At 40.6% G+C, this 57671-nt stretch carries 43 protein-coding genes; 20 read left to right on the top strand and 23 right to left on the bottom strand.

The features are described 5' to 3' along the window. Positions 1-82 precede the first annotated feature (82 nt). From V7K79_RS28350 to V7K79_RS28340, 3 genes are all read right to left on the bottom strand, one after another. Complete coding sequence (locus V7K79_RS28350) at positions 83-1045, bottom strand: aldo/keto reductase (RefSeq protein ID WP_335052655.1); 963 nt, start codon at positions 1043-1045, stop codon at positions 83-85. Positions 1046-1304: 259 nt separating this feature from the next. After that, positions 1305-1610 (bottom strand): small RNA NsiR4-regulated ssr1528 family protein, encoded by a 306-nt coding sequence (locus V7K79_RS28345; protein WP_335052653.1) that lies wholly within the window; start codon positions 1608-1610, stop codon positions 1305-1307. Between the two features lie 153 nt (positions 1611-1763). After that, entirely contained in the window at positions 1764-2018 is a 255-nt protein-coding gene (locus tag V7K79_RS28340) for a hypothetical protein (protein ID WP_335052651.1), read from the bottom strand. A gap of 227 nt (positions 2019-2245) precedes the next feature. Here V7K79_RS28340 and V7K79_RS28335 point away from each other — a divergent pair, with 227 nt between their 5' ends. Next, positions 2246-2833: an RNA polymerase sigma factor gene (locus V7K79_RS28335; protein WP_335052650.1), complete on the top strand. Its 588-nt coding sequence runs from the start codon at positions 2246-2248 to the stop codon at positions 2831-2833. Between the two features lie 5 nt (positions 2834-2838). Next, the gene (locus tag V7K79_RS28330; RefSeq protein ID WP_335052648.1) at positions 2839-3450 is read left to right on the top strand and encodes an LptA/OstA family protein; all 612 of its coding nucleotides are present in this window, start codon (positions 2839-2841) and stop codon (positions 3448-3450) included. Positions 3451-3665: 215 nt separating this feature from the next. Here V7K79_RS28330 and V7K79_RS28325 read toward each other — a convergent pair whose 3' ends face one another. Then, the gene (locus tag V7K79_RS28325) at positions 3666-6752 is read right to left on the bottom strand and encodes a phosphoenolpyruvate carboxylase (RefSeq protein ID WP_335052646.1); all 3087 of its coding nucleotides are present in this window, start codon (positions 6750-6752) and stop codon (positions 3666-3668) included. Positions 6753-6836: 84 nt separating this feature from the next. Continuing rightward, on the bottom strand, positions 6837-7091 hold the full coding sequence (locus tag V7K79_RS28320; protein WP_335052644.1) for a hypothetical protein: 255 nt from the start codon (positions 7089-7091) through the stop codon (positions 6837-6839). Positions 7092-7567: 476 nt separating this feature from the next. On the opposite strand from V7K79_RS28320, the gene V7K79_RS28315 reads away from it, so the two are divergent. The 3 genes from V7K79_RS28315 to psbA all read left to right on the top strand — a co-directional run bounded on the left by V7K79_RS28315 (position 7568) and on the right by psbA (position 13673). Next, the gene (locus V7K79_RS28315) at positions 7568-10585 is read left to right on the top strand and encodes a DUF1574 domain-containing protein (RefSeq protein ID WP_335052642.1); all 3018 of its coding nucleotides are present in this window, start codon (positions 7568-7570) and stop codon (positions 10583-10585) included. Between the two features lie 153 nt (positions 10586-10738). Then, a complete protein-coding gene (locus V7K79_RS28310; protein WP_335052640.1) occupies positions 10739-12238 on the top strand; it encodes an MBOAT family O-acyltransferase in 1500 nt (499 codons plus the stop codon). A 352-nt stretch (positions 12239-12590) separates the two neighbouring features. Next, a complete protein-coding gene (gene psbA / locus V7K79_RS28305) occupies positions 12591-13673 on the top strand; it encodes a photosystem II q(b) protein (protein ID WP_335052638.1) in 1083 nt (360 codons plus the stop codon). Positions 13674-13735: 62 nt separating this feature from the next. Here psbA and V7K79_RS28300 read toward each other — a convergent pair whose 3' ends face one another. The 3 genes from V7K79_RS28300 to V7K79_RS28290 all read right to left on the bottom strand — a co-directional run bounded on the left by V7K79_RS28300 (position 13736) and on the right by V7K79_RS28290 (position 18633). Continuing rightward, entirely contained in the window at positions 13736-14857 is a 1122-nt protein-coding gene (locus tag V7K79_RS28300; protein ID WP_335052636.1) for a PepSY-associated TM helix domain-containing protein, read from the bottom strand. 49 nt (positions 14858-14906) lie between these two features. Beyond that, positions 14907-17480 carry a TonB-dependent siderophore receptor gene (locus V7K79_RS28295; RefSeq protein ID WP_335052665.1) on the bottom strand — a complete coding sequence of 858 codons (2574 nt, stop codon included), beginning with the start codon at positions 17478-17480 and terminating at the stop codon, positions 14907-14909. Positions 17481-17634: 154 nt separating this feature from the next. Then, positions 17635-18633, bottom strand: coding sequence for a helix-turn-helix transcriptional regulator (locus tag V7K79_RS28290; RefSeq protein WP_335052634.1), 999 nt, complete (start codon positions 18631-18633; stop codon positions 17635-17637). A 792-nt stretch (positions 18634-19425) separates the two neighbouring features. On the opposite strand from V7K79_RS28290, the gene V7K79_RS28285 reads away from it, so the two are divergent. Beyond that, a complete protein-coding gene (locus V7K79_RS28285) occupies positions 19426-20577 on the top strand; it encodes a histidine decarboxylase (protein WP_335052632.1) in 1152 nt (383 codons plus the stop codon). Between the two features lie 74 nt (positions 20578-20651). Here V7K79_RS28285 and V7K79_RS28280 read toward each other — a convergent pair whose 3' ends face one another. After that, a complete protein-coding gene (locus tag V7K79_RS28280) occupies positions 20652-24032 on the bottom strand; it encodes an amino acid permease (protein WP_335052630.1) in 3381 nt (1126 codons plus the stop codon). Between the two features lie 421 nt (positions 24033-24453). Then, the gene (locus tag V7K79_RS28275; RefSeq protein ID WP_335052628.1) at positions 24454-25338 is read right to left on the bottom strand and encodes a ParA family protein; all 885 of its coding nucleotides are present in this window, start codon (positions 25336-25338) and stop codon (positions 24454-24456) included. A gap of 529 nt (positions 25339-25867) precedes the next feature. Here V7K79_RS28275 and V7K79_RS28270 point away from each other — a divergent pair. The 3 genes from V7K79_RS28270 (at position 25868) to V7K79_RS28260 (ending at position 27505) form a co-directional block, all read left to right on the top strand. Further along, the gene (locus tag V7K79_RS28270) at positions 25868-26278 is read left to right on the top strand and encodes a 2TM domain-containing protein (protein WP_335052626.1); all 411 of its coding nucleotides are present in this window, start codon (positions 25868-25870) and stop codon (positions 26276-26278) included. A 303-nt stretch (positions 26279-26581) separates the two neighbouring features. Continuing rightward, the gene (locus V7K79_RS28265) at positions 26582-26905 is read left to right on the top strand and encodes a phasin family protein (protein WP_094352173.1); all 324 of its coding nucleotides are present in this window, start codon (positions 26582-26584) and stop codon (positions 26903-26905) included. Between the two features lie 78 nt (positions 26906-26983). After that, positions 26984-27505, top strand: coding sequence for an FKBP-type peptidyl-prolyl cis-trans isomerase (locus tag V7K79_RS28260; RefSeq protein WP_335052624.1), 522 nt, complete (start codon positions 26984-26986; stop codon positions 27503-27505). Positions 27506-27670: 165 nt separating this feature from the next. On the opposite strand, the gene dnaB is transcribed toward V7K79_RS28260, so the two are convergent. The 3 genes from dnaB to gloB all read right to left on the bottom strand — a co-directional run bounded on the left by dnaB (position 27671) and on the right by gloB (position 30738). Further along, positions 27671-29014, bottom strand: coding sequence for a replicative DNA helicase (dnaB, locus tag V7K79_RS28255; RefSeq protein WP_335052622.1), 1344 nt, complete (start codon positions 29012-29014; stop codon positions 27671-27673). A 117-nt stretch (positions 29015-29131) separates the two neighbouring features. Next, entirely contained in the window at positions 29132-29590 is a 459-nt protein-coding gene (gene rplI / locus V7K79_RS28250) for a 50S ribosomal protein L9 (RefSeq protein ID WP_335052663.1), read from the bottom strand. 374 nt (positions 29591-29964) lie between these two features. Continuing rightward, complete coding sequence (gene gloB, locus V7K79_RS28245; protein WP_335052620.1) at positions 29965-30738, bottom strand: hydroxyacylglutathione hydrolase; 774 nt, start codon at positions 30736-30738, stop codon at positions 29965-29967. 419 nt (positions 30739-31157) lie between these two features. Between gloB and V7K79_RS28240 the strand changes: the two genes are divergently transcribed. The 8 genes from V7K79_RS28240 (at position 31158) to V7K79_RS28205 (ending at position 40244) form a co-directional block, all read left to right on the top strand. Beyond that, positions 31158-32543 carry a glycosyltransferase gene (locus V7K79_RS28240; RefSeq protein ID WP_335052618.1) on the top strand — a complete coding sequence of 462 codons (1386 nt, stop codon included), beginning with the start codon at positions 31158-31160 and terminating at the stop codon, positions 32541-32543. After that, positions 32540-33712, top strand: coding sequence for a glycosyltransferase family 4 protein (locus V7K79_RS28235; RefSeq protein WP_335052616.1), 1173 nt, complete (start codon positions 32540-32542; stop codon positions 33710-33712). The genes V7K79_RS28240 and V7K79_RS28235 overlap by 4 nt, the downstream gene beginning before the upstream one ends. A gap of 116 nt (positions 33713-33828) precedes the next feature. After that, a complete protein-coding gene (locus tag V7K79_RS28230; RefSeq protein WP_335052614.1) occupies positions 33829-36066 on the top strand; it encodes an ATP-binding cassette domain-containing protein in 2238 nt (745 codons plus the stop codon). A gap of 9 nt (positions 36067-36075) precedes the next feature. Further along, positions 36076-36345, top strand: coding sequence for a hypothetical protein (locus V7K79_RS28225; protein ID WP_335052612.1), 270 nt, complete (start codon positions 36076-36078; stop codon positions 36343-36345). 10 nt (positions 36346-36355) lie between these two features. Then, the gene (locus V7K79_RS28220) at positions 36356-37315 is read left to right on the top strand and encodes a glycosyltransferase family 10 domain-containing protein (RefSeq protein WP_335052610.1); all 960 of its coding nucleotides are present in this window, start codon (positions 36356-36358) and stop codon (positions 37313-37315) included. A gap of 3 nt (positions 37316-37318) precedes the next feature. Then, positions 37319-38299, top strand: a complete 981-nt coding sequence (locus tag V7K79_RS28215) for an Npun_R2821/Npun_R2822 family protein (protein ID WP_335052608.1) — start codon at positions 37319-37321, stop codon at positions 38297-38299. A 3-nt stretch (positions 38300-38302) separates the two neighbouring features. Beyond that, positions 38303-39193, top strand: coding sequence for an Npun_R2821/Npun_R2822 family protein (locus tag V7K79_RS28210; RefSeq protein ID WP_335052606.1), 891 nt, complete (start codon positions 38303-38305; stop codon positions 39191-39193). Positions 39194-39209: 16 nt separating this feature from the next. Then, entirely contained in the window at positions 39210-40244 is a 1035-nt protein-coding gene (locus V7K79_RS28205) for an Npun_R2821/Npun_R2822 family protein (RefSeq protein WP_335052604.1), read from the top strand. Between the two features lie 185 nt (positions 40245-40429). Here V7K79_RS28205 and V7K79_RS28200 read toward each other — a convergent pair whose 3' ends face one another. From V7K79_RS28200 to V7K79_RS28190, 3 genes are all read right to left on the bottom strand, one after another. Next, positions 40430-40804: a hypothetical protein gene (locus V7K79_RS28200; RefSeq protein ID WP_335052602.1), complete on the bottom strand. Its 375-nt coding sequence runs from the start codon at positions 40802-40804 to the stop codon at positions 40430-40432. A gap of 29 nt (positions 40805-40833) precedes the next feature. Next, positions 40834-42558 carry an ABC1 kinase family protein gene (locus V7K79_RS28195; protein ID WP_335052600.1) on the bottom strand — a complete coding sequence of 575 codons (1725 nt, stop codon included), beginning with the start codon at positions 42556-42558 and terminating at the stop codon, positions 40834-40836. 498 nt (positions 42559-43056) lie between these two features. After that, a complete protein-coding gene (locus V7K79_RS28190; protein WP_335052598.1) occupies positions 43057-45675 on the bottom strand; it encodes a M1 family metallopeptidase in 2619 nt (872 codons plus the stop codon). 1112 nt (positions 45676-46787) lie between these two features. On the opposite strand from V7K79_RS28190, the gene V7K79_RS28185 reads away from it, so the two are divergent. Next, positions 46788-48464 carry a DUF3352 domain-containing protein gene (locus V7K79_RS28185; RefSeq protein WP_335052596.1) on the top strand — a complete coding sequence of 559 codons (1677 nt, stop codon included), beginning with the start codon at positions 46788-46790 and terminating at the stop codon, positions 48462-48464. A 58-nt stretch (positions 48465-48522) separates the two neighbouring features. Here V7K79_RS28185 and mscL read toward each other — a convergent pair whose 3' ends face one another. After that, positions 48523-48954: a large conductance mechanosensitive channel protein MscL gene (gene mscL, locus V7K79_RS28180; protein ID WP_335052594.1), complete on the bottom strand. Its 432-nt coding sequence runs from the start codon at positions 48952-48954 to the stop codon at positions 48523-48525. A 315-nt stretch (positions 48955-49269) separates the two neighbouring features. On the opposite strand from mscL, the gene V7K79_RS28175 reads away from it, so the two are divergent. Continuing rightward, on the top strand, positions 49270-50190 hold the full coding sequence (locus V7K79_RS28175) for a class I SAM-dependent methyltransferase (protein ID WP_335052592.1): 921 nt from the start codon (positions 49270-49272) through the stop codon (positions 50188-50190). Further along, the gene (locus V7K79_RS28170) at positions 50183-51178 is read left to right on the top strand and encodes a PrsW family intramembrane metalloprotease (RefSeq protein WP_335052590.1); all 996 of its coding nucleotides are present in this window, start codon (positions 50183-50185) and stop codon (positions 51176-51178) included. The genes V7K79_RS28175 and V7K79_RS28170 overlap by 8 nt, the downstream gene beginning before the upstream one ends. 121 nt (positions 51179-51299) lie before the next feature. Here the strand turns inward: V7K79_RS28170 and V7K79_RS28165 are convergent, their stop codons facing one another. From V7K79_RS28165 to V7K79_RS28140, 6 genes are all read right to left on the bottom strand, one after another. Continuing rightward, a complete protein-coding gene (locus V7K79_RS28165) occupies positions 51300-52172 on the bottom strand; it encodes a 6-carboxytetrahydropterin synthase (RefSeq protein ID WP_335052588.1) in 873 nt (290 codons plus the stop codon). A 128-nt stretch (positions 52173-52300) separates the two neighbouring features. Beyond that, complete coding sequence (locus tag V7K79_RS28160) at positions 52301-53002, bottom strand: J domain-containing protein (RefSeq protein WP_335052586.1); 702 nt, start codon at positions 53000-53002, stop codon at positions 52301-52303. 15 nt (positions 53003-53017) lie between these two features. Beyond that, positions 53018-53980: a cysteine synthase A gene (cysK, locus tag V7K79_RS28155; RefSeq protein WP_335052584.1), complete on the bottom strand. Its 963-nt coding sequence runs from the start codon at positions 53978-53980 to the stop codon at positions 53018-53020. Between the two features lie 231 nt (positions 53981-54211). After that, positions 54212-54649: an RrF2 family transcriptional regulator gene (locus V7K79_RS28150; RefSeq protein ID WP_335052582.1), complete on the bottom strand. Its 438-nt coding sequence runs from the start codon at positions 54647-54649 to the stop codon at positions 54212-54214. A gap of 379 nt (positions 54650-55028) precedes the next feature. Next, positions 55029-56759 carry an iron uptake porin gene (locus tag V7K79_RS28145; RefSeq protein ID WP_335052580.1) on the bottom strand — a complete coding sequence of 577 codons (1731 nt, stop codon included), beginning with the start codon at positions 56757-56759 and terminating at the stop codon, positions 55029-55031. Positions 56760-57249: 490 nt separating this feature from the next. After that, the gene (locus V7K79_RS28140) at positions 57250-57531 is read right to left on the bottom strand and encodes a 4a-hydroxytetrahydrobiopterin dehydratase (RefSeq protein WP_335052578.1); all 282 of its coding nucleotides are present in this window, start codon (positions 57529-57531) and stop codon (positions 57250-57252) included. Positions 57532-57671: the final 140 nt, after the last annotated feature.

The raw sequence follows: 57671 nt of genomic DNA, 5'->3' as shown, positions 1-57671 counted from the left end.
CCTACGCAATTACTAAACTGGAAGATATTCTAGTGTTGTATCACTTTATGAACTTCCTGCATAGACAACACTAAGAAAGCATCTACGCTGACATCAACTGCTGGATGCGCTCTGGTTCCTCTCCCAGCCAATCTGGATTTTGGGCAGTGCCATCAAAGATTGATGAGGTTTTGAACGGCTCAAACTCGCCGTGTGATGCCGCTTCTGCTGTTTTTGCTAAGAGCGATCGCACTTGCTCGTCGTTCATTGGCTGGAACGTCCGCACTGCTTCAAAAGCTTGCTCTAGAATCTCCATGCTGTCAATTCCGGTAATCACAACCGATGTTGGTAGATTCAAAGCATAGTGTAAACACTCAATTGGCGTTACAGTCTTTGACTGTAAAAGAATACCGTTTCCCAAGCTTTTCATCCCCAAAATGCCGATATTTTGTTTCACAAGTTCCGGTACAACCAGCTTTGCAAAGCTCCGGTAGTGGGCATCCATTACATTCAGTGGCATCTGCACTGTATCAAATTTAAACCCGTGAGCAGCCGCAACTTCCAGCGTATGTAAATGAATATGGGGATCTTTATGCCCAGTGAAACCGATGTATCGGAGTTTTCCAGCTTCTCGCGCCTCAATCAAGGCAGCATTTGCCCCTTCTGGGTCAAAAATTCGATGGGGGTCTTCATATCGAATCACTTCATGATGCTGAACAAGATCGATGCAATCAACTTGCAAGCGTTTGAGTGATTCGTCTAACTGTTTTGCAGCTTCTTTCTTAGAGCGACCATCGATTTTCGTCATCAGAAACACTTTATCCCGATAGCCATCGCGCAGCGCTTTTCCCATACGAATCTCGCTGACTCCACCGTTGTAATCCCAACAGTTATCCATAAAGGTGATGCCGCGATCGATGGCTGTTCTCACAATGCGGATACCTAGTTGCTCATCAACGTGCTTTAAGGCAATGTGCCAACCACCCAATCCGATGGCGGAAACTTTCTCTCCTGTGCTACCGATAACTCGATATTGCATTTCTGAATTTGACGTAGTTCTTGACATGTGTTCTCCAAGTCTTTCAGCTATTACTCAAGTACATATAGCCATCTGCCAATTCAAACACAAGGCAAAGTTGACAAAATCTTGCTGAAGATACACTTTTCGACGCGCTCAAGAAAAGACTCAAGAAGCCAAAATACAGATGGCAATTTGGGATGTGTAAGGTAAAAAATTGATTTCAATCCCACGTTTTTAAGCGTGGGTTCCTTCTGCCTTCTGCCTCCTGAATTCTGAATTCTGAATTCTGCTGTAACTCCTAACTTTATTTGCCACTATAGAAAAAAGCAATTTCTTTCTCTTTCAACGGTGCAAAACCAGCATCTACGAGTAATTGGTCGAGTTCTGGTTGCGGAATGTGTTTTGCGCCAATTCGCACAATGCGCGATCGCATCGTATTAGATACACCACTGCGCTGTCTATTGCTTTCTAGCGCCATAACTTTACCATAAAGTTCTAGCTTGGCAGGCGGAATGGGAGAACCATCAAAATCAATTCCCTGTGCGATCGCTTCATCAATGGCATCAGCTCCTGTAGTAGTTTGATTCCCTGGGTTAGTTTCGGTAGGCATGGTGATTTGTCTCTTCTTCGCTATGGGTAGATTTTACCAGTCTTGCTGACACCAAAGCTGCCAATCCATTTGAAAATTTGTAGAGACGCGATTCATCGCGTCTTTACCCAAGGATGTATGGCAATCATTAATTGAATTTGGTATCAGATGAGACTAGTCACGAGCTTGTCGCGTCACCAAACCACCAACAAAAGCCCCTAAGATAGTGCCTGTCCAAAGTCCTGTTGTGCTACCTTGCCATATTGCTCCTGGTGTGATCCAAGCGTTGCACATCTCCTTTAAACCCCAAGGTTGGTTTTGGCACTTTTGGCTATGGAGCATTATGGTGATTTGCCCACTGGTGTAAGCACCAAAAAAACCTGATGCTAGGGCTAAAAAAGTGCAAATTAAAATTTTGTTTTTAGTCATTGGAATGGAGAGTGGGGATAAGTCTTTGATACTCGCCCATGAGTTTTTAAGACTCCAACGAATTTCCAAAATTAATTATATTTTTCTTTAAAATTGTCTCATATTAATTTCACATGAAATATAAAGCAGGGCTATCAACAAAATTTTTTTCAACTTGCCTGTTACTAAATGATCGCTGTGTGCGACTAACGCAATAGAACCTTAAATTTGATGCAAGGAAAACATAAATGGATTTTCTGTCATCGTGTCGGGCTGACAAGCAATACTTCTTGGAACTGAAAATGAGGTCAGATGAAGAGTTAGCTCAGTTAGCGCGGCACAGTTCAGAAGCTTTTGCAGAACTATACCGACGCAATCTCAAAGCCGTTTATAGCTATCAGTTAGCGAAAGTGGGTAACGTGCATGATGCTCAAGATTTAACTACCCAAACATTCCTAGTAGCCCAAGAAGGAATCTCTAGTTTTCGAGGACAAGGTAAATTCGCTGCTTGGCTGATAGCAATTGCCCGTCGAAAATCAGCAGATTATTTTCGTGGTAAGCGTTTAACATTACCGTTGGAGAAGGCTTATCAAGTTGCAGACAGGTCAATTACACCAGAAGAATTCGTCAATCAGCAATTTTCTTTAGAACAGGTTGCTCAAGCCCTGAGACGACTTAGCCCTGAGCGAGCAGAAGCCATTGCCCTCAAAATATTCGCAGGACTGAGTGTAGCCGAAACAGCACAAGTCATGGGAAAAAGTGAAGCTGCTGTCAAAATGCTGGGTTGCCGTGCTTTAAAAGACCTCCGTAAATATTTAGCCACAACTTGTGAGTGAAGATAATGAATTTTAAATCTGATAAACCTACCGATTTGTCTGAGTTAGATATTGAATTGCTTTCTTATTTAAGTGACCTTGCAACAGAGATTGAGCCAGACCGAATTTTTCAAGTTCAACTCGAAACCAAGCTATTGCAAGCGCATCAATCTGCTTTACAAAAAGCAAATCCAATAAACATTTCATTTAGACGATGGAATCGTCACCTCCCTTTAATTGCTTGTGTCTCACTTGCAATCACTGTTATTTTGGGCATTCCTACTATCACATCAAGACAGCTGCCTCAATGGATTGCATCACTGGTAAACTCAACAGTTGATACACGGGCAAATGCACAGACTATTGCCCAATTAATTGAAACAGGAAAATTCACCCTCCAGTCAGATGTTCAAGAATACAATAAGGATACCCAAGAATTAAAAGCGACTGGTAACGCTACTTTTGTTTATTCAGAAGCTCAAATTCAAGCGAGTGCTGATGAAATTCGATTTGTGCCAACAGGACGGCAGATTATTTTGTCTGGTAATGTTCAAATTTTGCAGAAGGGAAAGAAATTACGAGGGAGGCAAGCAACTTGTTATCTCGATCGACAACAGTGTACTTTAAGTCAAGATTAATCTATTTTTGAAATTGCCGGTGTCAGTTTGTGGTGGTTCTACTTTGAGTCGCATTAAGGGCATTGGGGATAAGTCTTTGATACTCGTAAACGAGTCTTTCATACTCGCCGACGAATTTTTAATACTCGTGAATGAGTGTTTGATACTCGCCGACGAATCATTTGATATTCGCCGACAAATCTTCAAACTCCACTCTTCTTCTCCCTCATCCCCCATCAACCTGTATTTCTCATCCCAGCAGCAATACCATTAATAGTTAACAATGCTCCTCGAAGTAACTCGCCTTTGCTGTAACGAGAATGAATTACTCCAGAAGTAGCAGTAGTATTTTGAGACTGCCGTAGGCGCTTGAGTAGTGAAACTTGGATAAATCCCAAGGGGACAATTGTGCCATTGCGTAACTGCACAGACCGTTGCAATATAGGATCGCCATCTAACAGTCGATTGTGATCGGTGATTTTTAACACCAAATCCCTTGTCAGATAGAACTCGCTGGCAATTTGGTCAAAAACTTTAGCAAAACGAAGTTGATCTTCTGGTTTTGAGAGTTCTTGGACGTAGTGATGCGCCATTTGCATATCTACTTTTGCTAAGGTCATCTCCGCTTTAGAAATCACCATCTTGAAGAATGGCCACTTAACGTAAAAGTAGCGCAGTAATTTCAAGTGTTCTTCTGGTTCCTCGTTCAAGAATTCTTGTAATGCTGTGCCAACACCGTACCACGAAGGAAGCAAAAAGCGAGTTTGTGTCCAGCTAAATACCCAAGGAATAGCTCGCAGACTACTTAAGTCTTTTTTACCAGATGGGCGGCGTGCGGGACGGGAACTAATTTGCAGTTGACTAATTTCTTCAATGGGAGTTACTTGATGGAAGAAATCAACAAAATCAGGCTGTTCGTAGATTAAAGCACGATAATGTTGACGCGATCGCGCTGCTAATTCTTCCATTATTTCATTCCAGGGTTCAATATCATCAAACCCTGTTCGCAACAGACTAGCTTGAATCACAGCCGTGGTGATGGTTTCCATGTGATACAAAGCCAAGTCCAACAAGGAATATTTGGAAGCTAAAACTTCTCCTTGTTCGGTAATCTTGATTCGCCCATTGATACTATGACCTGGTTGAGCCAAAATCGCTTCGTAAGCCGGGCCCCCACCTCGTCCTACAGAACCACCGCGTCCGTGGAAAATCCGCAAATTCAAATCGTAGTTTTCCGCTATTTCTTGCAGTGATTTTTGAGCTTTATGAATTTCCCAGTTACTACTTAAAAAACCAGAGTCTTTGTTGCTGTCAGAATACCCCAGCATTACTTCTTGTAAATTAGGGGTAATGGAGGAGGCAGGGGAGCAGGAAAGCAGAGGATCGGGGGAGGGTGAATTTTCATCTGTACCTTCTACTTTTGTCTGTTCGTAACCACCGGCTAACAAAGCGCGATATAACGGCAGTTCAAACAGTTTCCGCATGACGCTTCTAGAGCGTTGTAAATCTTCTACTGTTTCAAATAGGGGAATAACTTGAATAGTTCCGACGGCAAGGGCGGGGTCAAAAAGTCTGGCTTCTTTGGCTAAAAGCAATACTTCTAGCACGTCGCTCACCTCGCGGCACATACTGATAATGTAAGTTTGGCAGATGTTAAGACCAAATTCTTGTTGCAGCGATCGCACGATGCGAAAGGTTTCAATTACATCGTTGGTTTTTTCGGAAAATGGCAATTCTGCCGGAATTAATGGTCTGCGGGTTTGCAGTTCGCCTGTGAGCCAAGCAACTCTTTGCTCCTCAGATAGTTCGTTGTAAGGTTGGGGCAATATTTGCAGGTATTCCAGGATCTCATTGAGCGCGTCGGCGTGACGAGATGATTCTTGGCGGATATCTAACTGTGTCAAGTTAAAGCCAAAAATTTCTACCTGACAGATCAGATTTTCTAATTCTCGACAACTTAAACCTGTTTCTGTCAAGTTGCGCTGAATCATTCGCAGTTCTGCTAAAAAATCGGCTCCTGAACGATACTGAGGACTGTCTTGATTTGTTGGCGTTTCCCGATTGTACAAAGCTAGATTGCGATCGCGAGTATTTTCCAACCGTTTCAGCACGTAAGCCAGTTTTAGGCGATAGGGTTCTTGTCGATAACGCAGCGCCAGTGCGTCATATACTTCGCTTAACTGGGACTGCTCCAATTCTAGAGATTCCAGTAAGTCTGGTAAAACATCACTCCAGTGCATTGACACACTCAACAATTCAATCAGATTTTTCACTGACTGAATATATCTCCCAATGACCATTTTGCGCTGATAGCAAGCCGTTTTCCAGGTGATTTCGGGTGTAACTGATGGGTTCCCATCTCTGTCTGAGCCTACCCAGGAGCCAAAAGAGCAAAAGTTTTTACTCGGTGGTTCTAGCCAAGGAAAGGTATTGGATAGAGTGTGTTTAAAACGTTTATACAGTTGGGGAATGCCATCAAATAGAACTTCTTGAAAGTAGTGCAGGGCATAATCTACTTCATCTAGCACTGTGGGTTTGAACTGGTGAAGTTCGTCTGTACGCCACCACAGGCGAATTTCTTCAAGCAATTGTTCTCGCACATCTACTGCTTCCCAAGAATATGCTCCTGATGTAGTCCCGGAATGGTTTTCCAAGGCATCCAGTTTTTGCAAAAGTTGTACTACTTGTCGCTGCTTATCTCGGATAGTATGACGAACAATTTCCGTCGGGTGCGCTGTAAAAACTAAGCGCACATCCAGATGTGCAATTAAACGTTGAATTTGCTGGGGTGGGACATTCAGTTTGAATAAATAGGGAAACAAGGCAGCAAAAGTACCTTTTGGTTTGACTTGCCCCTTTTCGAGATAACTCTTTCTGAGGAAGGTTGCTGCTATTCCCTTGCTAACAGGTGCATCATCTTCTCTTTGATTAGACGAATAGTTAACATTGGCTGATGTTTCTGGCTCTGTAGCTTCTGTTTCTGCCTCATAACGACTCAATTGCTGCCGTTGTTCGTATTCCTGCTCAATGATGTTAATCAACTGAAAATACAGAGCGAAAGCACGAGCTGCGCGAATTGCTTCGTTGATATTAAGTTGTTCAATTAATTTGACGGCTGAGGATGCTTGGTCATGTGTTGCTTGTCCTTCTGGCGAACACAAATCGCGCAACTCACGCAACAACTCTACCATATTTTGACCGCATTCTTGCCGGAGAACTGACTCCCACAATTCTTCCACTACCTGGAGACGATGACGCAAAAATAATTCCGACACCGGGTATATATCCGCAGTTTGAGACGAAGAGTATAAAAGGGAACCCATATTCTCTATTCTTGTAAAGCTAATTACTGTTTACGGTTCTAGGTTTTGCACTTAATGCTTACCGGGTTGTTCCTGAGCAAATAATTATTTGGTGTATATCTTCTCATCTTGATTGATTTCGTGTTCATCCGGGAAGTCTAGGTTGGGTAGGCGATCGCCTCGAAACAATTCTTCACTCGCTTCCCCTATGGCTTCTAGTGCTCTGAGTGTAGTTTTTCCAGTAAGCAGCAGCAGTAATATAGACGCTGTACCTATTTGTAAAAGAAACGATTGAGAAATGGGAAACAAATCCAGATTGGATGCGGGTTTAGGTGAAGACTGTTGGTTGGTAGGGGGCATTGCTAATTTTTGGTTATGGGAATTTATGACTAGAGACGCGATTAATCAGCGCCTCTACAGGAATTAGGAGTTAATATAACTCCAACAATTGAGGATGGAGCTTAAATGAGATCAGCTTGTTGTTTGTTTTACCCATCAGGGACGTTAACACATTGGAAAACAAGTCCGGTTTTCAAAGACAAGTTATCAGCCAGTCATATAGAATTATTCTGACTCATAGTTCTTGTACAGACGCGATTAATCTCGTCTCTCCTAACTCCTAACTTCTGATTTTTGACTCCCTATTAGTAAAATAAACGCAAAACTCAACATTAGTCAGACTTACAACCTATACAAGACTATCTTGGCCGATTTTGTGAGCTACGAAGGTAACAAAATTGTTAAAAAAAAACGTCAGAGTGTGATACACCTATGGTTCTAGTTTACAAGTGCAGGCACTATTCCCCAACTATCGCTGACTGTAAAGTTAACTGAGCATGAAAACAGTAGTACCAGATCGCCATCAATCCTTAGTGCAATGGGTAAGCCAAGCAACAGGGATCAACACTTTCGGAGTGAAAGTCCGGTTGCGGGGAAATGACCTTCATATTCTTTGTGAAGGTACAGAATGTCCGCAGCGTTGGCGTACTTTGTCTGATTTGCTGCAAGCACTACAGCAAACAAACTTAGATATTCTCACAAACAGCGAACAAACCTCAATATATCAAGTATTTGTCTATGGTCGCAGAAAAGGGGAACAGCGCCCCTCATGGTGCCATCGGGTTCAGTTAAATCAAATAGATAAGCATCTCGATCAGGTGCAGCAAGCGCTACTAGCAGACTCGGAAAAATCAAAACAATCAGGTGGGGCGCTAATTGTCTCTAACGAAAGTTTGGCACGCCAAGGTAATCCAGAGGCGATCGCTCGATATTTAAGCGAAACTCTCAGTACGTTAGGCGTATCAGTACAGGCAAAGATTAAGCTATCTAAGTCAAAAAATTCTCAGCCAGAAGAAAATCGCCTGTGGATATTTTGCCAGTCAAGCTATAGCCCTGATGCATCTTTGCTTGCTGAACCTATAGCACAAAAGTTGCGTTATCTCAAGCTTTCCGGCTACCAAGATGCTGTAATTGTTTCTCAAGTAAGCGGCGAAACTGCCCCTGATTGGCTGCTGCGGGTGGATTTGACTCCACCAGAGGTGATGCTTAAAGAGTGGGCGCGTTGGGGAGATGTGCAAGCGATCGCTCGATTATTAGCTGAAGTATTATCAGGGTTAAAAGTTGGTGTCCAAGTTTCTCTAAAAGAATCAACGCTACATATATTTTGTATCCCAGCTTTCGATCCTTTAGGAACTGCCCCGATTCCAGACAAGGTAGTGTGCTTAGAGGCGATTTTACCGCAGCTAGAAGCGATCGCTCCTCAAGCCATTTTTGCCGCCACCGTATACGGACAAAAAGCAGGTGACAAGGAACCCACTTGGATTGATTGGCTGAGTTTACCCGCAGCAAACCATCCCGCTTTTGCCATATCACCACTTGATTTGGCAAATACTGGCGATGAACAAGCGATCGTTTTTTTACTAGAGCGCTTACTCAATCCTGATTTGGATTGGCGATTATTGACAGGTGGAATTCGCGTACTTCTACTAAACAAAAATGGTTTATTGCACATTATGTGTGATGCACCTGTTTGTCCACAGCGGCAACAAGTAGTAAATAAAATTACGCAGTTTATCCGCCAGTTAAAAATTTCCGGTATTATGGGAATACGTATCTACGGTCGCCGTGCTGGGAATAAAGAACCTTTTTGGAATTATGGCGTCGATCTTGAACATCGCCCACGTTTAGTACCGGAAGCAACCCCAGAATTTGCTGCTACTTCTATATACATTAACGATTTAGTAACATCTGAGACTAGTGAGCCAATTTTGCGCCCAGATTTAACGACAGAAAAAGTTCAAAATTTTGTCACAGAAGTAGCGCGAGATTGGATAGCAACGGCGAACTCAACTGCGAGAAAATTCCTGTTGAAAAGCCAGCTATTTACCGAAAGCAACGAGTCAGCAGAACGTAACCATGATGTTCAAGGAATTAAAACTGCTCTGGTTTGGGGAGCGCTGGGATTATTACTTACCCTCCAAACTGATTGGGTATTGGGTCGAATTATTGCACGTAATACGCCCAGTTCGCCAAAAGTCGCTAGTGCCACCCTCGCATCTTCATCTTCCGAGCAAAAGGCATCTTTGACATCTGGAAAAAATCAGAATGAGAAAGCGACATCTTTTAGTAGCACTTCCAAGATAAAATCTCCTCCAAATCAGAGTTCTGTATTTAATGCTTCGGAATTTACTCAAAGTGATGAAACTCCAAAAAATAATTTGCCAGCCGCACCACTGAAGGAAAAAGCAACTGCAACAGCTATTCTTTTAGCAGCGCGATCGCAGATGCCAAGTTTTAATGTCAGGCAGTTAGACGAGCAACTAGCACTGTATAAACAGCGTTTAGCTAAAACTGGTAGTCCGCCAGATATATTGATTATTGGCTCTTCCCGTGCCCTCAGAGGAGTAGATCCCGCAGCACTTTCTAAAGCTTTAGCAACTCAAGGCTATCCAAATCTTGATGTGTTTAACTTTGGAATTAACGGTGCTACGGCACAAGTTGTAGACTTTGTGATTCGTCACGTTTTAGAACCATCAGAACTACCCAAAATAATTATCTGGGCAGATGGTGCGCGTGCTTTCAACGGTGGGCGCGAGGATATTACCTTTAAATCGCTTGCTGCATCAGCTGGTTATAAACAAGCATTTGAAAAAACACCAACAACGGCAAGTAGCAATGATTTACCAAAAAATACGGTAAATTCGGGAGAACAAAAAACAAACGAAGAAAAACAGGAAATTAGTACTTATGAAGCTATAAATCAATCGTTAAATCAGGCTCTAGGATCTGTTTCTGCTAGCTATCAAAACCGTGACCAAATTAAAAGTTTATTCCAAAAACAATTCCTCATATTTGGTAATAATCAGACAGTTACATCACAAAAACAGTTGACAGACGGTACTTCAGATGAAAGTATTTCCCAGCAAGCGGTTGACTTTGATGGCTTTCTACCCTTATCTATTCGCTTTAATCCCGCAAGATACTATCAAAAACATTCTAAAGTTACTGGAAATTATGACAGCGATTATAAATCCTTCCAAATAGAAGGACAGCAAGATACTGCTTTCCAAGAAGTGCTTCAGTTTACCCAGTCTCATAAAATCTCCTTAGTGTTTGTGAATATGCCTCTGACGGGAGATTATTTAGATCCGGTGCGTAAACAATATGAGCAACAATTTCAGCAATATATGTTGCGTTTGGCTACTAATCCCAACTTTATTTATCGTGATTTGAGCCAACAGTGGATAAAAGTAGATGATTTCTTTTCCGATCCTAGCCACCTCAACCGCTTTGGTGCATACGAAGTCTCCAAAAAGCTAGCCCTGGATCCGATGATTCCTTGGCCAGTGAAATAGGGAGTGGGGAATGGGATGAGTGAGAAGGGGGAGCAGGGGGAGCAGGGGGAGCAGGGGAAGAATTAATAAATAGTTCCCAATGCCCAATGCCCAATGCCCAATGCCCAATGCCCCATTCCCAATGACAAATGATTAATGACTAATGACTAAAAAATGAACTTTATATCAATTTTCTATGGGCTGTTCCTGTTGAGTGTGTTAGGAATTTATTGGTCTTTAGCACAACAGAAATTGCGATTATGGACGCTGCTAATTGCTAGTTTGGTTTTTTATGCATCCTTACACATTCAATACATACCATTACTATTAGCATTAACGTTTGTTAATTTTCGTATAGGGCTGGAACTTGGTAACAACACATCACCAGGAAAACATTCTCTTGATTCGCAAATTTCTAATGAAGAGTGGCAATTTGCTCAAGTTGATTGGAATCGTCGCCGTCTAAAGGTTTTGTGGATAGGTATAACTTTAAATGTTTTACTGCTATTAGCTTTTAAGTATTTTACTCCTTTATTCAAGTTTGTTTTTCATGTCCAAACAAACTCACCAGATAGCTCTTTTAAATTAATTGCACCCTTAGGGATTTCATTTTTCACCTTTGAATGTATTGCTTATTTAATAGATGTCTATCGCGGTGCCCATGCTACTGATAATTTTCTCAAATTTGCTACATACAAATTATTCTTCGCAAAACTGATATCAGGGCCGATTACGCGTTACCACAACTTAGCAAATCAATTTAATACACTAGAATTACCCAGTACTAATAGAGTAGTTGAAGCGCTGTGGTTGATTGCTAGGGGCGCAGTCAAAAAAGGTATTTTTGCAGACCACTTGGGAATTTTCGTCGATTTATGCTTTGGTAATTTGCTACGGGCGGGTAGTACCGATTTATGGTTAGCTACATTCGCTTATGGCTTGCAGTTATATCTAGATTTCAACGGTTACGTAGATATTGCTCGTGGTAGTGCTATGCTTTTTGGCTTAGTTCTACCTGAAAATTTCGACTTTCCTTATTTCACCACCAATATTTCAGAATTTTGGCGACGCTGGCATATTACTTTGGGAGATTGGCTACGTAACTATGTCTACTTTCCTTTGGGTGGTTCCCGTCGGGGTTTAGTCCGTACCTGCTGGAATTTATTTATTGTGATGCTAATTGCTGGTATCTGGCACGGTGCTGCTTTAGGTTATATCGTTTGGGGTATGCTCCACGGATTAGCTTTGGTGGTTCATCGACTTACATATTCTATGAGCGATCGCTTTAAAAATCTAGAACAATTCTGGCAAAATCCTCTGGGTATCTTTGTCGCCTGGTTTTTAACTCAACTGATGGTTTTTACCTCTTGGATTTGGTTCCGTTTACCTAATCTCCAAGACTCTTCTTTGGTAATTCGGCATCTTTGGGGTTATCCAGCTGACGCCCAGTTTGCTGAAAAGGTCTATGTGGAAGCCTTAAATATGAGCCAATCCCAACTCACTTGGGTACTTCTAGGTTTAGCTGCCTTTATGTCTATAGTCTATGCCTTCAATCGAATGCTGAAGTTAGAGTTAAACTGGCCTCTTAAACTTGTATTCGTCCCCTTATGTTTCTACGCTGTTTGGTTATTAGCTCCTGAAGGCAGTTTGCCCTACATTTACTTTGATTTTTAACTGAAATATCAGACAACAGAGAACTTATTATCTCGTTACAAATTAGCAAGATTTAAAATCTTTCTGGCAGGCTAATTGTAAAGAAGTGTAAATGAAGGTAACTAGGCGATCGCATGATTAAAAGTGATAAATAGTTTGTTGGCAGAATCGCTTACAAAGCCTCAATCCACTACTTTTTATCACCATTATTTATAGTAGAAAAACTTTAGAGTTTGATGAGCTTTTTAAATAATTATGTTACAGAAGATTAAGTCACAGTTCGCGTCAAAGTAATTTCATGTAGACTGAATTTTAACAGGCGAAAATAAAATCGCTTATTCCATATTTAACAACGCATAGCACTTATAAAACCATGACCACAACCTTACAACGGCGCTCCGGCGCTAGTGTATGGGATCGCTTCTGCGAGTGGATCACCAGCACCGACAACCGCATATACATTGGTTGGTTTGGTATACTCATGATCCCAACCCTACTAGCTGCTACAACCTGCTTCGTAATTGCTTTCATCGCTGCTCCTCCTGTGGACATTGATGGTATCCGCGAACCAGTTGCAGGTTCTTTGATTTACGGAAACAACATCATCTCTGGTGCAGTTGTTCCTTCTTCAAACGCCATCGGCTTGCACTTCTACCCAATCTGGGAAGCTGCCTCCTTAGATGAGTGGTTGTACAATGGCGGCCCTTACCAGTTGGTAATTTTACACTTCTTGATCGGTTGCGCTGCCTACCTGGGTCGTCAGTGGGAACTTTCTTACCGCTTAGGAATGCGTCCTTGGATCTGCGTAGCTTACAGCGCACCTCTGGCTTCCGCTACCGCAGTATTCTTGATCTACCCAATCGGTCAAGGTTCTTTCTCTGATGGTATGCCTTTGGGTATCTCTGGAACATTCAACTTCATGATTGTGTTCCAAGCAGAACACAACATTTTGATGCACCCCTTCCACATGTTAGGTGTGGCTGGTGTATTCGGTGGTTCATTGTTCAGTGCGATGCACGGTTCACTTGTAACTTCTTCCTTGGTGCGTGAAACCACCGAAACCGAATCACAAAACTACGGTTACAAGTTTGGTCAAGAAGAAGAAACCTACAACATCGTTGCAGCCCACGGCTACTTCGGTCGTCTAATCTTCCAATACGCTTCCTTCAACAACAGCCGTTCACTGCACTTCTTCCTCGCAGCATGGCCTGTCGTCGGTATCTGGTTCACCGCTTTAGGTATCAGTACGATGGCATTCAACCTGAACGGTTTCAACTTTAACCAGTCAATCATTGATTCCCAAGGTCGTGTCATCAGCACCTGGGCAGATGTAATCAACCGCGCTAACTTGGGTATGGAAGTAATGCACGAGCGTAACGCTCATAACTTCCCCCTAGATTTGGCTGCTGGTGATGTTACTCCTGTAGCTTTAACCGCTCCTGCTATCAACGGTTAATTCTGAAGATTAGCTTCCATAAGAAGCGCCCTCCAGGAATGGGGGGCGCTTTTTAGTTGTAATTATCTTAAAATAGGCCGTTTAATAAATTCTGTAGGAGATTTTGCTCGATAGCGATACTTCCACATCACAAAACCAGTAATGAATAAAATTAACGGTGCTAGTCCGACAAAGACGTAGAAAATCCGAGATGGTAATCCCCAGAAAGTACCGTAATGCAAATCATTAAAGGAATTGAGAATGCGATCGCCTAATGATGCAGTCGCGCTTGTAGATACTTGTAAAACCTTGCCGCTATACTGGTCAAGAGAAACATCACCAAGATTAAAGTTAAACCAAAAAGTCTCTTCTGGTTTACTTGGAAAGCCAATTAGACTAAGTGATGCGTTGGGTAGAGCAGCTTGAGCAATTTTTAACTGGTCTTGTAGTCCAAGTGGAGACTGACCGGAAATCGGTACAGAAACCAAATTGGGTTGAGGTTTGGAGAAGGTAACAGCGTAGATTATCGGGTTGACAAATTCCGAAAAGTTCCAGCAAAAGCCTGTGAAAAAAGTAAAGACTAAAAATGTCGCTGCGATCGCACCAGCAACTTTGTGAATATCAAAATTTACTCGTTTAGGATGAGCGTTCCATTTAATTTTGAAGCCAGCAATCAACTTGTGCCAACCAGGCCATAAGATAATGCCTGTAATGCTCAAGATTGTGAACAGTAATCCCACAATGCCCACAAACTTCGTGCCAATGTCACCACTTAAGAGGGTGTAGTGGAGTGGATAGATAATGTCAAAAAATATCTTTTGGATTGAGCTTGGCTTGGTGGAGTTAGGGTTGAGAATTACCCCTGTGTAAGGGTTAACGTAGATTGGTAGCCAGTCAATTTTTTTTGTTTTGAGAATAACCTTTATTGACCGATCTGGCTTTGGGGGTGGGTAATATCGTTGAATAGTTGTATCTGGCTGGTTGGCGTAGGCTTTTTTGACAGTGTTAAGGACAACTTCGATTGGTAGTTGTTTTCTTTGAGGGATAATAGTACCACTTTGATGAGATTGATCGAAGCTGTCAATTTCTGTGTGGAAAACCAATAAACTACCCGTCAAGCCGATGATGATTGCAATCAATCCTAGCGTTAGACCCAAGTAACGATGTATGGTGAATATCAAGTTGCGTACTTTTTTAGAATTCAAGGTAGATGCTCCTCTGCATAATGTCAAAATACTAGATTGGTTTTCTCAATTAAAACCGCACGGTTAATGACCCAATAATCGTAAAAGGCGCACCTGGAGAATTTGAAGCAGAATTGCGCGACTCTGTATAATATTCCACATCAAACAAGTTCTCAGCGTTAATTGCTACCTCCCAGTTATTGCGTCGATAGAATAGAGCCGCATCGAATCGCGTGTAGGCTGGTAGCTTGAAGTTTGGCGGATCAAATTGATCACCAAGGCGCTCGCCCACAAAATATGTGCCAAACCCAAAGCCCAGACCTTGCAAATCACCGCTTTTAATTCGATAAGTTGTCCATAAAGAAACAGAATTAGTTGGTGTAATTCTCAGCAGACTGCCCACCTCATACGTATTATCTTTAGTAATCCGAGCATCAATGTAAGAATATCCTGCTGTCAAATTCCAACCCGGTAAGATTTCACCAGTCACACTCAAGTCAATGCCGCGACTGCGCTGTTCTCCAACCTGAATTGAATAGTTAGGAGCGACTGGATCGGTCGTCAAAACGTTAGATTTTGTGATGTCGTAAGCGGCTAAAAGTGTTGACAGTTTCCCATCAAGAAAATCGCCCTTAATGCCCACTTCATACTGAGTACCGCGTGACGGAGCAAAAGCTGAATTCGTTCGAGAACGACCATTATTAGGCAAAAAGGAACGGCTGTAGCTGGCATAGACTGAAACAGGCTCGATCGGTCGATAAACGATACCAATGCGCGGACTAAACGCTTCACCGTAGTCTCTATTAACAGTACCTGCTATAATATCGCTGCCTGTGTTGTTCACCCAATCAAATTGCCCAGCAGCCACTAGGATCAGGTTATCTAGCAACTTAATCTGATCTTGCAGGTAAGCACTATAGGATTGAGTGACATAAATAGAACGGCTGAGAGTGGTATCAGTGGGTAATTCGATATTATAATTCGGGTTGAAAATGTCCAGTGGCGGCAAGGGTGCAGTCAGAGAAGAAAAGAAATTCGTCACACGGTTTGCATCGAAACCAAACAGCACCTGATGGGCTACTGAACCAGTATTAAAGTTTGCGATCAGCCCTGTTTGCATCGCATAAGTTTCATATACAGGTTTATCTTTGACATACGTACCTGTAATAAATCGGTCATCAGACAAAGTGCCATATTCACTGTCTATCAAATCTATATGTTGCGAGCTAATGAATAGCGAATTACGCAGTTGAAGATTTTTATTGAACCGATGTTCTAAGGTATAGCCTCCCTGTATTTGGGTGGTGTTAATGTCATTCGCACTAGGATAGCCAAAATAGCGATTAATCGGCAGTACAAACGAGCCATTACTCAACGCTGGGACTCCAACATCAAATGCTGTTTCTTTATTGAGGTATTCAAAGTTCAGGGTGAGCTTTGTATCATCGCTGATATCCCAGGCGATGGTAGGTGCAAGAAAGAATCGCTTTGTCCCTACAAAGTCTCGAAAACTATCAGAATCCTGAAGCGCAATGTTCAAACGATAGCGTAGGCTGCGATCAGGATTGAGTGGAGCGGAAAGATCGACCGTTCCCCGGTAGTAATTATAACTACCAGCATTGAAGCCAACCTCGTAGAATGGTTCTGATAGCGGTTGTTTGGTGGTAACGTTAATTATACCTCCGGGATCGCCCGATCCGAATAATACAGATGCTGGGCCGCGCACTACTTCAACTTGTTCAACGTTAGAAAAATCTCCTGGTGAACCTGTGCCTGTAAAACCATTGAGTGTGGTTTGTCCCCGGAAGCCCCGAATTAAATAGTCACCAATACCAAACCCTTCTCCACCATAGTCTCCACCGCTCTGTGCAACACCGCTAACGTTATTCAACACATCTCGCAACCGAGTAACATTACGATCTTTAATTACCTGTTGCGGTATAATTTGAATTGTTTGAGGAATATCTCGCAAAGGCGTATCCGTGCGCGTTCCCACGCTCGTTCGTGAGGGGTTATAGCCTTCGTCTCGTTCACCCGTCACCACAAGTTCAATCGGTTCATTACTTTGTGTGGATGGTTGACTTGGTTGTGTTTGACTTTCTGGCTGCTGTGGTTGCACAGGAGATGCAGCAGTTGCAACAGAGAAGATAATACCCTCATCTGGACTGTCAAACAACTCGACAATTGGTACACCTGCCTCCCCCGTTACACTCACCCGGATAGAATTGGCATTAAAGTTTGTTACCGTTATTTCACTAACCCCTGCAATTGGTTTAATAGAACGGAATGTGAATGCATCACCACTAGGTAAACGCAGTTGAGCATTAGGAATGTCAGCAATAAAATTATTGCCAGAACTTTGATTAACTACTTGTAACTGTTCTCCTTTTGATGTTTGTAAAATTATCTCCACACCCTTAGATGTGGGATTTGCCTTCACAGAAGTCACTTGTACAACTTCACCCTCCTGATTTTGCGCTGGCGGGTTCTGCTGTTGTATCTGAGCAAACCATTCTTTGACTGTTCTTGCAGAACGGTCTAGTTCTTGTACACTTTGAATTTCAGTTACTTGCTTTGCCTGAGTTGGTTGTATGACAACAGCAATAAAAAAACAGGAAATAAATAGCGATCGCACCAGTTTCATCACTCCACACACCTAATCGTATTTTTCAAAACAGAACAAAGTCTATTTTGAGAATAATTTTTATTTAAACCCTGTTTATGAGAATAGAGGAAATTGAGCGATCGCACCTATATGGAAACGGGATTTTTTAGGCGGAATCGGGATGTCCTTGTTGCTACAATCCTTTTTGTCGCCGATACTCTCTAGGAGTCATGCCAAATTGTCGCTTAAACAGATAGCCAAAATGACTTATGCTCTCGTAACCCACTTGAGCAGCAATTTCTGGAATTGTGAGATTAGTGCCTCGAAGTAGCTGTTGTGCTTGCTCTAGCCGTAGAGATTGCACATATCCCAAGACTGTAGTTCCAAATACTTCTCGAAATCCCCGCTTGAGCTTAAAGTCATTAAGTCCGATTTCTTTGGCTAGATTCATTAGAGAAGGTGGATGCGGTAGCGTTTGATTTAAAATAGCTTTAGCATGATACAAACGTTCAATTTCATTAGGACGGAAATAAAGCGATCGCTTTAATACCTGCTGATTTCCCTCCCACTGAGCAATTTGAAGTGTTAGTAGTTCCAACACCTTTGCTTCTAAATACATTAGTTTAAGTGTTTCTTGGAACGGACACTGCAATATTTGTTTGAGTACCAACCGCATTGCAGGCGTGGTTGTTCCTAACGGTTGATGGAATCGCTGTTTAATTGGATTTTCTATCAACTGTTGGAGTAAAGCAGGTAATCGATCGAAGCTTCCCTGGAAACTAGAAAGTAAATCAGGATACCAATAAATATTAATACACTGCTTGCGCTGGTTTGCGGGAAAATGCTCAAATTCCCGAATATTTGGCAAGCAAAATAGGTAGTTGTAGCCTGCTACTTCATCGTAATCGTCACTAACTCCAGGCACATTTGGCGTAGTAGTTCTCACACCACCACAAAGAAAAAATTTAGATGTCAGAAAAGGCAAATCATCATGTTCGCCTTCAATAATTACTGTTTCGGAGTACTCACTTTCATGGATTGCTAGCTCAATGTCATGGCGAAGAGAAGTCCAGCGATGACTGTATTTACCAAACCAAGTAGACAATTGTGCTTTTCCCTCATAGTCGTTAAACAACTGCACATCTTCGCAAAATTCACCAAAGTCTTCTGTCCCAGTTAAATGAATAGTCATAGTAAAACTCTCAACCGCTTGTTGAGAATAGTATCTATTAGTAGATATGGCTCTGTCTACGCCAAGCCCTACGGGTAACGCTCCTTGCTATAAGCGAACGCGAGTGCGTCTCGTAGAGAAGCTATGCCGTTCGCGTTAGCGTCTGCAAAAGCTATGAATCAAAAAAACATTTTATTAATTAAAAGCTTGATTTTATAAGGGTTTGGACAAGTGTTTCTTGAAAGAGCGCTAATACATATTTAATTAAGAGGATGTTTGAAAAGTCACGATTGATGTATCAAGTATTTTTTACCCCTCCCTAACCCTCCCCTTATAAAGGGGAGGGAACCGGATTTTTCTTGTTTCCCCCCTTTATAAGGGGGGACTAAGGGGGGTAACTATGCAATTAAAATCACAGCCAATCACTTTTCAAACAACCTCTAAGAGAAATACCTTTTTAGCTTGATGAAGTCTGCATAAGCGGAATTCGTTTGGATAGCCGAGTCAGTCCTAGAAATTACGCAACTAGCACAACGTTAAATATGCGATTAAATCAGGTTGCAGTCACTGAAAAAATATTCAATGTAATACGCATTGTATTATTTCATACAGTATGAAAATATAAATATAATGTACTTTTACAGAATATAGTTGGGTATTAGTACTGAATACTTATCAGTATTTTCACTGTATTATCTACAGTAGAAAGGCTAAATAAGCGTATTATTAAGAAAAAATAAAGGTATGGATTAATACGTGTAACTTAGTTTAAAACATCCATTAACTGAATCAAAATTTAAGAGAAACAGAGATATGTCAAATAAAGTTGTTAATGAATTGGCTGATTTTTTGCTACAAATAGAACAGCGATCGCAGTTTCATGCAGGCTATCCATATAATTTAAGTTGTGATTATAGTGCGATCGCTAAATTTTTCAAGTTTCTATTAAATAATGCTGGAGATCCATATATTGAACCAGATTTTGGTCTCCATTCTCGTAAGTTTGAGCAAGAAGTGTTATCTTTTTTTGCCAACCTCTATAAAATCCCAGAAAATGAATTTTGGGGTTATGTTACTGCTGGCGGAACTGAAGGTAATTTATATGGAATATTCTTAGCAAGAGAAATCTACCCTAATGGTATTCTTTACTCATCACAAGACTCTCATTACTCCATACCCAAAGCCGCAAAACTATTCCGCATTCAACACAATGTTGTTAACTCACAAATTAATGGAGAAATGAATTATGAACATTTTGAAAAACTCATTTGCGAAAATCGCAATCATCCTGCGATCGTTAGTTTAAATATTGGGACTACTGTCAAAGGTGCAATTGATAACTTAGACAAAGTTATCGAAATTTTAAAGCGCAACCAGATTAAAGATTACTACATTCATTGTGATGCGGCTCTTTCAGGATTGATATTACCCTTTTTAGATGGTGCTCCGCAAGTTAACTTTCAAAAACCCATAGATAGTATAGCTATTTCTGCTAAATTCATTGGTTCTCCTTTGCCTTGTGGTGTAGTTTTAACTAAGAAAAAATGGGTAGAAAAAGTTGAAACAGTAATTGAATATATTGGTTCGTCAGATACAACAATTCTGGGTTCTAGAAACGGTCATACCCCTCTGATTCTCTGGTATGCAATAAAAACAAGAGGTTATGATGGATTAGCGAAGGAAGCAAAGACCTGTATAGATAATGCCCAATATCTTTTTCAACAACTTAAAATCAGAGAATATCCATGTATGCTCAATAAATTTTCCAATACCGTAGTATTTCAAAAACCTTCTCAAAGGTTAATTAAAAAGTGGCAATTAGCAACTTTTGAAAATTGGGTACACATTATAGTCATGCAAAATATCGATCGCCACAAAATTGATATTTTTGTTAACGAACTGTTGTTAGAAGAAGGACTGCTTGATAATGTAGATAATTTCCAGCTACAGTCGGCGCTACACTAAGAGTAGATTGTCAACTGAAATTCATTGTCCAGTTTGAAAAGGCGTTTTTCTAAACAGAATTTGCTTCCAAGATTTTATCTTTTTAAAAAGTTTTTTCCGCACAAGTTGGCAGCAAGGAGTATTTCTACTTCTGCCCCTTCCATAGGTGGTAAGAAAAAATACCCTTGCCCATAATCACATTGTAAAGCTTTCAATTGTGCTAATTGATCTACAGTTTCTATGCCTTCTGCTGTTACAGACATATTTAAATTATGGGCTAATGTTACAATCGCTCGAATAATTTCTAAATTTTCTCCTCGACTACCTATACTAATGACAAAAGAGCGGTCAATCTTAATGGTTTTGATTGGTAGACGATGCAAATAACTCAAGGATGAATAGCCAGTCCCAAAATCATCCATGTGCATCTCGACATTCAGCGCTGTTAATTGGGAAAGCACAGTGGTAGCTAATTCAAAATTATCTAACAACAAGCTTTCAGTAATCTCCAATTTCAAACAGCACGGCTCTAGTCCAGTTTGCTGCAAAATATGTTTAACCTGTTTAAACACATCAGGTTGAGTGATTTGTCTACCAGAAAAATTTACGCTAATTGTCAGAGATTCCGAGTTAGGAAATTGTTTATGCCATTTGTGCATTTGGTAACAGGCTTCATAAAGCACCCATTGCCCGATACTAATAATCATTCCAGTTTCCTCAGCCAGGGGAATAAAATCTTGAGGAGAAATAAGTCCTCGTTCTGGATGATACCAACGTATCAGTGCCTCAAATCCAATAATTTTCCCAGTTGTCAGTGAAACAATTGGCTGGTAATCAAGGCGAAATTCTTCTTGCTTGAGCAGCGCATTTCGCAGAGCAGTTTCTAACTCTAAAAGCAAAGCTGCACCTTCGTGCATCTTTGGATCAAAAATCTCATAACGTGCCTTACCAAGTGATTTGGCACAATACATTGCCACATCAGCATCGCGTAGAATCTGCGCTGCTTGCTCATAATCTACTCTACTTAAAGCGATGCCAATACTAACATTAGTAAATACTCGATGCTCGTTTAATTGAAATGGCAAAGCTAGCACCTTTTTAATTCGCTCTGCAACCTGTATAGCGGTGTTGATATCCTCAATTTCCTCAATTAAGATTGTAAACTCATCTCCGCCAAAACGAGCTACTATATCTCCACCCCGCAGAACGGACTTTAGCCGATGAGAAATTGCAATCAAAAGTTGATTTCCTAGTAGATGTCCCAGGCTGTCATTAACAACTTTAAAACGGTCTAGGTCTAAAAAGAGTACGGCAAATAAATAATTATTTTGCTGTTTAGCCTGTTCTATTGCTTGCTGCACCCGCTCCATAAATAATCGTTGATTAGGTAATCCAGTTAGTCCATCATGAAGACTGTTGTGCAGTAATTGTTCTTGTGCTTCTTGACGTTTAACAATGTCTTGTTGAAGTTGTTGATTAACTCTAATCAGTTCAATAGTGCGTTCTAACACCAACTGCTCAAGTTGATAACGATACTGGACTAATTCTTCCTCTGCTAGCTTCCGCTTAGTGATGTCACGGACAATAACAATATACTCCCGTAGCAGAGAATTAAATGGCTGTGAAATTGTCGATTCAACAATTCGCAAACCTTGGTTAATTTTCAAGGTTTGCTCACTTCTAGTAGACCATTGCTCCGGTTTACCGCGATAGCATATTAGAATTTGATTCAAGTTTTTTCCAAGCAGCTGCTGAACACTTGTTTGAAATAATTCTTCAGCAGCTGCATTTGTCTGAGAAATTGTTCCGTCTTCATCTAATACTAAAACAGTATCTGGAACAGTATCGAGAGTCGTAATAAATAGATTTCTTGCTTGTTTGCGTGCTTCATCAATAGCAATAATTTGTGGTAAAGTTGTCCAGCAAGCGATCGCAACACCTGTAAAAGAAAGCGTCACTAATAAAATTGCTAGGAAAGAATTTTGAGGATGATTAGAAAGTCGAGCTATAAAATCGCGAATAACCCAACTGATTGTGGCAGTAATACAAATCAATGATACTAAAACAATCACTTGTAATACTACAAAATCTGGATTGTTTCTATTGAGCTTAGTATCGTAACGCTGTGTCCACCAATTTGGGTGTAATGGCGCAAATGTTAACCGACGTAGTACTAAATCTCCAATCGTCAAAATAATGGGTAATAATAATCCCACTAATAAATTTTTCCAGTTCCAAGCTAAACCCCCCACTATTAGAACTACTGCTTCTAACAAGAAAAAACCAAGTGACAACCAAGGCCATAACACGTATGATTTGCCCCGAGACACCCATAATCCTAGATGTAACCCCATAATGGACATGAGATAACAAGTGCCTGCTACTGTGACAAGTTGAGATACATTTCCTAAATTTAGACAAAGCAAACTGAGTAGAAAAGTAACTAAAATAGCAGGGCCAAGGACACCTTGACGGGAAACTAATGCAAATATAGGGGAAAGCTGTCTGTCTAAGGCAAGCTGATATAATATCCGAGGAGAGTTAGAAACTGCTGTAGCAGAACTTAGAAGGCAAGATATAGTAATCAGAAGTGTTACTAGAAAAGAGGCAGATTCACCCCAAAAAGGCTTAGAAGCCGTGAATAGATTGAAGAAAACTCCATCACGTGTAGGATTGTGAGGGGAACACATTAATACCCAAGAACCACCTAGAAACACCGGAGGAATTAACCAAGCAGCTACGGTTAAAAACTTTAAAGTTTTATATGGGTGGCGACTATCAGCAACAAAAGAAGAAGTGGTTTCACAAGCATAAATTGAATAGCTAGCTAGAAAAAACCACTTTGCCCATTCTTGAAAGGTCAGGCTATGCGTGCTAGTTAAAAGAGAATTAAAATTAGCAGATGACAAGACTAACCATAATATGCCTTGAACACAAAACAATAACAGTAGTAAAATCGCTGGGAATACAAAAAATAAATGCAGAAGCGCCAAAGCACGGGTACCACTGAACGCTAAAATAAAAGGAATTGTTGTAAATAAAACTTTTAACCAAGTTTCTGGACAAGAAATATGTAATGTTTCAAAATTGTATTTAATTAAGTTAGTGAGAATAATTGCATACAGTGCTGGTGCTGCTGCCCAGCTAAAAAAGTATCCTAATGCTACGTAACGGCCTAAGGCAGGAAAGTTTTTTAATAGCCTTGTGGTATAGTTTGGTGTTCCTCCAGCGACATCTGACCAATGTCTACCTAGACTTTGTACCTGCAAGTTTAGCAAAAAGGAAATAATCGTGCCAAAAAACCAAACTAAGATAGCTTTCGGTCCTAACGCTGCATGAATGATGGGGGCAGTACCAATCCATCCAACATGACCAGTTAACCCGAAGCCCCAGGTTTCGAGATAACTCAGAGTCCGTGGTAGGCGCATTAGCAAGTGCTGATTGTTCTGTGCCTGCGCAGAATCGTTACTAACCATTAGTTTTTTAGTGAGATTTACTGACCTTTTCACTCAATAGCTGAATCTCACTAATTATAGCTTCCGTATAACTGCTGAACTTTCAGAAAAGATAACTTATTTAATACTGAATTGTAGATTTGAGATTTTAGATTGACCTCATGCCCAAAGAGTCTTCTTGATAGAGAATTTTCAATTGGGTATTTGAGATTTATTCTATGTAGCTTGTTTCTCACCAAGTAAGTATAAATTATCTTTCTTCAGACCTTTGTAAAAATTGAAAGGTTCAGATTTGCGGCCTACTTAATAGACATAGACATTTCCAGAAATAAATTATTTATTGCCTAAAACCCTTGTAAAGACGTAGCACTCCTACGTCTTTACATTCATATTTCTAATTGAAAAATCGGAAATCATGTTATTCATCAATGATTAACTAGAGCTATAGCTTTTGCAACAACTCCTGAGTTAACTGAAAGAAAGCTTTTGAACCTGCTGATTGGGGAGCATTTAAAACAACTGGTATAAAACTATCAACAGCCTTAGCAACGTTGACATCAACTGGTATTTGTACCTTACAAATTTTTTCAACACCAAAATCTTCTACAACGCGGTGCATTACTTGTTTATAATATCTGCCAGTGAGCAGGTTAGCGCTGGACATACTAAATACAATTCCCAACATTTTTATATCTATCTTGGTTTCATGTCCGTGACTATCTTTTAATTGGGCAATCCGTCTTTCTAGCAGTTGAATACCTACTACAGATAATGGTTCTGGTTTAGCAGGAAGTATGTAGAAATCGCTGGCGGCTAAAGCACTACGAGTCAATAGATTATAGCCAGGGGCACAATCAAGAAGGATAAAATCATATTCTTGACGTACTGGTTTTAAGATGTTATTAATCAAGACTCTTTCAAAGCGGTTCCAAATCGTTTCAAAGTCCTGTTCGCCTAAAGCAGTTGCTTGCTGATGCAGCATTTCCGAAACAACAAATTCATCATATAAATCGATATCCCCCGGTAATAAATCTAATCCGGGAAGATTACAAACCTGGGATTGAACAATATCCTGAATTGTGAGTTTTGCTTGTGGATTTGGATTGATAACTTCGTCTATCAGATACCTAAATGTCTTAGTTTGTTTACGAAGCTTGGCAAAATTTAAAGGCGACATCAAACTGAGTGTGGCGCTAATTTGGCTATCTAAATCAAGGACAAGCACCCGCTTACCATGATTTTTAGCTAAACAAGTAGCTAAGTTGACAGTGAGGGTGGTTTTACCAACGCCACCTTTCATATTGGCAGTAGCAATTACATATCCCATTGATTGAGTCCTCTATTGACGCATTACCACAGGTCAGTCAAGAAATAATTGAAGGGTGCGGATTATTTGTAGTCAGCGCTGAAGCATAAACTACGAACCGAGCAAATTAAACTTGACAGACTACTAGGTAGCGTACACTGCTGCTGATATTTTAAATCTTCCATTAAATTTAATATTTTTATAAATTCAAAAGAGTGATTTTAGCAATGTTTACTCAATTGAGGCAGCAAAATGTAGTTGGATCTTTATCTGAAATCGGTCTACCAACCTCTTACACCGCATAATGCATCTCTTTGCTAGTAATCTTTGGCTTAATGCGGTAACAGCGATCGCTCTCATCAAAGCAATTATAGAGGTATTGACAAATACAGTAGCCCTAAATCAATTGTGAGAAAATAATAGTGTTGTGAATATAACTAAGTATTAAAGGCAAAATGTGGATGCATTTGCTAATTGAATTGAACGAAGCCGATCGATAATTTAGTGAAATCAAAGGCAGATATACACACAAATTTATAAGGTAATTAAAATGACTTACGATTCAGAAGATGTCCAACAAATCCTGCAAAAAGCACTCACTCGTAAACAGGAAGGTGAATTTTCACGAGAACAGCTTTTAGAAATGGCATCTGAGTTAGGTATTTCTTCTATAATTTTGGAAACAACTGAACAAAAGTGGTTGGCTCAAAAAGAAGAGGAACGTTCGCGACACACATTTAATACTTTCCGACGCAGAGCCTTTTGGACACACTTTGTTTCTTTCCTAGCAGTGAATTTATTCCTCATTCTCTTAAATTTAATCACTAGTCCTAGTTATTTTTGGGCTATTTTCCCAATATTAGGATGGGGGTTGGGACTATTTTTTCATTGGTGGAGTGTTTATCAGAGTAAATCAGAGGATTACGAAATCGCTTTTGAGAAATGGCGTACACAAATTTAACTTCTCCTTAAACGATCAATCCTGGATATTCAGCACTGTCTAGATAAAATCTTCCCGTGAACTACTCACATTCACCATAAAAGATGAGTGTGAGTTTTGTAATTTAGAGGGAATCTCTTCTGACATCGTGGGAATAAGTAAATTTGGGCAACCTTAAACAGTTGTATAACCACGTCCTTTGATCTTTGTGCTTGCCAATTTGCCAAAATAGAACTGTAGGCTAGAATAACTACGCTTTAAGAAGCTTGATTGCCTACACTCAAGAGCAAGGGTCGGCTGGTTAATAAGTAAGAGGAAAGGAGTATGGACAACAACAACTGGTTGCAACAATTAATGATGGTGGGTCTTGGCACAACCTCTATAGTCGCAGAAAAACTGCGGCAAGTCAGCGATGATTTAGTTAAAGATGGCAAGCTCAATCCTGAGCAAGCCAAAGCGGTAATAGATGACATTGCCCAGCAGTTAAAGTCGGAACAGGGAAACTTCGATGTCCAAATGCAACGGCAAATGCGAAATATGATGCAGGATTTGGGGGTGGCTCGTCAGTCAGAAGTGGACGAATTGAGAGGTAGAATTGACCGTTTAGAGCGTCAATTACGCGATTTAGAAAATAAGCTTTGGCGTTAAAATGCCCTTTCTGATTTAAACTAAATGTGTCCTGTTGGTAATCTTTTTGCCAGGATACCTAAGTAAGGAGAACTGATTTTGAAACCAATTTTCCTCAGTGTGGCTTTCATGCTGGTGTGTGTTGTGCTGTTGGTTGTGGGGCAAGTAGGCAGTAAACAGAATACTGCCATTGCTGCCGAGTTAACCCAAACGCCGCCAGCGTCCACAACTGTAACTGAAAACAATATCTTAATTGCGAGTAATACTATGTCTGATGCTAATGCCGTAACTACTCCCTCTGGATTAAAGTATGTGGAGTTAAAAGAGGGGACTGGGGCGACTCCCAAACCTGGACAAACGGTTGAAGTTCACTATGTGGGCACTCTAGAAGATGGTACTAAGTTTGATAGTTCACGCGATCGCGGTCAACCCTTCAGCTTTAAAATTGGTGCTGGACAGGTAATCAAAGGTTGGGATGAAGGACTTAGCACCATGAAAGTAGGGGGTACTCGTAAGTTAATTATCCCATCTGAGTTAGGTTACGGCGCTCGTGGTGCTGGTGGCGTGATTCCACCCAATGCAACTCTAATTTTTGAAGTGGAATTACTAGGAGTTAGGTAAAAACAAGAGCATTGGGGAGCCAGCGCCGTGGTGAGGCAGTCACGTCTTGGGGGTTCCCCCAGGAGGAACTGCCGTGCATGGTTTCCCGACTTGAGGCGACTGGCGTCATTGGGCATTGGGCATTGGCTTCTCCCAGTCTCCCATCCCCAGTCCCTAATTCAATGGCTAAATTTTTAAATTCTGAAACTTTGTAAATTGTGGATTAAACAAAAGTTTCGCAGTACCTGTAGGCCCATTGCGGTGTTTAGCTATAATTACTTCTGCAATGCCGCGATCGGGAGTATCGGGAGAGTAATATTCATCGCGGTACAACATTATTACTAAATCGGCGTCTTGTTCAATACTTCCGCTTTCTCTCAAATCAGATAACATTGGACGCTTGTTAGTGCGTGCTTCTACCCCTCGACTCAACTGAGATAAAGCAATAACTGGTACAGATAATTCCCGCGCTAAACCTTTGAGTTGACGCGTAATTTTTGATAATTCTTGGACGCGATTATCACCTGCTCCTTCCATCAATTGCAGGTAATCTATTACAACTAATCCTAATTCAGTTCCAATTTCAGCTTGCAGTCTTCTTGACTGACTACGCATTTGTGTAACTGTAATATTTGGCGTATCGTCAATATAAATCGGCATCTCCGAAAGGATACCAATAGCACGGCTTAAAGGTTCCCACTGCGTTTGACTGAGGCGACCAGTTCGCAAATAACTACTTTCAATTTGCGCTTCGCTAGCTAATAAACGTTGCGTCAGTTGCTCTTTGGACATTTCCAAGCTGAAAAAAGCAACTGGTAATTTGTAAGAAGCAGCGATATTATGAGCAAGGTTTAAGCAAAATGCAGTTTTTCCCATTGATGGGCGACCCGCAATAATAATCAAATCTGAACGTTGAAAGCCGCTGGTCATGGCATCTAAATCGTAAAATCCGCAGGGAATTCCAGGTAAGGCGATGCCTTGATTTCTATCTTCAATATCCTGGAAATTATTAATTAGAGTATCAGAAATATGAACTAAACCCGATTGAGGGCGTTCTTGAGTAACACTAAAAACTTTCTGCTCTGCTTGATCTAAAACTTGTGGTAACTCGGTTTCTGTTTCGTAACCAAGATGTACAATTTCATTGCCAGCTTTAATTAACTGTCGCCGCAGGTATTTTTCCATAACTAACCCTGCTAAGGCGTCAATATTCACGGCTGACACTGTACGGTCTACCAGAGTTGCTAATTTATTTCTACCACCAATGCGGGATAGCATTTCATGGTCAGTCAGCCAACTGGTGACTGAGAGCAAATCTGTGGGTTTCCCTTGGGTGTGGAGCCTCACAGCTGCTTGATATATATCTTTGTGAGCGCTAATGTAAAAAGCTTCGGGAAGGAGGCGATCGCTAACTCGACTAATCGCTTCTGGATCTAGCAAAATACCCCCCAAAATCGCTTCTTCTGCCTCAATATTTTGGGGTGGGAGGCGGTCGCTACCTAGCCCTTGAAAACTCAATTCTTCAGCCATAAACGATTTTAGTTTTGAGATTTTGCTAGAGACGCGATTAATCGCGTCTGTACAGAAGCTAAAAGTTAAGAGTTACGAGTTTCTATTGCTCTCTGATCCCTTCGTCCCTCTGGTGAGTTAGCTAGCGACTACTTGAATATCGACTTGCGCCGCTACTTCCGAATGCAGCTTAATTTCGGCTTGATAAGTACCAAGGTGGTTAATATCGGGGATGGTAATTCCACGCCGATCGATTTCCTGACCAGTGGCTGCCTTAATTGCATCTACAACATCTTGGGTGGTGACAGTACCGAAAATTGCTTCGTTTTCACCAAGTGGCTTGGCAATTGTCAAGCTACCAACTTTTTCCAAAGATTCTTTTTGCTCAAGAGCTTGTTGTCTGAGTTCTAATTGCCGTTGACGCTCTTGCTCACGACGGCGTTCTACTTGCTTGAGAATACCAGGAGTGGCATTGGTTGCCAATTTCTGGGGAATCAGATAGTTACGAGCGTAGCCAGGAGCTACTTCCACTAAGTCGCCAGATTTTCCCAGCTTGCTGATATCCTGATTTAAAACTAACTGCACGCGTTTCGCCATCGTTTTTCGTTTTTCCTGTAAAATCTGATTAATTTGGGTGGGTTTGGGCAGCATAGCTCACTAAAACAGCGCTGTTAGCAGTAGCATGAATTGAGCCAGTGCTGAGTAAAAAGTCCTGAAGAACGAGTGTTTTTTCAGAACTTACAACTCTTGAAATGAGTATTTTGTCCCAAGTAGCTTTGCCCATACCCTAGAGCTTACAGATCCTAGCGAAAGGAAGGGTGCGATCGCAACTATTAGCGCTAGAAAGTTGGAGGAATGAGGGATAAGGGATGAGGGAGCAGAGGAGCAGGGGAGCAGGGGAGCAGGGGAGAATAATCAATCCCCAATCCCCAATCCCCAATCCCCAATCCCCAATCCCCAATCCCCAATACCTAAAACTTATTTTTCATTTCCCGCATCCGCGCAAAAGTTTGCACTCCATCGCTACCTTTAACAGTTGATTGTAATGATGGCTGATCCCAACGTAAAAAGGGATTGGTTCGCTTTTCCATTCCCAGCAACGAGGGGATAGTAGCTTCTCCTCGACTACGATCGTTTTTCACTTCATTGAAGCGTTTTTGTAAGTCGGCATTGTCGCCATCTACAGTTAGGGCAAATTGCAGATTTCCTAAAGTGTATTCGTGGGCACACCAGATATGCGTATCATCTGGTAGAGAGCGCAATTTGGTTAAAGAGTCTACCATTTGAGTTGGTGTTCCTTCAAACAAGCGACCGCAACCGCCAGAAAATAAGGTATCGCCGCAAAATAAATCGCCTGTCTCACCAGATTTTTCAGGGGGAAAGTAGTAAGCGATATGAGCGCGGGTATGTCCGGGAACAAAAATAACTTCAGCTATGCGACCGGCAAACTCAACGCGATCGCCTTGTTGTAAAAACACCTGCTGTCCTGGAATTCGCCCGCGATCTTCTACGCCACCGTAGACTGTTAGTTGCGGGAAGTGTTTTATTAATTGCTGATTGCCGCCTACATGGTCATTGTGGTGGTGTGTATTGAAAATCGCTACCAACTCAGCTTTTAACTGTGCAAGTTGCTTTAGTACTGGTTCAGCCTCTGCTGGATCGACAACAGCAGCAATTTGTTGCTGGCGATCTATTAGCAAAAATATGTAATTATCTGAGAGTGCCTCAAGCCTGATTACTTGCATTACTTAATATCTCCCTTTCCAGTAAATACTTTGGAATCTATCAGCAATCTTAAATATCTCAGTGAGAAAAGGTTGAGAAAGTCCATGAATACTATGATACTATGTATGCGTAATAATACTTATAAATATGCTAAATAACTATAAATTACGATCTGGGCATATCAGTAAAATTTCTCTGGGAGGAAATGTAAAAGCTAAGTTAGATTTATTCTGTTATTTTTGCCCTAAATTGTCTTATTTACTCAAAACCCAAAATCAGTAATCGAAAAATTTTTATTCGTACATACTTACTAAGTATTACAGAATTTTATAGATTAACTCGGGTTATTTATAAAAGATAGATGTTAATAATGAAAAAATAGAACAATCAATCATGGTAAAAAAATGAGCTTTCCAATTTTTTCCTTGCAGGTTTATAGATGAAGCTAATCCATACAACTAGCTGGTATTTTCCAGATTCATCAGGTGGTATTGAAGTATACTTAGATTCACTCCTGCATGGTTTACAAGTACATGGACTAGAAAGTATTGTTGCTGCTCCTCAACAAGGTACAGAGGAAGATACCTACGAATACAATGGCATCAGTGTTTATCGTTATCCTGTTTTTTCTAACCCCAGTAAGATACAGGTACACAAACAGTTACCCCACGGAGGCTTTAAAACTTTTGCTAATTGGCTAGAAAAGAATCGAGCCGATGTCTACCATCAACATTCATGGCGATTTGACTGCGGTTTACATCATCTTGCTCTCGCCCGCCAGTTAGGGATGGCGACTGTTGTCACTGTGCACATGCCTGAGCCTATATGTCTGCGTGGTACGATGATGCGTTGGGACAAAGAACCTTGCGATGGGCTGATTGACTCTGTTAATTGTAGTCAATGTTTGGGAGTACCAAAGCAAGTAGCACCTTGGATGCTCAAGAATTTAAGTCGAGTTCCCTTGGATGTTGGGGTAGCAGCAGAAACAAAATTACTTACCTCTAAAAGTTTTAAGCTACGCCTACTTGGTAAAGCTCTTGGCATTCCTACTTTAGTGTCTCAACATAGACGCAATTTAATGCAACTAGCAAAACTAGCTGATCGCATTGTTGTAACGAGTAATTGGCAATACAATGCTTTTGTTGCAAACAACGTTCCTCCCGAAAAACTTACTGTCTGTCGGCAAGGTGTTGCTAACACTTTCAAACGCGAAGTAATACCAAACAAACTAAAAAATACATTAAAAATCGGCTTTTTGGGTCGCTGGCAAGAAACTAAAGGGGTACAAGTCTTAGTAGAAGCAGTACATAGTCTACCGAATGATGTATCTGTGGAATTAATTATTCATGCTACTCATCCGGGAAAATACGGTGCTGCCAATCGTGAAAAAGTTATGGCGATCGCTGCTCGTGATAGTCGGATTCGCATTGCTGAACCACTTTCACGCGAAGCAGTACCAGAGGCATTAGCAGGTTTCGATATCCTCGCAATACCGTCGCAGTGGTTAGAAACTGGGCCCATAGTTGCTTTAGAAGCACAAGCTATGGGTATTCCCGTACTTGGTTCAAATTTAGGAGGAATTGCTGAGTTAGTCCGTCACGGCATCGATGGTTGGTTAATTCCAGCGAAAGATGTCCAAGCATGGGCTGAAGCGATCGCCATTTTAGCCAAAGACGCCAACTTGCTAGCTAAATTACGTCAAGGTATCCAGCTAGTACGTACAATGGATACTGTTGCTTCAGAAATGCTGACGCTTTACCATGAAATATTAAAAATTCCTCAAAAAAATTTGTATATTGATGGACTGACACCTAATTTATTATGAATAAACAAAATAAAAAATTAAAGGTTTCAATCCTCACGCCTAACTTTTCTAAAGGTGGAATTGACAGAGCATATTTGCTAAGTCAAATTTTTAAAAAATTAAATTATGAAGTAGAAGTATTAGGATTTTTATTTGGAAAAAATATTTATCCAGAGCCACCATCTGATTTAGCAATATTCTGTCTTCCAGGCTGCGATTATCCACAATTGTTCGGTTCTGTCAGGCAAATTTTAAATAAGATAGATGGAGATATTATCTGTGCTGTTAAACCAAAACCTACAAGTTATGGTGTAGCTTTAATTAACAAAATCCGCAGCCATAGACCAGTTATTTTAGATATTGATGATTGGGAATTAAGTTGGTATGGCGGCGATGAGTGGCAGTATCGCCCTAATTTGAAACAGTTAGCTAGAGAACTTCTCAAAAAAGAAGGTGCTTTAAGGAATCCAGATCATCCACTTTACTTAAAGTGGATGGAGTCATTGATCAATCATGCCGATGCGATTACAGCAGATACTCAATTCTTGCTGAATCGTTTTGGTGGTATTTATATACCTAATGGTAAAGATACTTGCTTGTTTGATCCTCAAAAGTACGATCCACAAATCAGTCGCCAAAAATATGGTTTAGCTGAATATCGCGTTCTCATGTTCCCTGGTGCGCCTCGACCGCACAAGGGTCTAGAGGATGTTTTAATGGCACTTGACCAGTTACAAGAATCCGACCTCAGGTTAGTGATTGTTGGTGGTAATCCTTACGATAACTATGATGAACAGTTGATTGAACGCTGGGGACAGTGGATTATTATGCTGCCTCAAACGTCAATAGAACAAATGCCGGAAGTTGTGGCTGCGGCCCATATTGTAGTAGTTCCTCAACGAGATACATCTGTGGCAAGGGCACAATTTCCGATTAAACTCATGGATGGTATGGCAATGGCAAAGCCAGTTTTAGCAACAAGAGTAGGAGATATTCCCGAAATTTTAAATGAAGTTGGTTATTTAGTCGATCCAGCTTCTCCAGAACAAATTGCAGAACAAATTAAATTAATATTTCAAGATTTAGAAACAGCTAACGAAGTAGGTAAACAAGCGAGAAATAGATGTTTAGAAAAATATAGCGTAGAGAAAATGGCATCTACTATGGAGTCAGTAATTGCCCAGTTATAACTAATAAATTAATTAAATGTATAAAGATTGATATTTAATAACTAAAACAATTAATTAATGCTTTAATTAATTTCTAACCTATGTTAATACTAAGTAAATCATGATGATAAAAACTAATGTCTAAAGGTCAACTAATCCTAAGATTCGCCAAACCCTATCCAGGTTTAATTATCCTAACAATGCTGTTAGGATTTTCTGGTGCTTTATTTAATGGTGTCGGTGTGACTTTGATTGTGCCAGTAATTTTGAGAATTGTCGGACAACCAGTCAATTTAACTGGTTTTCCTCCGATTCTCAAAGCTGTGATGTTTCCATTTGATAATCTTCCCGAAAATTCTCGAAATTTGGGAATGGCTGGAATAATTATACTTATAATTTTCTTAAAAAACTTATCTAGTTATTTTAGTATTTTAACATCAAGTGTTTTCACTCGGAGATTAAATGCGGATATTCGCGAAGCTAGCTTAAAGTTATTGCTAGATATTGATATAGACTATTATTCAAAAACGAAAGTAGGCGATATTATTAATCGCCTAGGTTCGGAAACTGCCCGTACTTCTAGCGCTATCGGGAGTATTATCAATTTAATTATTTTAATAATTACAATTTTAGTTTTTGTTGGTTTATTATTAGCAATTTCTTGGCAGCTAACAATCGCAGCAACAATCTTATTGGGTTTTATAACATTAATCAATCAATACACAATTAGTAGAGCGAAAAAATTTGGTCAACAACTATCAGAAATGTCTACATCTTATTCCATCAGTGTTTTAGAAACCTTGAATGGAATTCGTTTGGTAAAGTCAACTGCCAATGAAGACAGAGAATATCAAAAGATTACCAAATTAATCCGCGATCGCGAAAAAGCAGATTTTGAATCTCAGGTAAACTCCCAAGCGATCGGGCCGATAAGTGAGGTGATGGGAGTTATAGCCTTACTGATGATTGTATTCTTGAGTAAAACTTTCTTCGCCAACCAAGTTTCTTTCATTTCAACGGTACTACTGACATATTTATTAGTATTACTGCGACTCCTTCCTTTGGTCTCTCAGTTAAATAGTCTTCGTAGTAGCTTTGCCAATAGTGCTACTAGCGTAGAAATAGTGAGTGAGTTTTTAAGTCGCGATCGCAAGCCGTTTATGAAAAACGGTAATGCGATCTACATAAACTTAAAAGAAGGAATACGTTTTAATTCACTTTCCTTTGGCTACCCCAGTCATGAAAAGTTAGTACTCAAAGATGTAAATTTATTTTTACCCCGTGCTACAACTCTCGCTTTGGTAGGTGGTTCTGGCGCAGGTAAGTCTACCTTGGCTGACCTCTTACCCAGATTTTACGATCCGATATCTGGCAGTATTTCTATCGATGGCACAGACCTGCGTGATTTTGATATCAAATCTCTCAGAACACACATGGGAATTGTCAGTCAAGATACATTTCTTTTTAATGACTCAGTGCGAAATAACATTGCTTATGGAAGACCTGAAGCTACTGAAGATGAAATAATTTCAGCAGCCAAACGAGCAAATGCTTATGAATTTATTGATAAATTACCTCAAGGATTCGACAGTCAAATTGGCGATCGCGGCGTCATGTTGTCTGGTGGACAAAGGCAAAGATTAGCGATCGCTCGCGCCCTGCTGCAAAATCCCGAAATTTTGATTTTAGATGAAGCTACCAGCGCTTTAGATACCGTTTCCGAACGTTTAGTACAAGCTGCAATCGACGACTTAAGTCGCGATCGCACAACCTTGGTAATTGCTCACCGCCTTTCCACAGTCCAAAAAGCCGATCAAATTGCCGTATTAGATCAAGGACAGGTGGTAGAAGTGGGAACCCATGAAACACTTTTACAAAAAGGGGGTTACTACTCACGCCTCTACTCAATGCAATTTGCCGTTCAGACTGAATCCACCAAAACTAATCCCAGCTTTAACCGCATTTCTCACGAACTGCGTACAAGGCTTAACTCAATGATTGGTTTCCTGGGACTATTAGTTGACGATTTAGTAGACAATTCTCAAGAACGGCAGGAATTAATTGACCAATCATATAACTCAGCTTTAAAAGTTCTCAATGCCATCGATCTCTTCAGCGATGTAGTTAACCTGAAAATTAACTGGCAGTTATCGTCAGATATAAACCAAAATCAAGATGAAAATAATCAGTATCAAAATTTTAGTCAGATTTCGGATGAGTTTCGCACGCGTCTCTATCCTCTGATTAGCTCTCTGCGCTTACTAGCCGATAAATTAGAATCCGAACCCCAAAAACAAAATCTATTAATTGCAGAATCTTATCAATCTGCTATTTACCTATTAGATATATTAAAAGTTTTTGAAACTCAAGTTTAATTTTAGTTAATGTCAGGAACAAAAATACTTATACCAGAATCTTTAAAAAAACCATCATCCAAAAAAATGATAAATTCTTCAAAGAAAAATCAATATATTTTTGACACGGGAGAGCTATCATTCAAGCCTGACATAGCACACGAAATTCATGATGTTCTTTGTGCCAACGCCGCAGCTAACTTAGGCTACTCCTCAGTTTTAATTTATCAAGATAAAAAAAATTATTCTGTTAATCTACTATCGTTAATTTATCCTTATCAACCTCAAAAAACCGAATAAATACGATTATATGACTATTAAAACTGTTGGGATGATTAGCAGCTATTCAGGTCTGGCTAAAAACAAAGATTGGTTATGGCAACAAACTCCGCATTACTTTGGTGTTTGGAAGAACATGCAAATGTTAAAAATGGCACAACAGCCAGATTTTATGTTGCTATATCAATTTGATTTTCCTCAAGCATCGCCGCCAAAATCTTGGTTAGATAGTTTTCGCAAACAGCAGCAAAACTCAGTAGTAAATGTTGAATCTTTACTGCGTGGTGTCAATAAAGAGCGGATTATTTATTTGCTCAGAGAACCGCCTTTAGATGAAGTTGTAAAAATAACTAATTATAATTATCAAGAAGCCCAAAAGTATTGCGGCTACGTTTCTGGCCCCGATGATTTTGCTCCCATTCCTGACTATATGCCTGCTATTTGGTATCATTCAAATTCATTTCAAGATTTAAATGAAATGCCACCGCCCCCAAAAGTTGCCCCATGTAGTTGGATTACTTCGGGAATTAGCCGCACAGTCAATCATCGCCAGCGTTTAGATTTTTTACAATCTTTGCAATCTAGTGGCATGAAATTTGATTTGTATGGGCGTAACTTACCAGAATGGGCGAACAGTTCGGGAGAACTAAGCAACAAATGGTATGGCATGGCACCATACTATTACAATCTAGCAATTGAAAACTATGCTGATAATAATTGGTATGTGAGTGAGAAACTTTGGGATAGTTTACTTGCTTGGTGTTTACCAATTTACTATGGTGGCCCGGCTGCTGATAAATTATTGCCACCGGGTAGTTTTTTGCGCTTGCCCAGTTTAGATGAAAAAGGTATTGCCTACATCCAAGAAGTGACAGCTACACCTGATGCTTGGTATGCTGCCAAAGATGCGATCGCAGAAGCACGTCAAATCATTTTACACAAATTAAACCTGCTTAATTGGTTATCAAACTTTGTCGATCAACACTCATAAATTATGAATGGTATTTGTACCCTTGGCAATGATTATGTTTTCGATCAACTGGTGGCTTTACTCAACAGTATTGATGTTATCTTAGGCCCAGAAACTCCTGTTTGTATCTATCCTTTCGACGATCGCACACAACGGATTGCTGATGAAATAGCGAAACGCCCTAATGTATTTCTTTACGATGACCAAGAATCAATCAACAGCTGGGATCAATTTATGCTTGCAGCAGCCCCAGAACGATTGAATCGGAGTAAATCCCGTCTTTATGGCGCTCACCGTCGTTTTTGCGCTTTTGATGGGCCATTCGAGAAGTTTATCTATTTAGATGCAGACACCTTGGTGATGAATTCACTCGCAGGAGTATTTGAAAAGCTAGATAGTTATGATTTTGTGGTCTACGATTTCCAATTTAAAGACGTTAGTAAAATATATAATATTGATTCTCCCAAATTGCTAAAAGTTTTTGAGCAAAAGCGCATTGATTCTGAAATATTTTGTTCAGGCTTTTATGGCGCAAAAAAAGGGCTATTTGACTCAGAAAAAAGAGATTGGCTAATCTCACATTTGCAAAATGGGGAGTCAGAAATTTTGTATGGTGGCGCTGGCGAACAACCATTAATCAACTACATGGTAATGAAGTCTAATCTTTCTATTTATAACTTTGCTTGCCAACTACCAGATAATCAAAAAACAGGATGCTCTGCTGGCTCCAAACACTTCGAGGAACGAGAACATATTCTTTACGATCGCGGTAATCGACTAACTTATATTCATTACATTGGGATTCCTCCTAATATCAACCAAGCCGTCTGTGGTGGAGAAAATATTCAGTTTCCCTATCGAGATTTATTTCTCTATTATCGTTACTTACACGAACCAGAAAAGCGTCCAGTATTTAACAATCCTTCTAAGAATTATAATGACGCTCCAGTACCAAATTTACTTACCAGAGCTTTGCGAAAATTTAAGTTAATTAACCAAGGATAATTTATGAGCCGGGGTATATATATAGTTGCCAATGACCGCGTTATCGATAATGCTATTGCTCTACTCAATAGCATTCGTTACTATGATCCAGAAGTTACGGTTTATCTTATACCTTTTAATGACAATTACCATAAGGTAGCGGAACAGCTTGCTACCTTACACAACGTCCAAATTTTTCCAGATTTAGAACTTATTGATACCTTTACCAAACGCATCGGAGAAATTTTTGACCGAGATTTCCTCGCCTTACCCAACAAAATGCGAAAGTTAGTGGTATGGTTTGGGCCTTTAGATGAATTTATTTATATTGATACGGATATTGTCGTTTTTGAAAAAATTGCCGACAATTTAGACAAACTATCAGAAGTCGATTTTTTCTGCTGTGATTACCATTATGCTAATGACAAGCTGCGAAATATTTTTTCCCCATTTGTGAAAGAGCAGCAAGTTTTTTCCGATGCCCAACTTCAAGATGTTTTTAACAGTGGTTTTTGGGCTTCGAGAAAAGGAATTATTACCGAACAACAAATGGATGAAGCTTTACGCGAGTGTGCAGCACATCGCGAATATTTTGATTTTTCTGAAGGAGTTACAGATCAACCAATTTTAAATTATCTTGTTCTCAAATTAATTTCCAAACGTGGAAATCTCGTTAAAATTCCTGGAGGAGGGCCTGGTAGTTGGGCAGGTTCGCAAAATTTTAAACAGCAAGATTACGCCCTATATGACCGAGGACAACGACTCAAATATCTCCACTGGGCTGGTACGCGGATGAAAACTGGTAGTCCTTATTGGCAATTGTGGGAACACTATCGCTATCTTCATGAGGGTAAATTTGCCTTCATTCCCAAACTAACTCGCCGTTTATTTCCCTTTGTTTCTGCCCGTACTTAAGATTAGGAGTATCCCAATGATTGATGGTATTTATATCCTAGCCAATGATGTTGTCTACGATCAACTAGTTGCTTTGCTCAACAGCATAGAAGCTAATGTTGGTAGAGAAATTCCTATTTGTATAATTCCATATAATGATCAGTTAGAGAAAGTAAAGGTAGAGATTGCATCTAGAGATAATGTGACGCTATTTGAGGACTCTGTATCCATAGCTTACTGGGATAACTTTGCAACCCAGGTCTGGCAAAATCACTCAAGGGCACAAAAAACTTGGCGAAAATGGGGGCTTCCAGAACTTTATCGTCTACCAATGCATCGTAAGCTTTGTGGTTTAGATGGTCCCTTTGATAAATTTATTTATTTTGATGCAGATACACTCCTTATGGGGCCTATAGACTACATATATGAAAAATTAGATAAATATGATTGGGTAACAAACGATTTTCAGTATAAATCTGAATTGAAATATATTTTTGATGGTTCACCAGAACTTATACAGCAAATTTTTGACCAAGAAAAATTGCATTCTCATATATTTTGTGCCGGTTGGTTTGCAACTAAAAAATATATTTTTTCTCAAGCTACATTAGCAAACCTACTCGAAAAATTACAGGCTGGTGAAGCTGATGTCATGGCTTTTGGAGGTCCTGACCAATCTTTATTTAACTACATGGTGTTGAGAAGTGGAATTTCCTATTATAACTTTGCTTTTCATGATTGCGAACAGGCAACTGGCAACCATTGGAGTTCTCAATTTGATGTGGTAGATAACATCCTTTACGACCAAGGACGGCGGCTGACATATCTGCACTATATGAGTATAAGTTCACCACACTTTACTCAACTTTGCGCTGGTGAAGATGTTAATATTCCATATCAAGATGTATTTTTGCATTATAGATATTTAAACTCACCAGAACAAAGACCTAAAAGCTTTAGGCGTCAGAATCAGTTAATGCGTCTGCAAAAGACTACTACAAGTTTTTTCAATCAAAAAGTTAACAATATTAAGCTTAACTATCGTAATTTAAAAGATAAAATGACTAAGTAATTAAGCAAAAGTGGACTAAAATGTTGTTTAATTTATAGCTTATCTATTGCCCACTTATTGGTAATGATGAAATTTCAGTAAAAAATAATTATTCACCACTAGATAACGATCTCGTTTTTAATAGAGCATCATTGCTGGCGGTGAGTATTTACGGTAATTTAGATATTTGTGAAGCTTCTTACTTTTTAAGAAAAAGAATCCAAATCTAAAGATTGCATACCTTCGCGTTCTATAAAGGTCATCATACTTCCCAGCTGCAACCAAACTAGCAAACAGGTAAACAGACTAATTGGTAGACCGACTCCTAAAGCCAAGGATGAGGGAAAGCCAAATATTTCTAAACCTGAAGACATAAATAGACAAGTACCGCCTGTTATGCCGATAAATGGTACAAGTAACTGTTTCAGTGAGGAACGTGGCTGAGTATTTTCTGCTCGTTCGCTTGGCCAGTTCTGCACAATTACTTTTAAAGTGCCAGATAATGCCAAACCAGATGTTAATGCAGTCAAAAAGCCAACAAGTAAAAGAAAATAAGGCGGTTGCACAGGAAAATAGTACATGAAAACTCCTAATTTATATTAAAGATTTTTTACTTTTTATTTGTTGACTGATTCTCAGCAAAAGACCCAATTAATGTCGCTTTTGGCAGGATAGCGGCTGCACCTTCTCTGGATAATTCTGTTAAAATCCCAATCGCTACATTTAATAAACGATCCGGTTTTAAGTCATCTTTAACCAGGTTCCACAAGCGTTGCACATCTTCGGTGTGCAGGCGGTCATCTTCGGTAAGAGCAAGCACCAACTGTCGCCTCAGAAACTTGCCTTCTTCGGACATTAAGTATTGGAACCCCATCTGGGCTGTGGGCAATACATCAAAGTTATTATCGCTACGAGCGATCGCAATCAAATTCTCTAATCGCTGCCACTGAAATTTACCATCTTTGAACAACACATTCAATAATCGTCGCCGCAATGCAGGCGATTCCCCTGTCAGCAACCGCCGCGCTATATAGGGATAACCTACTTCAACAATTTTGAAATTGGGGTTAAGGCTAAGGGCAATACCTTCTTGGGTAACTAAGGAACGAATAATCAAAGCAAACTTTGCCGGGACTCGGAAAGGATATTCATACATCAGTTCCGAAAACTCATCGGTAATAGTTTTGAAGTTAAAATCCTTGACATTTTTACCAATAGCGTTTCCTAGCACCGCTTCTAATGCTGGTACGATCGGGCAAATATTCGTATCTGGAGTCAGAAACCCTAATTTTACAAAGTCTTCGGCTAAGTCGGTATAGTCTTTATTCACCAAATGCACTAGCGCATCTACCAGTGTTTCTTTGGTACTTTCTTCCAACTGATCCATCATACCGAAGTCAATATAAGCCATACGACCATCGGTCACAGCAAACAAATTGCCAGGATGAGGGTCAGCATGGAAGAAGCCATATTCTAAAAGCTGTTGCAATCCTGATGTAACACCAATTTGGATAATCGCTTCTGGGTCTAAACCTATTTCACGGATGTGTTGAGTATCCGTCAGCTTAAAGCCATTAATCCATTCCAGGGTTAAAACGTGGGTATTTGTATAATGCCAGTAAATACCTGGAACTTTTACTTGTGGGTCATTGTGGAAGTTGCTAGCAAATTTCTCGGCGTTGCGGCCTTCATTAATATAGTCAATTTCTTCAAATAACTTCGTGCCAAACTCGTCCACTATTAAAGTTAGGTCGTGACCGAGATTTAAAGGCAACCAAGGAGCTAGCCAACCTGCTGCCCAACGCATCAGATATAGGTCACGTGTAATTACCGGGTATAAGTTGGGGCGTTGCACCTTCACGGCAACTTCTTCACCGCTAACCAGACGACCCCGGTATACTTGACCCAAGCTAGCAGCAGCGACTGGGTTAGCTGACAGTTCGCTAAAGCTTCCGTGAATTGGACGACCTAGTTCTGTTTCAATAATCTGGTAAGCGATCGCATTATCGAAAGGTGGTAACTGATCTTGTAACTTTATCAGTTCTTCTAAGAAATCTTTGCGTATCAGGTCAGGTCTAGTGGAGAGGGCTTGACCAACTTTAATAAAAGTCGGGCCGAGGCGAGTGAGCATCTCTCGCAACTGGATAGCTCGTTTACCCTTGTTCTGCTCAACTCGATCTTGCCAGTCGTCCCACTTCAAACTGAGTATAAATCCTGCAAAGGAGAAGATAATTCTCAGCAGTCGTCCCCAGGCTAGCCAAGGACGGTAACTATAGTAGCGAGCGATCGCATCTGGATTATAGAGTTTTAGTTGAGCAGGTTGATACTGACCCACGCCTTTTTTTGCCTCTTCGACTGAAAAATTTACAATGATTGTTTTTCTCCTGACTCACAAGTTAGTTGCATCAGGATAGCGGTAGTCTTTTATCTAAAACAACTAGAACTCTACTCTTTAGGGATAGTGTTCGAGGCGATTTTAGGATCTGTTACTGCCTATATTTTTTTATCTTTTTCTTAATTATACTTTATAAAACTACAACTACTTATCCCACTTTTCGATGATTTTATCTTTTCTTAACTTTAATTTCTAAAAATATAAATATGTACCTAATATATGTAAATTGAAACTCAGTAACCGCTTACAACATAAAGATCCCCGACTTCTAAGATAAGTCGGGGATCTTGGTACTATGTTTATTTATACCTGTGACTTAAGTGGAAAATAAAATATTTTATGTGTCCACAAGAAAATTACAGTATCAACTAAAACCTTGGTAATTGTTAATAGCTTTGTCACAATTACCAATTACCTGCTTTTAATTGTCGTGTAATGCTATTTAGATTTGGCCTCCAAGTTTTCTAAACGGCTTCTCAAGTCCTGGTTTAGTTGTTTGAGTTGGTCGAAATCTTCACGCAGTTGACGCAAGGTTTTTTCTGAACCAATGTTCTTTTGCACCTTGGAAATTTCTTCTTCAGCAGAGCGACGTACACGCCCATCAGCTGTTCGTTCAGCTAGCGATCGCAAAATTCCCACTGCTTTGGGTGTTTCCATTTGTCCTAATGCTGCGGCTACGGCTACTTGGGTTAAAAAGAAGGTTTCTTTGGCTAGTTCTGTTAATTTTTCTAAAATCCGTTCTAAATTACCTGGACTTTGACCTACAGAAATCTTTCCTAAAGCGCGAATTGTAGCTAAACGTAGTGGTTGTGGTACACCGAGTTTGGTGTATTCGATTAGTAGATTTAAAGCTGCTTCCGAAGTTTTGAATTCAGCTAAACCAGCAACTGCACCACTCCGCACGACTTCATTCCAACCTGCCTTTTCTTCTAAAACAGATTTCAGCAGCTTTAATACTTTGTCTTCCTTGGGTTTTTCTTCCGAGTTTGCCGATGCAATTGCCCCGATAACACGAGAAGCTGCTGCTTCCACGTAATAACTAGGATCACCCTTTTGCACTAACCCTTTAACAGCTTTATAGCTTTCAGCAGTTTTGAATTGAGTAAGTGCTTCTACTACAGCTCGTCGCACATAAGCATTTTTATCTTTTAACCCAGCAATTAAGCCATCAAAGGCTTGATCTAAATTGATTTGGGCTAGTTGTTCTGCCACATCTACACGCACACCCCACAATGGATCATTTTTTAGCGATGCAGACAGTGCAATGATTGCTTCTAGCCCACCTTTTTTCGCTAAAGCTGCTGCTGCATAACTACGCGAAATTGGATCGGGATCAAATTCTAACTGTGCTTTCAACTCCGCGATTGGATATTCCAAAGCTACTGTTTTTAAGTAATTATTTCCAACATCAAAGCTAATAAATTGCGGCTTATTCTCTAGGGGAAAGTAGAAGCTTTGTTCGCGTTCATTTATGCGGACGGTGAAAGTTTTGAGTGCTGAGAATGAAGTGCTGATTCCATTACTCCTGATTTCTTCTTGCTGGCTATAGCCAAAACCAACAGGTATTTTTAAATCAAACAAATCCTTACTGCCATTTGTGCCCTCAGCAGCTTGGGTTTGAGTTACTGTAATTTTTGCTAAATTAGCATCCCCATCCCAAGAGTAAGCTACTTTAAAATCGGGATGACCACCACGATAAACGTATTGATCAAAGAGGAATAAAAGATTACGTCCGGTTGCCTTTTCAATCGCCCTAAGTAAGTCTATTGTTTCTACGGTTTTATGAGCATTGTCTTGGACAAATGTTTGAATTGCCTGCCAAAACAACTCATCTCCCAATTGGGCCCGAATCATGTGATAAACACAAGAGCCTTTTTCGTAGATGTGGCGATCGTAAAGTTCAATAGCTTCGCGGTAAACGTGCGTTACCATTGGACGGCGATAACGGCTATTATCTTCGCTTAAGTAACGACGAGCCTCTAATAACCGATAGTAAGCTGCTTCTTCTAGACTATATTCCTGTTCTGTCCACATCACCTCAGAGTAAGAAGCCATCCCTTCTTTAATCCAAGCATGAGACCAATGCTTAATCACCACTAAATCGCCAAACCACTGATGCGCGAGTTCGTGAACGACTAAAGCTTCGGTGTTGCGATTATCTAAGGCGGCGCGTTCATCCAGTAAACATCTGTCTGTTAACAGTGTTGTCGAGGTATTTTCCATACCGCCAAAGATGAAGTCATCGACGCAAACCTGGGCGTATTTCGGAAAAGGATATGGATAACCATACTTTTGGCTCAAAAATTCGATCATGCGGGGAGTTTTTTCCATGCTGCGTTTAGCATCTTCCTCGCGTCCCTTTTCTACGTAGTAGGTAACTGGTTTACCATTCCACTCATCCTGAATTTCGGCAAAGTCACCGATTGCCAAAGTCATTAAATAGGTAGGATGAACTTGTTGCTGTGACCAATGGTAGATTTTGTAATTACCATCTTCGGTGGTGTTAATCAATTCGCCGTTGGAAATCGCCACGAAAGGGTTGGGAACGCGGACACGAATTTCCGAAGTAGACAGTTGTCCTGGATAATCAAAGCAGGGGAACCAAAAGCGAGAGTCTTCGTCTTCCCCTTGAGTCCAAACTTGAGTAGGTTTGTTTGGATAGTGCTTATCTGGTTGAATAAAATAAATACCGCGTTGTGGTTTTGTTACCGAGTAAGCGATCGCAATTAGCAAGCATTGACCAATCTGGGTTGGCTGAGAAAGTTGAATGGAAAGCTGTTCTCCGTCATAGTCAAAATTTTGTGGCACTTCGTCCACCTGCACAGACTCGATATTTAAATTGACAGCATCCAAAGTCAAACGATCAATACCATTACGGATTGGCAAGAGGCGAATGCTACAATTGCCCTGATAGCTTTGCTTGGGAATATCCAGGCTGAGATCGAGGAAAATATGCTCTACCTGTCCGGGGCGATCGGGGTTGTAGTGTGGTTTTGCTCCCGGTAACTCAAAAGGTTTGTGTCCGTTATTATCTGTATCAAAATAAGACTGCGACATTGATGCTTACTGACCTTGTAATCCTGAAAAGTCTGGCTTGGTTGGATGTAGTTAAGAAAAATAGCGGTGTTTGATGTATTTCCCAAATCAACAGGGCATTATGGAGGTGAGAACTCCCCTTTGGGATTGGGAGATTAAAATTAATCTCACCCGAACTTCCAAAGAGCGGCTAGCGATCCTTGGGTTTTTCCATATTCCTCCCGCATTTACTTTTTTTGATGTTTTGCACTTTTTTGGCATTTAGTCAAGAGTCTCTTCCACCTCGATAAATTCTCATTAAGTACAAACACTCCTAATTATTTTTATAACTTAGGATAGCTTGCTGCTAAACCCGCTATTTTGTTTAAAATGAACAGCATATCATTAGCAGATTCGCTCCTCATCTGGTTGAAGTATTTTTGAGAATAATTTTAGACCGCTAATTTATAGGATTACTAATTTTATCAGTAAATATCAACTGGAGTTGAAACTAAATGTAGGATACCAGTTGTGTGAGAGTACAATAACAGATTTTTGTCTCCGTAAAAACTCCCATACTGACCAGTACCTATAAAAGTCGCTCAAAGAAAACGCTTGTAGATTAACGTTGCGCTTCCAAAATCCTCTTAACTTCTTTAACAAATCAGCGTAGGCGTAGCCTGTCGTAGACATCGCTAGCTTGTTTGCTGCATAGATGGACTGCGAGATCCAAGTGATGTAGCAATTTTAAATCATTCTTAAACAACGAGATTCTCAACTTTTTAGAGAAGTCAGGAATCTTAGTCTTGCAATTTTTACAAAGCAGATAGGATTGCTATGTATTTAATGTGCATACACACTATTTGTAGTGAAAATCACTTTTGAGTTAGATATTTACTGATTGAATATCATAATTTAATTGAGAATATTTCTGATTAAGATTTAATTAATGATGCATATCAAAAGCAACAAGTTTTAGGAAGTAGAAGGTAGATGTGCAGTTTGTCAACGAGTGTGCTGCTAAATCCTTTGGTCATGGGTTAGTCTAAACTCCAGTAGCGATGGATTAGTGGAAATTACTAACAAATCCGAAAACTCTACAGTGACACTTGTATAAATCTCGGTGACAATCTGAGCAAAAAGAGGATAACTAAATGCCAGAAAGTAAATCAAAATTTCTCATTCCTGCTGTTGGTGCTGCTGTCGTTGTCGCCGGAAGTATCGCGGCTTATATGTACTTTAAAGGCTCACCAGGAGGTAGTTCAGACGCTCTAGGCAGTGCTAAAGTAGTACCTTCAACAGCACTGATGGCAACTTATATTACTACTGACTCTCAAGCCTGGGCAAAATTACAGCAGTTTGGCACTCCAGAAGCACAAAAGTTAGTGGCAAAAGGGCTGGAAAATTTCAATCAGCAAATGTTCAGTGACAGTAACGTTTCTTATGAAAAAGACATAAAGCCTTGGGCTGATGGTGTGATGATTGCTGTATTACCACCAAATCCTGTAAAACCAGCACAGTTAAAAGTACCCTCTGGGGCACCTGATGTACCAACAAATTTACAGCAGGAATCGAATATCCTGATAGTGGTGGGAATCAAGGACAAACTCAGCGCCTTGAATTTTGCTAACAAATTGAAGTCACAAAAAGGAGTGAAATTACAGGAATCTGACTATCAAGGTCAAAAAATTGTCGAAACTACACAAAATGGCAAGCCAACGTATAGCGTAGTTTTAAATGATAGTCAGTTGGTATTAGCCCCCGAAAAGCAAGCTGTAGAAAAAGCAATTGATACGTTTAAAGGACAGTCTTCTTTTGCTAGTAAAGAAGGTGCTAGCAGCATTCTTAAAGGAGTGGATGTTAAAAACAGCCTCGCCCAAATTTATGTACCAGACTATGCTGGGATGATACAGCAATTAACCTCTGGAAATCCACAAGCAAAGCAGTTACCCCCACAAACCTTGACACAATTGAAGCAGATAAAATCTGTGGTAGCGGGTGTTGGTGTTGATGATGCGGGAGTGCGGGTAAAAGCGATCGCCAATTTAGATCCACAATTAAATAAATTTCAGTATCAATCAAGTTCTGGGAATATAGTCGGGCAATTTCCTGCTGATACCTTTGCTCTGATTAGCGGAAATGGCATCAGCCGTGGTTGGGAAGTGCTAGTAGAACAGTCAAAAGATTATCCAGAAATGAAGCAAGCTCTAGAACAAGCGCGAGGACAACTGAAATTCGCCAATCTAGATTTAGATAAAGATATTTTTGGCTGGATGAATGGGGAATTTGCCTTTGGTGCGATTCCATCAAATCAAGGAGTGTTAGCGAATGTTGGTTTTGGAGGTGCTTTAGTATTTGATACTAGCGATCGCAAAACTGCCGAAGCCACGTTGGCAAAATTGGATACTCTTGCCAAAACTCAACAAATCAATGTCGCTAACAGAAATATCGGTGGTAAAGATGTAACCGAATGGCAAATTCCCCGACAAGGAGCTTTATTGGCACATGGTTGGCTAGATCAAGATACTGTATTTGTAGCTCTTGGTGGCCCAATTGCTGAGGTTGTTAGCGATCGCAAGAATCCATCTCTCGACACTAGCGACGCCTTCAAAGCCGTTACTAGTTCTTTGCAAAAGCCCAACGGTGGCTATTTCTACTTAGATATGGATAAAACTAAAACTGTGCCTCTAATCAATAGTTTTGTATCATCTAACGCCGATACCATCACCATTCTAAATTCCATTCGTGGTCTTGGTTTGACCGCTATTAGTCCTGATAAATCTACTAGTGAATTAGAAATGTTGTTAGCTCTTAAGCCTACTGCAAAGTAGGGCATGGGGCATGGGGTATTGGGTATTGATTATTCTCCCCTGCTCCCCTGCTCCCCACTTACAAAACTTGATTATTCCGAGTTTCCAAGGTTTGATTGAGTCTATCCAACGCGCCAGTCAATCTTTCTTGGGCTACAAGGCTAGGATCTGGCAAGGGTTCATCGGCGACTTCTTCTTTTCTCTTGAATTTTTGTAAGGCTTGAATTGCCACAAATAAAACTAAGGCAATGATTACAAAATCAACTATTGCGCCAATAAACTCGCCAATCTTGATTCCTGGACCAATGGTAATTGTTCTCCAGTCTTTGCCAGCTAAACTAACCAAGGGATTAATCAATGGCATGATCACATCTTGAACAAAGGAAGTAACAATTTTGCCAAAAGCACCACCAATGATCACAGCGATCGCCAAGTCAACTACATTGCCTTTAAGGGCAAAATCTTGAAAATCTTTGAAAAAGCCACTTGCTCTTCTTCTTGCTCTAGCCATATTTGACTCCAATAAGCTTAACTTACTGTTATAAATGGCACTCAGCTTTTTGCTATCTCTAATGAGACAAATATTGCTAAGTATCAAACTTTTACCAGTATTGAATAAAATTATTTGATAAATACAAAATGTAAACTAGCATAATTCAAATCTTATTAAAACTTTGCTACTCTGCAAATGTCAAGCTTCTATAATATTTGTTGCTTGGGGCAAGCCAAAGGAGGCAGACTGCTGTTATACAATTCAATTCATTTCTAGACTGCCGTCCAGCAAGTATGTCATAAGTAGAAAAAGCTGTTAAATGCAAACTGATTTATGACCGTTGCTGTAAACAATAATCTTGGTTTAGCTTCGCGTTTGGTGAATGGCATACTGGCAATCCAACCTTTGGCTAACCTAGCCAAGCATCAAGCTAGACAAATGATGATTAAACGTGCTGAGAGAATTGGTGTACCTTGGACGCAAGAAGTCGAAACACTACAGGCGCGTGATTGGAAGGCTGATTTAGCTCAAGTAGAAAATCCTCAGCTTTCCTATCCAGAATACTATTTGCGGCCATTCCATGCCTACGAAGGTGGAGACCTCAGTTGGAAAGCGGCTTGGGAGCTAGAAGTTGCTGCTCATACTGTCCATGCCGGAATTTGGCCAGATGCTGGAGCAGAAGGAGATGCTAAACTGCGCCAAAGTTACCACGATATCCTCAAAGTGCAAATCCCCAATCAACCCCAAGACATCTTAGATTTGGCTTGTGGTGTGGGTTTGAGTACATTTACCATGCAAGAAATTTATCCCCATGCCAAAATTACAGGCTTAGACTTATCTCCCTACTTTTTAGCTGTTGCCAATTACCGTGCTGGGCAACGTCAAGCTAAAATTAATTGGCTTCATGCCCAAGCGGAATCTACCGGATTACCTGATGCCTCTTTTGATTTAGTTTCCATTTTCCTGATGTGCCACGAATTACCCCAATCAGCAACCCGACAAATTTTAGCTGAAATGCGGCGCGTGTTGCGTCCGGGTGGCTATTTGGCAATTATGGATATGAACCCCAAATCTGAAGTTTACAAAAAAATGCCAGCCTACATTTTGACTTTGCTCAAAAGTACTGAACCGTATTTAGATGAATATTTTGCTTTGAACATTGAGCAGGCTATTGTTGAGGCGGGTTTCCAAACTCCCACTATCACTAATAATACCCACCGTCACCGTACAGCGATCGCTCAGGTGAGTGGTTGATTTATCTCTAGTGTTGTGGGCAGCAATACCACCCTTGCTGCTGCTAGGCTATTACTACTGTCGAGTGCCATTTGCCCCACCTCTGTTAAAGTTACTGATGTTCTTTATCATTGGGGCAATATCTGGTTTTTTAGCCCTTAGACTCGAATCGGACTTTGAAATTGTAGCGAACTCTTTTGTAGACTGGCATCAGATTAAGCGATGTCTGGCGACAAGCCACTTCGCGTCTACGCTTCTTGGTACAGCTTTGCGGCAGCTTGTAGAAATAGGCCCAATTGAAGAAGGCTGCAAGTTTACTGCGGTTTTTATCCCAACCTTCTATCTGCAACGCAAGTATCGATTACTTCACTCTACGGTTTTCCTCTTCACCATAGCCGTTTCCCTTGGATTTAGTGCTGAAGAGAACTGGATTTACCTTTTCCACGGTACAGCATCAATTTTTGAACGTACTATCGGCACGCCAGTCCATGCTATGTTCTCTGCGCCTTGGGGATACGCTTTAGGAATCTATATTTCCTCTAAAAATCGCTTAAATAGAGACAATAAGTTTATTTTTAAGGCTTGGCTGAATTCTGTAATCTGTCATGCTCTAGTTAATATTCTATCTAGTGCTTGGGGTTACTCATTACCTCTACGTTTGGTGAGTTATGGTTTATTTCCGTTTTTGTTGTGGATGTTCTGGCGACTGGAACAATTATTACGAAAAGTGCAAGGTAAACCTGTAATTATCCTGATTTCAGGTCGTACACCTCAGCGCCGTTACTGGCAGAGGAGTTTAGTGTTGTTTGCCCTCGTGTTGGGTGGAAATGCTATTTTTGGGCTGTTTCTCCTAGTCAGGACTGTTAGTCCTTTGAGTCCGTCGAAGCTTTTTGACACTGATATTTTGTGGTTTATATTTAGTCGCTTTTTACTAAATCTCTTTTTTGGAGTTTTAGCATGGGGGATTTATCGCTATTTGCGACATTCCGCCCGCCGTCGGTATTTTTAAAATATGATTTAGGAAAAGCTAGGGGGTTTCTATGCAAACAACTCCAGTGCGTTGGACGACTGCTGGGCATGAACATGGAGATGATAAAATTCCCTATGTCCTATGCCTAATTTTCAATTCGCTAAACTCGTGCTAATACTGGCTGATTCACGGTTGCACTGACTGAATCTGATTCAGACTCATTACAGTAGATTTCGCAGGAGTTATTAGGACTTTCAATCAGTTTTACTTTGTAAAGTTTAGCTCCTAATTCCTGAATAGGCGATCGCACTAAATTACTAATGTAAAATGCGATATTTTCAGCAGTGGGCACAACTTCGGCAAAATAGGGAATATCTTTGTTTAAAAAGGTGTGATCGAATGGCTCTAGCACATAATTTTCTACCACTTGATTCAGGGCACCTAAATCAATAATCATGCCAGTACGTGGGTCAATTTTCCCTTTGACAGTAACTTCTAGATGGTAGTTGTGTCCGTGACCGTTGGGACGAGCGCATTTACCATAAATCTCAGTGTTTTCTTCGTTACTGAGATTAGGATGAGCTAGCCGATGGGCGGCGCTAAAGTGAGTACTGATGGTGAGGTAAGCTTCCATTGCGTTTCCCATATAATCTGCCCAAAGTTCAGGATGTTCAAATAACTGCACGCGGACTACAGGCAAATGAGGTGCTAACCTTTGCCAGATAATCCGTGCAATATTCTCAGTTGTGGGCAGAGTTTGTTGAAATTCTACCCACACATCGTTGAGATAAGAGAAGTCCAATTGACTGGTAACTTCCCGTTTAATTACGTGTTTCACATTAGACAAGTTCAGCACCATGCCATATTTATCCAATTCTCCGGCTAGGGAGATGAATAAAACATAGTTATGTCCGTGTCCCGGAAATCTAGTACCAGCACCAAATTTCTCAATATTCTCGGCTTCACTCAGTTCTGGCAACCAATAACGATGACTTGCTGAAAACTGGGCGCGGCGATTAACAATACATTGCATGAGTAAACTATGAACAGAATTTAAAATTTCTTAATCTTTTTCTGTTTACAGCATAAACTAATTCCTAAATTATGTGTCATTAGTCATTTGACATCCAGCGATATTGACCCATGCCCAACGCCCAATAACTATGTAACAGACGCTTGTGCCTCACAGTGCAATCTCGTAGCTATACGGAATAGTTCATGACCTGTGTGTAAATAACGCTCATCGTAGTTCAAAGGAAAATAACCTAATTCATCGAGTCCATCTGCTACTTGATCGAGGCTGTAGTAAAGGTGAGCGGCTGTTCTTGCTAAACTAGGCGGATTCGGCAGGGAGCGAAAAGCAGTTTGTGCCTGCTTGAGGTCATCTCGACAGGTTTTTAAGTATTCCTGAAATTCATCTAACAATTCATCATCAAAGGGATCGGCAGCTAATTGCTCCATTTGTTCTTCTAACGAATAAAGAATCGTACAAAGCAAGCGATTAACTGGTTGGTAAACTTGGCGCAGCCATTCTTCAACTTGCTCGTCAACATCTCGTCCAGTTTTTCGTCTTGTCTGGTAATGCTGTTGGGCTGATGCTGTACGCTGTTGGCGATCGCTATTTAAATTTTGGGACTCATTTTGCAGTTCTTGGTCATAATTGCGGCGATTTTGGTTGTCGCCTAAGACCTCATAAGCTGCATTGATGCGGATAATCTGTTCGCGATCGGCTGTTTCTTGATTGCTGTCAGGATGAAACAACTTAACCAAGCGGCGATAAGCTTGCTTAATCTCCGCTTGGCTTGCACTTGGACTAACTTTGAGAGTTTCGTAATGGTTAGAAACGTGCTTATAATTGACCATTAATTCAATTTATCGTTAACTGACGCTAGCCGCTAGCCTTGCCTCTAAATCTTGGAACAACGGTGTACTTAAATACCTCTCACCAAAACTAGGCTGAATCATCACAATTAAACGTCCCTGATTTTCTTGACGTTGGGCAACGCGAATTGCTGCACATAAAGCGGCTCCACTGGAAATACCAGATAGTAGCCCTTCTTCTTTTGCCAAACGCCGACTGTAGGCGATCGCTTCTTCATCGGTGACGGTAATCACTTCATCAATCAATTTCATCTTTAATACTTGAGGAATAAATCCAGCACCAATTCCCTGGATTTTGTGGGGCCCTGGTCGTCCCCCAGATAAAACTGCGCTATTGGCTGGTTCAACTGCGATCGCCTTAGCGTTAGGCTTGCGTTCTTTAATCACTTCTGCTACACCAGCGATCGTACCACCTGTACCTACTCCAGCGACAATTATATCGACTTGTCCATCGGTATCTTCCCAGATTTCAAGCGCCGTAGTTTCCCGATGCACCTTGGCATTCGCTGGATTGCGAAACTGCTGCAACATATAGGTATTTGGTGTACTATTAACTATTTGCTGCGCTCGTTGAATTGCCCCACTCATGCCTTCCATTCCTGGTGTTAGTTCCAGTTCTGCCCCGTATGCTCGTAACATTGCCCGACGCTCTCCACTCATCGTCTCTGGCATTGTCAAAATTAATCGATAACCCTTAGCTGCTGCTGCCATTGCTAGGGCAATTCCGGTGTTTCCAGAAGTGGGTTCTACCAATACTGTTTTAAGAGGAGTAATTAGCCCCTCTTCTTCAGCAGCGTTAATCATACTTACGCCAATCCGATCTTTAACTGATGCTGATGGGTTCATACTTTCCAGTTTCACCACAATTTGGGCAACACATCCTTCTGTTTGAGGAATGCGGTTTAACTGCACTAGAGGTGTACGACCAACCACTTCTGTAATGTTACGAGCTATTCGCATAATTTAATCCTTAGTAGTTATTTAGTTATGAATCATTGGTCATTGGTTATTAGTCATTGCTTAAGTAAGTAGGCGTGAATAATTAAAGGTTTATAGTAAGCGGCTATAGCCCGGAAAATAGGGCTGGAGCCGCTTATTGTAAGCTAATTTAATTAACTTTACATTATGTAACATAGTTTAATTTATTCTTGCCCATTTACTTATTAGTAACAAGCAATAAAGGACAATTGACTAAATGTAGTACATGATATCCAATTGCCGCCGCGAATCTCGTTTTTCACATAGATCCTGGAGGGTATATTTTTGTAACACTGAATTTGCTGCGCGACTTGCTTCTTGCCAAATTTCTTCTATAACTGAACTGTCTATGCTTTTGGGATTAACGTTTTCTTCACCAGCCAGCGCCTCTAAGCCTTCTAAACATTCCAAAATCTCAAAAAGGATGATTTTTCGGGGTTCTCGCGTTAACAGATAGCCACCTTTTGACCCACGCTGACTTTTAACTATACCCCCACGCCTCAAAGTTGCTAGTAGCTGTTCCAGATAGCGATCGGGTATGTTTTGTTGTGCTGCAATTTGTCGAATTTGCAAAGGTTCGCCGCTTTCGTAATAAGCAGCCATCTCTAATAGGGCAAGAATTGCGTATTCCGATTTACACGATAGTTCCACAAGCAGCAATTAGGTTAGGGGTAGAAATAAAAGTTAGGAGTTAGAAGTCATTCACTTTGGATTTGAGATTGAACGAAAAATCCCAAATCCAAGATTCAAAATCTCAAATTGGTAGAGTTAAGATACTACGCAATATGTAGCTTTATACCGCCAACTTCTACTAAAAAAGTTCGCTCAGAAAAAGTTGCTCACAGTGTAAGTCACTTGTAAAGTGGGCATTACTCTGCTCTATTCATATCAAACCTGCCATAACTCCTAATTTTTATAGTATACTCCGGTTAGCTACTGGGGTTTATCCATTATTACTACTGAAAACAAAAAACCCCGCCTGATGGCGAGGAAAAATAGAGTTCAAAATTGTCAGTGGAAAATCAACACTTTAGAAGGTGAAAGTAGTTCTGAGCGTACCGATAATAGCATCATCGTTATCGCTGTTTTGACCAGGAGAAGTCAACCAGATTACACCAGGGGTTACAGAAATATTATCCGACACACGATACTTGTAGAAGCCTTCAAAGTGATAGGGTATATCATTGTTGCCACCAAAACCTGGGCGGTTGAAGGAATAAGGTTCTGCACCAGCAAAAACACCTAAAACGTTACCCTTTTTACCGAAATCAGGTAAGGCTACGCCTACACCGTAGCTCCAAGCTTCATAATCGTCACCTGCACCAACACCTGTAACGTCATGGTAAGAGACAAAACCACTAATGGACAGTTTGTCGCTAGGTCTAAAAGCAGCCGACACACCGTAGGAGTTGCTGCTAGATGGGGTTACACCTGCTGCATTACCTAAAAAGTTAGCTTGTCCAGTACCAACATCAAAAGCTCCAGTTGCTCCGTCTGTACCAGAGTCAAATAAAGCACCACTAGCGCTATATCCGTGGACGTATGTGGCAGCTAAAGCCAAGCGATCGCCAACACTAAAGTTCAACTGCCCCAAAGCAGCATAGTTACCGTTGGTTAGACCTGTATTAAGACCAGGATTATTAGCTTGGGATGCCAAATAACCCGCAGTAATTGAGCTATTTCCCAGGATGCCGCCACCTTTACCAATGGGTAGAGTGAGCGCTATACCTGCACCGCCACCAATCCGATAGATGGGACTTTCAGAAGCAAAAGTAGATAAAGCGCCATTACCACCGTCGTCCGTGTTGTCAAAAAAGTAAGGATTGTTGACAGCTGCATACTGGCTATGGCGTCCGCCACTAGCCGCGAGGTAAACTTGGGCTGGGCCTATGGGAGCTTCATAAGTCAAGCGGTCTACTCTGACACTGTTGTTACCATTGCCTATACCAACTTGATATGTTTGTGTACCTTCAGCAGTACCGATCGGATTATTAGCGTTGTCAAATTGTGTAAAGGCTGTTGAATTACCTGCTGAGAGACGAGTATGTAAAACGTCTCTACCAGTGAAGCTGGTTTGCAAGTCTAAACGTACCCGATCTTGGAAGACAGTATTGTTGTTGTCACCAGTGTTACCCCCAAATATATCACTAACGGCAAAAACGGCTTCACCAACTAGTTTTGTGGTAGTGGAGAACTGATTCGCTTCCAATTCAGCAGTCCGCGCTTCTAAAGAATCTACGCGACCGCGTAGGGTTGCCAATTCTGCGGAAAATTCTTCTTGTAGCCGCTGCAAGGTAGCTAAATCTTGTTTTGTCACCAAGTCAGCTGTTGCTGTGGCAATCAATTCATTAACCCGATCCAAACAAGCATTCAAACCAGCAGCAAATTCATAACGGGTCAAAGCACGATTACCGCGATAAGTGGAATTCGGATAACCTGCAATACAACCATAGCGCTCAACCAATGACTGCAATGCTTGGAATGCCCAGTCAGTGGGTTGTACATCGGAAAATTGAGAAACTGATGTTACTTGAGACTGAGAGTTATTTTGATTACCTTCGTTACTGTAGCGGTTAACTTGATCTATGGTTGTCTGAGCCAATACTTCTGGCTGTTGGGCAACTTCGGTTACACCTAGTTGTTTGGCTGATGATACTTCTGTGGTTGGATTTGGAGCCGCCATTGCTGCGGTCGAAACTAACAACGTTGCTCCCAAAACTGCTGGACTAACCACTAAGGATTTCCACAACAGATTAGACATTTTTACCTTACTCCTCACACCTTGTTTAGATAATTGATTTCGTTGCACCTGGTTCTCGAAATTGCGATATCTCATTCAAACCTGTGGATGAGACATAATTGCCACTACTATAATTTTAGTTTTTGCAAAGCTAATAAACGATTAACTGGGGGTTAAAAACTGATGTGATTAACTTATGCAAAAACATATCTTTATATCATAACATTATAAAACATCCGATCCAGATGGCAAGATTGGAGCGATCGCCTTAATAACTGTCACACATACTCATCTAAATATTTAAGCAGGGAGTAGTCTTTGGATCATTCGCTCTCTACGCAGGCTAAATTGCTAAGGCTTTAGACACTTAGCAGTTTGCCATTCAAAAATCGCTTCTTCTACTTACCCCTAGTATAAATCTCATGTCAGTTAGAACACACTGGCTCGGCTATACAAATCGTATATCACTGTGACTTGCGATCGTCTGGTGCAAAATGTTAAAACAAACAACTTAATTGATCTGGGAAATCACCTGTGCTACATCAAAGTCTAGCTGCGTCAATCCGCCTGCATCGTGTGTTGTAAGTGTAATCTTCACTTTATTGTAGAAAATTTCTATGTGTGGATGATGTCTTGCTGACTCAGCCGGCTCCACCAGTTTATTGACAAACTCAATTGCTTCCACAAAATCTTTGAATGTGCGGGTAATCTCCAACTTGGAGTCGTCAACAGTCCAATCTGACAGACTCTTTGCCTGTTCTTGAATTTCCGCTTCGGTGAGTAGTCGTGCCATATCAATATGTATGTTAATTTTGCATCTGACAAAGGCAAACCTCTTTGGTTGAGTCGATGGGGGATATTATTCCTCGCACCTCTCCGTTAGATCCGTGCGTACCCGTTTCCGTGTACACGGCTCCCGATGTTCTTAGCTTG

This window comes from Nostoc sp. (assembly GCF_036917575.1).
Lineage (GTDB): Bacteria > Cyanobacteriota > Cyanobacteriia > Cyanobacteriales > Nostocaceae > Nostoc.
The sequence above is the reverse complement of the archived record's forward strand: the minus strand, read 5'-3'. Positions and strand labels throughout refer to the sequence as shown.

What these genes read in the sequence shown, in the direction of transcription:
- V7K79_RS28350 (WP_335052655.1), bottom strand. Translation starts at nt 1,045, where the DNA reads ATGTCAAGAACTACGTCAAATTCAGAAATGCAATATCGAGTTATCGGT.
- V7K79_RS28345 (WP_335052653.1), bottom strand. Translation starts at nt 1,610, where the DNA reads ATGCCTACCGAAACTAACCCAGGGAATCAAACTACTACAGGAGCTGAT.
- V7K79_RS28340 (WP_335052651.1), bottom strand. Translation starts at nt 2,018, where the DNA reads ATGACTAAAAACAAAATTTTAATTTGCACTTTTTTAGCCCTAGCATCA.
- V7K79_RS28335 (WP_335052650.1), top strand. Translation starts at nt 2,246, where the DNA reads ATGGATTTTCTGTCATCGTGTCGGGCTGACAAGCAATACTTCTTGGAA.
- V7K79_RS28330 (WP_335052648.1), top strand. Translation starts at nt 2,839, where the DNA reads ATGAATTTTAAATCTGATAAACCTACCGATTTGTCTGAGTTAGATATT.
- V7K79_RS28325 (WP_335052646.1), bottom strand. Translation starts at nt 6,752, where the DNA reads ATGGGTTCCCTTTTATACTCTTCGTCTCAAACTGCGGATATATACCCG.
- V7K79_RS28320 (WP_335052644.1), bottom strand. Translation starts at nt 7,091, where the DNA reads ATGCCCCCTACCAACCAACAGTCTTCACCTAAACCCGCATCCAATCTG.
- V7K79_RS28315 (WP_335052642.1), top strand. Translation starts at nt 7,568, where the DNA reads ATGAAAACAGTAGTACCAGATCGCCATCAATCCTTAGTGCAATGGGTA.
- V7K79_RS28310 (WP_335052640.1), top strand. Translation starts at nt 10,739, where the DNA reads ATGAACTTTATATCAATTTTCTATGGGCTGTTCCTGTTGAGTGTGTTA.
- psbA (WP_335052638.1), top strand. Translation starts at nt 12,591, where the DNA reads ATGACCACAACCTTACAACGGCGCTCCGGCGCTAGTGTATGGGATCGC.
- V7K79_RS28295 (WP_335052665.1), bottom strand. Translation starts at nt 17,480, where the DNA reads ATGAAACTGGTGCGATCGCTATTTATTTCCTGTTTTTTTATTGCTGTT.
- V7K79_RS28290 (WP_335052634.1), bottom strand. Translation starts at nt 18,633, where the DNA reads ATGACTATTCATTTAACTGGGACAGAAGACTTTGGTGAATTTTGCGAA.
- V7K79_RS28285 (WP_335052632.1), top strand. Translation starts at nt 19,426, where the DNA reads ATGTCAAATAAAGTTGTTAATGAATTGGCTGATTTTTTGCTACAAATA.
- V7K79_RS28280 (WP_335052630.1), bottom strand. Translation starts at nt 24,032, where the DNA reads ATGGTTAGTAACGATTCTGCGCAGGCACAGAACAATCAGCACTTGCTA.
- V7K79_RS28275 (WP_335052628.1), bottom strand. Translation starts at nt 25,338, where the DNA reads ATGGGATATGTAATTGCTACTGCCAATATGAAAGGTGGCGTTGGTAAA.
- V7K79_RS28270 (WP_335052626.1), top strand. Translation starts at nt 25,868, where the DNA reads ATGACTTACGATTCAGAAGATGTCCAACAAATCCTGCAAAAAGCACTC.
- V7K79_RS28265 (WP_094352173.1), top strand. Translation starts at nt 26,582, where the DNA reads ATGGACAACAACAACTGGTTGCAACAATTAATGATGGTGGGTCTTGGC.
- dnaB (WP_335052622.1), bottom strand. Translation starts at nt 29,014, where the DNA reads ATGGCTGAAGAATTGAGTTTTCAAGGGCTAGGTAGCGACCGCCTCCCA.
- rplI (WP_335052663.1), bottom strand. Translation starts at nt 29,590, where the DNA reads ATGGCGAAACGCGTGCAGTTAGTTTTAAATCAGGATATCAGCAAGCTG.
- gloB (WP_335052620.1), bottom strand. Translation starts at nt 30,738, where the DNA reads ATGCAAGTAATCAGGCTTGAGGCACTCTCAGATAATTACATATTTTTG.
- V7K79_RS28240 (WP_335052618.1), top strand. Translation starts at nt 31,158, where the DNA reads ATGAAGCTAATCCATACAACTAGCTGGTATTTTCCAGATTCATCAGGT.
- V7K79_RS28235 (WP_335052616.1), top strand. Translation starts at nt 32,540, where the DNA reads ATGAATAAACAAAATAAAAAATTAAAGGTTTCAATCCTCACGCCTAAC.
- V7K79_RS28230 (WP_335052614.1), top strand. Translation starts at nt 33,829, where the DNA reads ATGTCTAAAGGTCAACTAATCCTAAGATTCGCCAAACCCTATCCAGGT.
- V7K79_RS28225 (WP_335052612.1), top strand. Translation starts at nt 36,076, where the DNA reads ATGTCAGGAACAAAAATACTTATACCAGAATCTTTAAAAAAACCATCA.
- V7K79_RS28220 (WP_335052610.1), top strand. Translation starts at nt 36,356, where the DNA reads ATGACTATTAAAACTGTTGGGATGATTAGCAGCTATTCAGGTCTGGCT.
- V7K79_RS28215 (WP_335052608.1), top strand. Translation starts at nt 37,319, where the DNA reads ATGAATGGTATTTGTACCCTTGGCAATGATTATGTTTTCGATCAACTG.
- V7K79_RS28210 (WP_335052606.1), top strand. Translation starts at nt 38,303, where the DNA reads ATGAGCCGGGGTATATATATAGTTGCCAATGACCGCGTTATCGATAAT.
- V7K79_RS28205 (WP_335052604.1), top strand. Translation starts at nt 39,210, where the DNA reads ATGATTGATGGTATTTATATCCTAGCCAATGATGTTGTCTACGATCAA.
- V7K79_RS28200 (WP_335052602.1), bottom strand. Translation starts at nt 40,804, where the DNA reads ATGTACTATTTTCCTGTGCAACCGCCTTATTTTCTTTTACTTGTTGGC.
- V7K79_RS28190 (WP_335052598.1), bottom strand. Translation starts at nt 45,675, where the DNA reads ATGTCGCAGTCTTATTTTGATACAGATAATAACGGACACAAACCTTTT.
- V7K79_RS28185 (WP_335052596.1), top strand. Translation starts at nt 46,788, where the DNA reads ATGCCAGAAAGTAAATCAAAATTTCTCATTCCTGCTGTTGGTGCTGCT.
- mscL (WP_335052594.1), bottom strand. Translation starts at nt 48,954, where the DNA reads ATGGCTAGAGCAAGAAGAAGAGCAAGTGGCTTTTTCAAAGATTTTCAA.
- V7K79_RS28175 (WP_335052592.1), top strand. Translation starts at nt 49,270, where the DNA reads ATGACCGTTGCTGTAAACAATAATCTTGGTTTAGCTTCGCGTTTGGTG.
- V7K79_RS28165 (WP_335052588.1), bottom strand. Translation starts at nt 52,172, where the DNA reads ATGCAATGTATTGTTAATCGCCGCGCCCAGTTTTCAGCAAGTCATCGT.
- V7K79_RS28160 (WP_335052586.1), bottom strand. Translation starts at nt 53,002, where the DNA reads ATGGTCAATTATAAGCACGTTTCTAACCATTACGAAACTCTCAAAGTT.
- cysK (WP_335052584.1), bottom strand. Translation starts at nt 53,980, where the DNA reads ATGCGAATAGCTCGTAACATTACAGAAGTGGTTGGTCGTACACCTCTA.
- V7K79_RS28145 (WP_335052580.1), bottom strand. Translation starts at nt 56,759, where the DNA reads ATGTCTAATCTGTTGTGGAAATCCTTAGTGGTTAGTCCAGCAGTTTTG.
- V7K79_RS28140 (WP_335052578.1), bottom strand. Translation starts at nt 57,531, where the DNA reads ATGGCACGACTACTCACCGAAGCGGAAATTCAAGAACAGGCAAAGAGT.